At 63.9% G+C, this 57,671-nt stretch carries 50 protein-coding genes and 2 pseudogenes (1 of these 52 running past the window's edge); 24 read left to right on the top strand and 28 right to left on the bottom strand.

From position 1 onward, the window contains the following. Positions 1-74 precede the first annotated feature (74 nt). The 16 genes and pseudogenes from AC1Q5S_RS16360 to AC1Q5S_RS16435 all read right to left on the bottom strand — a co-directional run bounded on the left by AC1Q5S_RS16360 (position 75) and on the right by AC1Q5S_RS16435 (position 15,473). Entirely contained in the window at positions 75-194 is a 120-nt protein-coding gene (locus AC1Q5S_RS16360; protein ID WP_492239076.1) for an HU family DNA-binding protein, read from the bottom strand. 70 nt (positions 195-264) lie between these two features. Beyond that, positions 265-402, bottom strand: a pseudogene (locus AC1Q5S_RS16365) (DNA/RNA non-specific endonuclease); the annotation flags it as partial. Positions 403-426: 24 nt separating this feature from the next. Further along, positions 427-3,558: an efflux RND transporter permease subunit gene (locus tag AC1Q5S_RS16370; protein ID WP_492239078.1), complete on the bottom strand. Its 3,132-nt coding sequence runs from the start codon at positions 3,556-3,558 to the stop codon at positions 427-429. 15 nt (positions 3,559-3,573) lie between these two features. Beyond that, complete coding sequence (locus tag AC1Q5S_RS16375; protein ID WP_422205471.1) at positions 3,574-5,187, bottom strand: efflux RND transporter periplasmic adaptor subunit; 1,614 nt, start codon at positions 5,185-5,187, stop codon at positions 3,574-3,576. Beyond that, complete coding sequence (locus AC1Q5S_RS16380) at positions 5,184-6,458, bottom strand: TolC family protein (RefSeq protein ID WP_422205473.1); 1,275 nt, start codon at positions 6,456-6,458, stop codon at positions 5,184-5,186. Before AC1Q5S_RS16380 ends, AC1Q5S_RS16375 begins: the two co-directional genes overlap by 4 nt. Next, positions 6,455-6,703, bottom strand: coding sequence for a DUF2789 domain-containing protein (locus AC1Q5S_RS16385; RefSeq protein WP_303833693.1), 249 nt, complete (start codon positions 6,701-6,703; stop codon positions 6,455-6,457). The genes AC1Q5S_RS16380 and AC1Q5S_RS16385 overlap by 4 nt, the downstream gene beginning before the upstream one ends. Positions 6,704-6,817: 114 nt before the next feature. After that, positions 6,818-7,036 (bottom strand): annotated as a pseudogene (locus AC1Q5S_RS16390) (MgtC/SapB family protein); the annotation flags it as partial. Between the two features lie 374 nt (positions 7,037-7,410). After that, positions 7,411-7,719, bottom strand: coding sequence for a hypothetical protein (locus tag AC1Q5S_RS16395; protein WP_303833694.1), 309 nt, complete (start codon positions 7,717-7,719; stop codon positions 7,411-7,413). Between the two features lie 202 nt (positions 7,720-7,921). Beyond that, positions 7,922-10,255: a heavy metal translocating P-type ATPase gene (locus AC1Q5S_RS16400; RefSeq protein ID WP_492239080.1), complete on the bottom strand. Its 2,334-nt coding sequence runs from the start codon at positions 10,253-10,255 to the stop codon at positions 7,922-7,924. A 3-nt stretch (positions 10,256-10,258) separates the two neighbouring features. Next, positions 10,259-10,501: a DUF2933 domain-containing protein gene (locus AC1Q5S_RS16405; RefSeq protein WP_422205478.1), complete on the bottom strand. Its 243-nt coding sequence runs from the start codon at positions 10,499-10,501 to the stop codon at positions 10,259-10,261. Positions 10,502-10,803: 302 nt separating this feature from the next. Beyond that, positions 10,804-11,277 carry a hypothetical protein gene (locus AC1Q5S_RS16410; protein ID WP_492239082.1) on the bottom strand — a complete coding sequence of 158 codons (474 nt, stop codon included), beginning with the start codon at positions 11,275-11,277 and terminating at the stop codon, positions 10,804-10,806. A gap of 72 nt (positions 11,278-11,349) precedes the next feature. Beyond that, a complete protein-coding gene (locus AC1Q5S_RS16415) occupies positions 11,350-11,694 on the bottom strand; it encodes a copper-binding protein (protein ID WP_492239083.1) in 345 nt (114 codons plus the stop codon). 59 nt (positions 11,695-11,753) lie between these two features. Then, positions 11,754-12,248, bottom strand: a complete 495-nt coding sequence (locus tag AC1Q5S_RS16420; protein WP_303833698.1) for a cupredoxin domain-containing protein — start codon at positions 12,246-12,248, stop codon at positions 11,754-11,756. A gap of 33 nt (positions 12,249-12,281) precedes the next feature. Beyond that, positions 12,282-13,694: a multicopper oxidase family protein gene (locus AC1Q5S_RS16425; RefSeq protein ID WP_492239086.1), complete on the bottom strand. Its 1,413-nt coding sequence runs from the start codon at positions 13,692-13,694 to the stop codon at positions 12,282-12,284. 16 nt (positions 13,695-13,710) lie between these two features. After that, positions 13,711-15,141 carry a TolC family protein gene (locus tag AC1Q5S_RS16430; protein ID WP_492239088.1) on the bottom strand — a complete coding sequence of 477 codons (1,431 nt, stop codon included), beginning with the start codon at positions 15,139-15,141 and terminating at the stop codon, positions 13,711-13,713. Further along, positions 15,138-15,473, bottom strand: a complete 336-nt coding sequence (locus AC1Q5S_RS16435) for a hypothetical protein (RefSeq protein WP_492239090.1) — start codon at positions 15,471-15,473, stop codon at positions 15,138-15,140. The genes AC1Q5S_RS16430 and AC1Q5S_RS16435 overlap by 4 nt, the downstream gene beginning before the upstream one ends. Before the next feature lie 157 nt (positions 15,474-15,630). Here AC1Q5S_RS16435 and AC1Q5S_RS16440 point away from each other — a divergent pair, with 157 nt between their 5' ends. The 3 genes from AC1Q5S_RS16440 to AC1Q5S_RS16450 all read left to right on the top strand — a co-directional run bounded on the left by AC1Q5S_RS16440 (position 15,631) and on the right by AC1Q5S_RS16450 (position 18,230). Beyond that, the gene (locus AC1Q5S_RS16440; RefSeq protein ID WP_303833702.1) at positions 15,631-16,314 is read left to right on the top strand and encodes a heavy metal response regulator transcription factor; all 684 of its coding nucleotides are present in this window, start codon (positions 15,631-15,633) and stop codon (positions 16,312-16,314) included. Next, entirely contained in the window at positions 16,315-17,730 is a 1,416-nt protein-coding gene (locus AC1Q5S_RS16445; RefSeq protein ID WP_303833703.1) for a heavy metal sensor histidine kinase, read from the top strand. A 146-nt stretch (positions 17,731-17,876) separates the two neighbouring features. Beyond that, entirely contained in the window at positions 17,877-18,230 is a 354-nt protein-coding gene (locus AC1Q5S_RS16450) for a DUF4148 domain-containing protein (RefSeq protein ID WP_303833704.1), read from the top strand. Between the two features lie 331 nt (positions 18,231-18,561). Here AC1Q5S_RS16450 and AC1Q5S_RS16455 read toward each other — a convergent pair whose 3' ends face one another. Beyond that, positions 18,562-18,909, bottom strand: a complete 348-nt coding sequence (locus AC1Q5S_RS16455) for an ArsR/SmtB family transcription factor (protein WP_303833705.1) — start codon at positions 18,907-18,909, stop codon at positions 18,562-18,564. Between the two features lie 144 nt (positions 18,910-19,053). Between AC1Q5S_RS16455 and AC1Q5S_RS16460 the strand changes: the two genes are divergently transcribed. The 9 genes from AC1Q5S_RS16460 to AC1Q5S_RS16500 all read left to right on the top strand — a co-directional run bounded on the left by AC1Q5S_RS16460 (position 19,054) and on the right by AC1Q5S_RS16500 (position 27,861). Beyond that, positions 19,054-20,103 (top strand): efflux RND transporter periplasmic adaptor subunit, encoded by a 1,050-nt coding sequence (locus AC1Q5S_RS16460; protein WP_422205494.1) that lies wholly within the window; start codon positions 19,054-19,056, stop codon positions 20,101-20,103. A gap of 1 nt (position 20,104) precedes the next feature. Beyond that, positions 20,105-23,407: an efflux RND transporter permease subunit gene (locus AC1Q5S_RS16465; protein ID WP_492239092.1), complete on the top strand. Its 3,303-nt coding sequence runs from the start codon at positions 20,105-20,107 to the stop codon at positions 23,405-23,407. 40 nt (positions 23,408-23,447) lie between these two features. Continuing rightward, positions 23,448-24,737 carry an NAD(P)/FAD-dependent oxidoreductase gene (locus AC1Q5S_RS16470; protein ID WP_492239093.1) on the top strand — a complete coding sequence of 430 codons (1,290 nt, stop codon included), beginning with the start codon at positions 23,448-23,450 and terminating at the stop codon, positions 24,735-24,737. A gap of 52 nt (positions 24,738-24,789) precedes the next feature. After that, on the top strand, positions 24,790-24,999 hold the full coding sequence (locus AC1Q5S_RS16475; protein WP_303833709.1) for a YgaP family membrane protein: 210 nt from the start codon (positions 24,790-24,792) through the stop codon (positions 24,997-24,999). Positions 25,000-25,013: 14 nt separating this feature from the next. Then, positions 25,014-26,387 carry a TolC family protein gene (locus AC1Q5S_RS16480; RefSeq protein WP_492239095.1) on the top strand — a complete coding sequence of 458 codons (1,374 nt, stop codon included), beginning with the start codon at positions 25,014-25,016 and terminating at the stop codon, positions 26,385-26,387. Between the two features lie 24 nt (positions 26,388-26,411). Beyond that, entirely contained in the window at positions 26,412-26,711 is a 300-nt protein-coding gene (locus AC1Q5S_RS16485) for a rhodanese-like domain-containing protein (RefSeq protein ID WP_303833711.1), read from the top strand. 48 nt (positions 26,712-26,759) lie between these two features. Continuing rightward, positions 26,760-27,140: a rhodanese-like domain-containing protein gene (locus AC1Q5S_RS16490; RefSeq protein ID WP_303833712.1), complete on the top strand. Its 381-nt coding sequence runs from the start codon at positions 26,760-26,762 to the stop codon at positions 27,138-27,140. Between the two features lie 85 nt (positions 27,141-27,225). Next, entirely contained in the window at positions 27,226-27,417 is a 192-nt protein-coding gene (locus AC1Q5S_RS16495) for a YgaP family membrane protein (RefSeq protein ID WP_303833713.1), read from the top strand. 87 nt (positions 27,418-27,504) lie between these two features. After that, a complete protein-coding gene (locus AC1Q5S_RS16500) occupies positions 27,505-27,861 on the top strand; it encodes a carboxymuconolactone decarboxylase family protein (RefSeq protein ID WP_034712508.1) in 357 nt (118 codons plus the stop codon). Positions 27,862-27,900: 39 nt separating this feature from the next. Here AC1Q5S_RS16500 and bioB read toward each other — a convergent pair whose 3' ends face one another. The 7 genes from bioB to scpA form a co-directional block, all read right to left on the bottom strand. After that, positions 27,901-28,968 (bottom strand): biotin synthase BioB, encoded by a 1,068-nt coding sequence (gene bioB, locus AC1Q5S_RS16505; protein ID WP_422203978.1) that lies wholly within the window; start codon positions 28,966-28,968, stop codon positions 27,901-27,903. Positions 28,969-29,064: 96 nt separating this feature from the next. After that, positions 29,065-29,265, bottom strand: a complete 201-nt coding sequence (locus AC1Q5S_RS16510) for a hypothetical protein (RefSeq protein WP_303833715.1) — start codon at positions 29,263-29,265, stop codon at positions 29,065-29,067. A 70-nt stretch (positions 29,266-29,335) separates the two neighbouring features. Further along, positions 29,336-29,812, bottom strand: coding sequence for a VOC family protein (locus AC1Q5S_RS16515; protein WP_303833716.1), 477 nt, complete (start codon positions 29,810-29,812; stop codon positions 29,336-29,338). Between the two features lie 70 nt (positions 29,813-29,882). Beyond that, positions 29,883-31,937 (bottom strand): acetyl-CoA carboxylase biotin carboxylase subunit, encoded by a 2,055-nt coding sequence (locus tag AC1Q5S_RS16520; RefSeq protein ID WP_492239097.1) that lies wholly within the window; start codon positions 31,935-31,937, stop codon positions 29,883-29,885. Between the two features lie 21 nt (positions 31,938-31,958). Then, complete coding sequence (locus AC1Q5S_RS16525) at positions 31,959-33,491, bottom strand: acyl-CoA carboxylase subunit beta (RefSeq protein ID WP_422203982.1); 1,533 nt, start codon at positions 33,489-33,491, stop codon at positions 31,959-31,961. A gap of 54 nt (positions 33,492-33,545) precedes the next feature. Further along, on the bottom strand, positions 33,546-34,553 hold the full coding sequence (gene meaB, locus AC1Q5S_RS16530) for a methylmalonyl Co-A mutase-associated GTPase MeaB (RefSeq protein WP_492239099.1): 1,008 nt from the start codon (positions 34,551-34,553) through the stop codon (positions 33,546-33,548). Further along, a complete protein-coding gene (gene scpA, locus AC1Q5S_RS16535) occupies positions 34,550-36,718 on the bottom strand; it encodes a methylmalonyl-CoA mutase (protein WP_303833720.1) in 2,169 nt (722 codons plus the stop codon). Before scpA ends, meaB begins: the two co-directional genes overlap by 4 nt. Before the next feature lie 120 nt (positions 36,719-36,838). Here scpA and AC1Q5S_RS16540 point away from each other — a divergent pair, with 120 nt between their 5' ends. Further along, on the top strand, positions 36,839-37,474 hold the full coding sequence (locus AC1Q5S_RS16540; protein ID WP_422203987.1) for a GntR family transcriptional regulator: 636 nt from the start codon (positions 36,839-36,841) through the stop codon (positions 37,472-37,474). Between the two features lie 107 nt (positions 37,475-37,581). Here the strand turns inward: AC1Q5S_RS16540 and AC1Q5S_RS16545 are convergent, their stop codons facing one another. Next, positions 37,582-37,785 carry a hypothetical protein gene (locus tag AC1Q5S_RS16545; RefSeq protein ID WP_303833721.1) on the bottom strand — a complete coding sequence of 68 codons (204 nt, stop codon included), beginning with the start codon at positions 37,783-37,785 and terminating at the stop codon, positions 37,582-37,584. 77 nt (positions 37,786-37,862) lie between these two features. On the opposite strand from AC1Q5S_RS16545, the gene AC1Q5S_RS16550 reads away from it, so the two are divergent. Then, positions 37,863-39,722 carry an AMP-dependent synthetase/ligase gene (locus AC1Q5S_RS16550; protein ID WP_422203989.1) on the top strand — a complete coding sequence of 620 codons (1,860 nt, stop codon included), beginning with the start codon at positions 37,863-37,865 and terminating at the stop codon, positions 39,720-39,722. Positions 39,723-39,903: 181 nt separating this feature from the next. Further along, complete coding sequence (gene dusA / locus AC1Q5S_RS16555) at positions 39,904-40,893, top strand: tRNA dihydrouridine(20/20a) synthase DusA (protein ID WP_303833723.1); 990 nt, start codon at positions 39,904-39,906, stop codon at positions 40,891-40,893. Between the two features lie 23 nt (positions 40,894-40,916). On the opposite strand, the gene AC1Q5S_RS16560 is transcribed toward dusA, so the two are convergent. Further along, positions 40,917-43,682, bottom strand: coding sequence for a bifunctional diguanylate cyclase/phosphodiesterase (locus AC1Q5S_RS16560; RefSeq protein ID WP_492239101.1), 2,766 nt, complete (start codon positions 43,680-43,682; stop codon positions 40,917-40,919). A 254-nt stretch (positions 43,683-43,936) separates the two neighbouring features. On the opposite strand from AC1Q5S_RS16560, the gene AC1Q5S_RS16565 reads away from it, so the two are divergent. The 9 genes from AC1Q5S_RS16565 (at position 43,937) to AC1Q5S_RS16605 (ending at position 55,310) form a co-directional block, all read left to right on the top strand. After that, positions 43,937-45,007: a GTP pyrophosphokinase gene (locus AC1Q5S_RS16565; protein ID WP_303833725.1), complete on the top strand. Its 1,071-nt coding sequence runs from the start codon at positions 43,937-43,939 to the stop codon at positions 45,005-45,007. Between the two features lie 250 nt (positions 45,008-45,257). Further along, on the top strand, positions 45,258-46,865 hold the full coding sequence (locus AC1Q5S_RS16570) for a polyhydroxyalkanoate depolymerase (protein ID WP_492239102.1): 1,608 nt from the start codon (positions 45,258-45,260) through the stop codon (positions 46,863-46,865). Continuing rightward, positions 46,865-47,557 carry an electron transport complex subunit RsxB gene (gene rsxB / locus AC1Q5S_RS16575; protein WP_303833727.1) on the top strand — a complete coding sequence of 231 codons (693 nt, stop codon included), beginning with the start codon at positions 46,865-46,867 and terminating at the stop codon, positions 47,555-47,557. Before AC1Q5S_RS16570 ends, rsxB begins: the two co-directional genes overlap by 1 nt. A 274-nt stretch (positions 47,558-47,831) precedes the next feature. Further along, the gene (gene dapC / locus AC1Q5S_RS16580) at positions 47,832-49,037 is read left to right on the top strand and encodes a succinyldiaminopimelate transaminase (protein WP_492239104.1); all 1,206 of its coding nucleotides are present in this window, start codon (positions 47,832-47,834) and stop codon (positions 49,035-49,037) included. A gap of 4 nt (positions 49,038-49,041) precedes the next feature. Then, on the top strand, positions 49,042-49,866 hold the full coding sequence (gene dapD / locus AC1Q5S_RS16585) for a 2,3,4,5-tetrahydropyridine-2,6-dicarboxylate N-succinyltransferase (RefSeq protein ID WP_026436552.1): 825 nt from the start codon (positions 49,042-49,044) through the stop codon (positions 49,864-49,866). Positions 49,867-49,934: 68 nt separating this feature from the next. Then, positions 49,935-51,095: a PilT/PilU family type 4a pilus ATPase gene (locus tag AC1Q5S_RS16590; protein WP_092698410.1), complete on the top strand. Its 1,161-nt coding sequence runs from the start codon at positions 49,935-49,937 to the stop codon at positions 51,093-51,095. Positions 51,096-51,118: 23 nt separating this feature from the next. Then, positions 51,119-52,324, top strand: a complete 1,206-nt coding sequence (gene dapE / locus AC1Q5S_RS16595; protein WP_303833729.1) for a succinyl-diaminopimelate desuccinylase — start codon at positions 51,119-51,121, stop codon at positions 52,322-52,324. Next, a complete protein-coding gene (gene prmB / locus AC1Q5S_RS16600) occupies positions 52,321-53,250 on the top strand; it encodes a 50S ribosomal protein L3 N(5)-glutamine methyltransferase (protein WP_303833730.1) in 930 nt (309 codons plus the stop codon). Before dapE ends, prmB begins: the two co-directional genes overlap by 4 nt. Beyond that, the gene (locus tag AC1Q5S_RS16605; RefSeq protein WP_303833731.1) at positions 53,250-55,310 is read left to right on the top strand and encodes an ABC-F family ATP-binding cassette domain-containing protein; all 2,061 of its coding nucleotides are present in this window, start codon (positions 53,250-53,252) and stop codon (positions 55,308-55,310) included. The genes prmB and AC1Q5S_RS16605 overlap by 1 nt, the downstream gene beginning before the upstream one ends. A gap of 373 nt (positions 55,311-55,683) precedes the next feature. Here AC1Q5S_RS16605 and phbB read toward each other — a convergent pair whose 3' ends face one another. Both phbB and AC1Q5S_RS16615 read right to left on the bottom strand, forming a co-directional pair. Next, the gene (gene phbB / locus AC1Q5S_RS16610; RefSeq protein ID WP_303833732.1) at positions 55,684-56,421 is read right to left on the bottom strand and encodes an acetoacetyl-CoA reductase; all 738 of its coding nucleotides are present in this window, start codon (positions 56,419-56,421) and stop codon (positions 55,684-55,686) included. Positions 56,422-56,743: 322 nt separating this feature from the next. Then, positions 56,744-57,671: the 3' portion of an acetyl-CoA C-acetyltransferase gene (locus tag AC1Q5S_RS16615; RefSeq protein ID WP_303833733.1), read on the bottom strand. It continues 251 nt past the right edge of the window; 928 of the gene's 1,179 nt are visible here — the last part of the coding sequence; its start codon lies off the right edge, out of view — the gene reads right to left on this strand; its stop codon occupies positions 56,744-56,746.

A 57,671-nucleotide genomic window follows, 5' to 3' on the forward strand; every position in this document is an offset into this window, starting at 1 on the left:
TGCTTTGCCGTCATCTCTTGACTCCTTGTCGGTATTTTCAACAAGGCCAAGAACTCCACTGTTCAGGGGCAAGGTCAACCTTTCTTGACGGCGGTCTGGATGGTCTCGATCAGCGTTTCCAAAACAGCATTGGCAGCTGCCTTGGACAGATCATTCTTGGAAGCCAGGATTTCAACGAGTTCTGCGCGGTTCATGAATACTCACGGTGTAGAGGGTGGAAAGCCTGATTTATAACGCCACCGCTGACACAGCCCTTGCTGCGACTCAATGCGGCAGTGCAATTCTTGGCAAAAACTCCATCCCCGTGCGCTTGACCAACTCCTGGTAGCTGATCGGTCGGCTCACCGTTTCACCCTCGCGGTTCTCCTGCCAGTGCGCCCAGGCCCGCTGGGTGGTGGCGTCCTTGTGCATGCGAGGCCAATCGCATCAAGCTCGCCTTCTTCGAAGTTCAACTTGCTTGACGAGCGCGTAAAGCGCAGGAATCACGGCCAGCGTCAGTACGGTCGAGGAAATCATGCCACCGACCATCGGTGCGGCAATGCGGCTCATCACTTCCGAGCCGGTGCCAGTCCCCCACATGATGGGCAGCAGGCCCGCCATGATGGCAACGACTGTCATCATCTTGGGACGAACCCGTTCGACTGCGCCTTCCATGATGGCCTCATAGAGATCTGCCACGCCAGGCACCTTGTTTTCAGCACGCCGCCGGGTCTGAATCTCTTCCCAAGCATGGTCGAGATAGATCAGCATGATGACACCCGTCTCAGCCGCCACCCCAGCCAATGCGATGAAGCCCACCGCGACGGCCACCGACATGTTGTAGCCCAGCCACCACATGAGCCAGATACCGCCCACCAAGGCAAACGGCACCGACAACATGACGATCAAGGTTTCGGTCAGCCGCTTGAAGTTCAGGTACAGGAGCAGGAAGATGATCAGCAAGGTGACCGGGATAACCACCTTCATTTTCTGCACCGCGCGCTCCATGGACTCGAACTGACCGCTCCATGTGGCGTAGTAGCCGGGCGGGAACTTGACCTGCTCGTTCACTGCTTTGCGCGCCTCGGCGACGTAGCCACCGACGTCACGCTCTCTGATGTCCACAAAGATGTAGGCTGACAGCAATCCATTTTCGGTGCGGATGCCCGGTGCGCCCTTGGCCACCTCCACGCGCGCGATCTGGCCCAGCGGCACCATGGCTCCATCCATGGTCGGCACCAGGACCTCGCGAGCGATCTGCTGCGGATCAGACCGCAGTCCGCGCGGGTAGCGAACCGTCACGCCAAAACGCTCTCGCCCTTCCACCGTGGTAGTCACCATGTCCCCGCCGAGCGCCGTACCAATGACTTCCTGCAGATCACCCACCGCCAGCCCGTAGCGTGCCAGCTGCGTGCGGTCAGGCTCGATGTTCAGGTAGAAACCGCCTGTGATCCGCTCCGCGAATGCCGAGGTGGTGCCGGGCACCGCTTTCACTACGGTCTCGATCTCCCGCGCCAGGCGTTCCATTTCGTTCAGGTCCTTGCCGAAGACCTTGATGCCAATGGGCGTTCGGATACCGGTGGACAGCATGTCGATGCGCGCCTTGATGGGCATGGTCCAGGCATTGGAGACACCCGGAAACTGCAGTGCCTTGTCCATCTCGGCGATCAATTTGTCGGTGGTCATGCCAGATCGCCAGGCTGACTCAGGCTTGAGATTGATGACCGTCTCGAACATTTCCGTTGGTGCGGGGTCGGTGGCCGTGTTGGCTCGCCCTGCCTTGCCGTAGACCGATTCCACCTCCGGAAAGCTTTTGATGATCTTGTTTTGCGTCTGCAGCAACTCGGCGGCTTTGGTGATCGACATTCCGGGCAGCGAAGCGGGCATGTAGAGCAAGGAGCCTTCATTGAGTGTGGGCATAAACTCTGACCCTAGCTTGCTGGCCGGATAGAACGACACCCCCAGCACGATCAGGGCAAGAGCAATGGTCACCTTCTTCCAGCGCATCACACCGGCGATGATGGGTCGGTAGGCCCAGATCAAGAACCGGTTCACCGGGTTACGTGACTCCGGCATGATGCGCCCGCGAATGAAGATCACCATGAGCACCGGTACCAGCGTCACCGACAGCAGCGCCGCACCCGCCATCGAGAAGGTCTTGGTGAAGGCCAGCGGCGAGAACATGCGTCCTTCCTGTGATTCCAGCGTGAACACGGGCAGAAACGACACGGTGATGATGAGCAGCGAGAAGAACAGTGCCGGGCCGACCTCCTTGCAGGCGGTGATCATGGCTTGCGCTCGCTGCTTGCCATCGTGCTCGGGCGGGAGTCTCTCCAAGTGCTTATGGGCGTTCTCGATCATGACGATGGCCGCATCCACCATGGCACCGATCGCAATTGCGATACCGCCCAGGCTCATCAGGTTGGAATTCATGCCCAACAAGCGCATCGCGATGAAGGAGATCAGCACCCCCACGGGCAACATCAAGATAGCCACGAGGGCTGATCGAATGTGCATCAAAAAAACCATGCAGACCAAGGCAACGATCAGGCTTTCCTCCAGCAGCGTTCGCTTGAGCGAATCGATGGCCCGATGAATCAGATCGGATCGGTCGTACACCGCCTGGATACTGACCCCTTGTGGCAACCCTGCCGAAACTTCGGCGATCTTCTCCTTCAGGTTATGAATGACCTCCAGGGCGTTCTGGCCATAGCGGGCCATGGCGATGCCAGAGACCACCTCCCCCTCCCCATTGAGTTCGGTAAGACCGCGTCGTTCGTCGGGAGCGATTTCGACGCGGGCAATGTCTCGAATCAATACGGGCGTGCCCTTTTCGGCTTTCACGACCAGATGCTCAATGTCCGCTACGCCACGCAAATAGCCTTTGCCGCGCACCATGTATTCCGTCTCGGCCATCTCAACGACGCGGCCGCCGACGTCACGATTGGAATCCCGAATAACCTGTGATACCTTGGCCAACGGAATGCCGTAGGCCCGAAGCTTCACCGGATCGACGGTGACTTGGTAGGTTTGGACAAAACCACCAATGGATGCCACCTCGGCAACGCCATGTGCCTTGGTCAGCTGATAGCGCAGGTACCAATCTTGCAATGTGCGCAACTCGGCCAGCGTTTTGTCCTTGGCAAGCAACGCGTACTGGTAGACCCAACCCACGCCGGTGGCGTCAGGGCCGATTTGCGGCGTGACACCCTTGGGCATCCGGCTGGATGCGAAGTTGAGGTATTCCAGCACGCGCGAACGTGCCCAATAGATGTCTGTGCCATCCTCAAAGATGATGTAAACGAAAGACGCTCCAAAGTACGAAAAACCTCGCACCACTTTGGACTTGGGTACCGACAGCATGGATGTGGTCAACGGATAGGTGACCTGGTCCTCGACCACCTGGGGCGCTTGTCCAGGGTATTCGGTGTAGACGATGACCTGCACGTCGGACAAGTCCGGCAGCGCGTCCAGCGGTGTTCGCAGTGCCGCGAACACCCCCCCGGCAATGACAAACAGGGTGGCCAGCAGAACCAGGAAGCGGTTGTTTCCCGACCAGTCAATGATCTTCGCGAGCATGGTGTTCCCTGACGGTCAGTTATGGCCGGTGTGCGCATTGGCCGCCGCGTTGCCCACGGGTTTCACGGAGGTGATCACCCATTCGCCCTGCCCACGCTCCACAAATTCGAAGGCGACCAATGCGCCAGGCTTCATGCCCGCCAGCAACCCGTTGTTGGAGACCTTGAACTCCATCGACATCGCGGGCCATTTGAGGGTAGGTATGGGGCCATGGGCAATGGTGACCATGCCGGCCTTAACGTCCAACTCCTCCACCTTGCCTTCACCCTGATGCCCGACGGAGGCAGCAGGCTTGCCCGCATCTGGGGTGCCTTGTGCGTCCGGCTTGGTTCCAGGCGAGGAGTGCCCAAAGCCCCCCAAGGCCGCCTTGAGGTTGCTTTCTGCATCGATCAGGAAATTGGCAGCGATTACCACCTGCTCTCCCTCGCGTACCCCTTCGATGACTTCAATGCGGTCGTCGCTGCGTGCGCCCACTTTGACATCGCGGGGTTCGAATCGGCCTTCCTTGAGCTGCACCAGGACGATCTGGCGCGTGCCGCTGTCAATCACGGCCGAAGTCGGCACTGTCAAAACAGTGCCCTTGCTGGCGGTCGGAAGTTCCACCTGGGCAAACATGCCTGGCTTGAGCAAGCCACCCGTGTTCGACAAATCGACGCGCACCTGCACCGTTCTGGTTTCAGGCTTCAGGGTGGGGTACACATAGCTGACCGTCCCCTGGAACACCTTGTCTGGGTAGGCGTTGATCTGCACCGTGGCCTTGCCCCCCAACTTGACCAATCCGATGTCTTGCTCGAAGACATCCGCGATGGCCCAGACCGAGGACAGATTTGCCACCTGGTAGAGCATTTCACCCGGCATGAAACGCATGCCTTGGACGGCCTTCTTGTCGGTGATGATCCCAGCCACTGGGGAGCGGAATGTCAGCGTGCGGCGGGATTCTCCGGATTTGGCCAAGGCCTTGACTTGCTCGTCCGCAATGTCCCAATTGCGAAGCCGCGCCAGGCTGGAGTCGGCCAGCTCACGCATGCCACGCTGTGCCTCACCCGAGGCATCCTTCAACGCATCGACGCCCTGGGCTGCGATGGCGTACTCGCGCTGAGCGGACACCAGTTCGGGACTATAGACCTCGAACAGCGGCTGCCCCTTGCTCACAGCCTGTCCTGTGACGTTGGCATGCAGACGCTCGACGTAGCCCTCAAATTTGGCAGCGATGGTGAAGGTCTGGCGCTCGTCTGGTTCGATGCGTCCGGCAGACCGCACCACCTTGTCCAGTGAACGCCGACTTACCGCCTCAGTTCGCACGCCGAGTTTCTGAATCTTTTCGGTACTGATGCGAATCTGGTTGGAATCGGTTTGTGCTTCTTCCTGCTCTCCCTCGTAGACCGGGATGTAATCCATCCCCATCGGATCTTTTTTCGGTGTGGGAGATGTGTCGGGCAGCCCCATCGGGTTACGGTAGAAAAGTACCCTGCGCTCCTTCTTGGCGGAAACATCAGAAGCGCCCGGCGACGCAGTCTGCTCACCACTGCGGACTTCGGATTGGCGCTGCCCCATCCAATAGCCACCGCCCGCCGCCAACCCCGCGGCGACGATAGCCAAGAGTACGCCTGCCTTGAACCCTGTTGTCATTGTTCTTCCCCTACGATGCTTTCAATGCTGGCCAGCCGCTTCTGTGCGTCTACTGCGGCTTTGATCTGATTCAATTTGGTTTGGCGAATTTGGCGCTGCGCATCCAGCAAGGTTGCAAAATCCACCTTGCCCGTCTGGTATCCGGCCAGCGCCGAGCGGAAGGTCAACTCGGATTGCGGCAAGAGGCTGTCCGTCGTCAACGCCAGCGAACGCCGGGCAGACTCGAAACCTGCCACGTTGGCGTAAAGGTCTGCCAAGACTTGGTTCATGACGACTTCCTGGCGTGAGCGCGCAGCGGCCAACATGGCCTCGGACTCCCGCTCCTGGGCGCGCAGCGTGTCTTGCTGCAGGGGAATGTTCACCTCGACCATCAATTCCCACTCTTTGAGCGATCCCCGGTACTGAATCGGAGAGATGCCGACGTTGAAGTCGGGGTAACGGTTCTTGAGGGTCAACTCCCGGTTCTTCTCGGCAACCCGGATCTGGGACTCTTCCGTGCGCAGCAGCGGATTGTTCATCCGGGCGCGCACCTCCAGGGCCGCGAAGCTGACTTGCTCCAGCGACGGCAGTGGACGGATCTGCTCGGGTGCCGCCAAAGACTCCGAGGTCGGACGCCCCACGAGCGCATTCAGTCGGGCCTGGAGCTGGCGGCGCTCAGCGTCCAGTGCAATCAGTTCGTTGCGCATGGTGGACTGCTCCACCTGCGCACGGATCACGTCCTGTTGCGCAGCAAGCCCGCCCGCGTAGCGGACCTGGGCAACCTTTTCCAGCCGCGCCATCAGGTCCAATATTTCGCGCGACAAGCGTTCGTTCTGATCCAGGTAATAGAGCTCGGCATACGTTGTCTTGATCTTGCCAGCCAGTTCAACCCAGGCGCCTGCTGCACGGCTTCTCGCGGCTTCTGCTTGCGACTGAGCCACCTCGCGCTTCAGACCGCGTTTGCCCATCCAGGGCAGATCCTGCATCAGCAGGTAGCGGGTACTTCCGACGCGCCCCGGCAACAGGGTGGGGTTTTGTGCCCCCATGCGCGTGATGTCACGCAATTCGGTTCGGAATTTGGGGTCCGGCAAGGCGCCCGCAGGCACGACGCGCTCTGCTGCCGCATCCGCATCAAAACGCATACTGGCGATTTCCGGGTTTCGCTCCCTGGCCGCTTGCAGCAACCCCTCGACACTCGACCCCAGCTTGGCCTCTTGCGCGTAAGCCATCGGGCTCAGCACAAGAGACACCAGCACCACCCCCAAGGACAGGCGATTCCTCATAGGCATCATGACCGCCCCCTGGGTGCACGCAGGGCAGCATTCAATCGGTCAATGACTTCGGCCCAGTCCGCATCGTCCAGAAGTTCTTCGCGCAACAGCGTCGCCTGCGCTGGCGTCCAGAACGGCGCATCGGCCAGCAGCACATCGGTCGGAAGTGGCGAGTGCGCCTTCAGGAACGCCCCAATGCCGGCCTCGTCCGTGCGCAGGCCGAGCTGGGCAAACAGTTCAGAGAAACGATGAAATGACTTTTCCATAGCGGTGATCCCTATTGTTCAAACACAAGAATTCTGAAAACGTGGCCGGTGGAAACTTACGAAAGCGTCCCGCTCAACGCCAATACGACCGCTGCGCACACCATCGCGCCCAGGTAGCCGAGAACCCAACAAAGGCCAGGCGCCGAAAACTGGCTGTAGATGCCCAAGCACACCACCGAGCAGTCCGGTCAGGGCAAAAGTGCGCAGACCGGCAACCCGCCCTTCCTCCGGCAATTCGCGGTCGTGCCAGCCGCGTTCCAGGCCAATCACCAGACCGACAGCAAGCGCTGCGACCAGGCCTGAAGCGTCAGGTGGTAGTTCGTAGCCATTCATCGACGCTCTCCGTGGATGACCTGCGTAGCCCCCTGCAGCATCTTTCGCACGCCAGGCATCACGACCGCCCCACAAGGGGAACGCCAATCGACATTCAACTGATCCACCACTTCGGTCCAATCTGCATTCAGCATGATTTCCTCATGCAGCACCCTACCCTCGCTCACTGAAATCCAGGATGTTGCGCTTCCAATCTGAATCCGCCCGCCTTGTGCGAATGCACGTTGTGTATTGTGTGAGCCGACGGCTAACGGAAAGGTGTTTCAAAAATTACATTGCTGTCAGGAACTTCTGGGACGGGGCCTAGGGGCCCATGATGAACATTGGCGCGTGAGGGCCCGATGGGTTGTTCCACCAACGGACAGGAGCACCCGTCAAGGCAACAAGGCCGGTGTCCGCAAGTCACTGGTCTCGCCACTATTCTCCCCTGTGCCAAACGCGGTCGCGTCAAGGGCGAACTCCACGTCGATTCGGGAAAGACGATCAAACAGCGCCATGTTCTGGTGGTTTTCCACACGCTCGAACAGGAGTACCTCGATCGGGCGCCACATCGCCACCCAGCCAACAATCAACAGGCCTTCGCTGATGGCAACAAGCACTTTGCTGTTGCCGGGATGGAGCAACAAGGCACGTGCAAGCAGGGTCGCCCCCAGAACAGTGAGTCCCGTGAGCAGAAAGCGCATGCCCTGTCGCATCCTTCGTCGATATCGGCGCCTGCACTGCGCATGTTGCGCCTGGAAGCTTGGCTTGCGGGGGGTTGCAGATCCTCCACCAAGCGTTGCTTCCTTTGTATCGCTGCTTTCCCCCTTCGCGGCCTGGCGCTTGGAGAGGCCTGAGGTTTTGGTGGTGGCGTGGGGGTTTTCATCATTCCTCCGGACTACGGCATCATTTCTTGCCGCGGCGCAAACGCAGCGCATTTCCAATCACCGACACCGAGCTCATGCTCATGGCCAGCGCCGCGATCAGCGGGGACAACAACCACCCCGTGAACGGGTACAGAACACCTGCCGCAATCGGCACCCCAATGCCGTTGTAAACGAAGGCGAACAGCAGGTTCTGGCGCATGTTGCGGACGGTGTCAGTGGAGATGTCACGCGCCGCAGTGATTCCGCGCAAGTCGCCTTTCACCAGCGTGACCTGGCCGCTGTTCATGGCCACATCTGTCCCGGTGCCCATGGCCACGCCGACATCGGCCTTGGCCAACGCAGGTGCATCGTTGATGCCATCGCCGGCCATGGCAACAATATGGCCCTCTTTCTGGAGCCGTTCCACCAGCGCAAGCTTGTCGACGGGCTTGACTTCGCCATGCACCTCGTCGATGCCAAGTTTGGCCCCCACGGCCTTGGCCGTGGTCAGGCCGTCTCCCGTCGCCATCACGATGCGCAAGCCGCTGGCGTGCAAAGCTTTGATCGCCTCCAGCGTGGTGGCCTTGATGGGGTCGGTCACGGCCAGGATGCCCGCCAGTTGTCTGTCCACGGCGAGATGCATCACGCTGGCGCCTTCACTGCGCAGGCGCTCAGCGTCGGTTTTGAGCGCATCCGTCGCCACGCCCTCCTGCGCCATCAACGCGGTGTTTCCCAGCACCAGGCGCTTGCCATCGACGAGGCCTCGCACGCCGATTCCGCTGCCTGATTCGAAATCCACCGGCTTGACCAGTTCCAGGCCTTTGGCGCGTGCGGCGCTGACGATGGCCTCTGCCAAAGGATGTTCGCTGCCTTGGTCCAGGCTGGCGGCCAGGCGCAATACTTCGTCCGCCGTATAGCCGGCGGCACCGACTGCGGTGTCAAAGGCGGGTTTGCCTTCGGTGAGCGTGCCGGTCTTGTCCACAATCAGCGTATCCACCTCGCGCATTTTTTCGATGGCACCCGCATCCCGGAACAGCACACCTTGCGTTGCTGCCCGACCCGTGGCAACCATCACCGACATGGGCGTGGCCAGCCCCAGCGCACAGGGGCAGGCGATGATCAGCACGGCCACTGCGTTGATCAAACCAAACACCCAACGAGGTTCCGGACCGAACAAACCCCAGACAAAGAAGGTGGCAATGGCGATGAGCACCACCACGAGAACAAATTTCCCGGCGACCACATCCGCCATGCGCTGCATGGGCGCCTTCGAGCGCTGTGCATTGGCCACCATCTGAACAATCTGCGACAGCATGGTGGCCGCGCCGACTTTCTCGGAGCGCATCACCAAGGCCCCACTGGTGTTCATCGTGGCACCAATGACATTGTCACCAACGCGTTTAGTCACCGGCACAGGCTCACCAGTCAGCATGGACTCATCGACAGCGCTGCGGCCCTCGGTCACGATGCCATCGACCGGCACTTTCTCGCCGGGGCGAATGCGCAGCAGGTCTCCGACGTGCACATGGTTCAGAGGTACGTCTTCTTCGCTGCCGTCCGCATTGATGCGGCGTGCCGTCTTGGGCGCCAAACCGAGCAGCGCCTTGATCGCCGCAGAGGTTTGCGAACGGGCCTTCAACTCGATGATCTGGCCCAGCATGGTCAGCGAGATGATGACCACGGCCGCCTCATAGTACACAGCCACACGCCCCATGGAGACGAACGAATCCGGGAACAAGCCCGGTGCCACCGTGGCCACCAGGCTATAGAGAAAGGCCGCGCCCGTACCCAGACCAATCAAGGTCCACATGTTGGGTCTGCGCAGGACGAGGGATTGCCAGCCGCGTACAAAGAATGGCCAGCCAGTCCACAAAACGACAGGCAAGGACAGCGCCAGTTCAAGCCAGGTTTGCACTTTCAGGTCAAACCATCCCAGGCGATGGCCGAACATTGCAAGAACGGTGACGATGAACGTGAAGGGCAGTGTCCACCAGAAGCGCCGCTGAAAATCCTTCAACTCATGGTTGTCTTCCTCGTCCAGGGGAATGATGGGTTCCAGCGTCATGCCGCATTTGGGGCAATTGCCGGGATGATCCTGCCGCACCTCGGGGTGCATGGGGCAGGTATAGATGGTGCCGGCCGGCTCTGGCGCGGTGTCCGCGGGCGCTGCAGATACAAGGTACTGCAGTGGGTTCGCCGCGAACTTGCCTTGGCACTTGGCGCTACAGAAATAGTAGGGCCGGCCTTCATGCGTCGAATGGTGTTCAGACTGCTCCGTAACGGTCATGCCGCACACCGGATCCTTCAGATCCGTTGGCGAGGCTGGCTCGGCAAGGGGGTGGCTGCCGTGATGGTGGTGTGCATGCATGTCCATTGCTTATTCCTGGTCGTTGTGGGTGCGCCGGGACGGCTGCGCATGGTTGCCATGCCTACCATGGCCGTGCATCAGGTGCATGAGTGGGCAGGCGAGCAGCAGCAGGTAGGGCCAATAACCCAGAACATGGCCCCAGTGCTCTCGCAGCAGGTAAAAACCGGCGATCAAGGCAGCCGTTGCCAGCGCCATACCGGCTGGGCGGCGCCAAAACGATGGCGTATGGGCGTTGTGGTCAGGCTGATCCATGGCGTTGCTCCTTCAGAGTTGCTCGCACAAGGTATGGGGCGCGGACGCGCCCGCCCAGTTGATCGGAAATGAAGGCAGTGGCCGTTATCGGCAACCGCAGCCCCCCGCTCCGCCGTTGTGGCAACCCGAGGCTTTGGGCTGCGAGGTGGCAACGGGAGTGGGCGCATCTGTGGCCAGCTTCGCGGGGTAGCCCGCATACCTCAAGGCCATCAACAAAGGAGCGCTGCCCTGCGCCAGTTCCCCGCTCTCCCGCACGAGGCCAGACTGATGCTTCATGGTGTCCCCCCAATCCAGTGGATGCGTTACTGGGTTGGCGTGGTCGGCATGCGATCCATCATCATCTGCATCATCGACTCCATCATGGACATGCGCTTGTCCATCATCCGTGGATCGCATTGCATGTTCGCCATGCCGGTGGATGGCTGGCCCGATGCCATCTGCCCTTGCATCGACTCCATCATGCGCATCCCGTCCTGCATGGTCGTCATGTGCTCAGCCATCAATGCCTGGCGCTCCTGGGGCGTCTTGGCGGCGGCCATCTTCTCGTGCATGGCCTGCATGGCCTGCATTTGCCGGTCCATGGCGGCCATGTCACCCGAGCCCATGGCCCGGCCCGGCGATGGCAGTGCTGCGGCGGGTGCTGGCGCCACGGTTGCCGCAGGGGCGGCAGCGTCCACCGGATGGTGCTCCTTGTGCTCGTCAGCGCCTTGTGCCAATACGCCTGCGGAGGCGGCGGCGATGCAGAGGCCGATCAGAGAGTGGCGAATGTGAATCATGATGCTTCCTTCCTGCTGTGAGAGTTGGCTGGGGTTGCAGCGTCCGGCGGCACGGCGTGGTTGCTTCTTTGCTCAGCGCACGGGCTGGATGTCGGTGATGACCATCTTCCCGCCCTCCTGGATGACCACGAATTGCACCTTGTCACCGGGCTTGAGCTTGGCAAGCTGGCCCTTGTCGCGGACCGTGAAGACCATGGTCATGCCGGGCATGTCCAGGTTCTTGATCTCCCCATGTTTGAGGGTGACCTTGCCGGTGTCCGGATCGACCTTCTTGACCTCGCCGTCGGTCATGAAGTCCGATGCGTGGGACATCGCCATCTTGCCGTGATCCATCGTCGCTTGGGCAAAACTGCTGACGGGCATGGCTATGCCCATGGCAAGGGCGGAGGTGGCAAAAAATTTTTTGGTGGTGCTCATGGTGTCCTCTGTATGACTGGATAGATCTGTCTATGGGCTGGCACGCTGGTTTCAGGCCATCACTTGCGGCCCACCTGGATGGCGCCCTTCATGCCCGCTTCGTAGTGGCCGGGCATCAGGCAGGCAAAGTTCACGGTGCCGGCTTTGGTGAACTGCCACACTATCTCCCCCCGCTTGCCGGGCTGCAACGTGACCTTGCTCGGTTCGTCATGTTCCATGTCGGGGAATTTCTTCATCTGCTCCAGGTGCTCCAGCAGCTCCTTCTCGGTGCCCAGGCTGACTTCGTGCTTGACCTGTCCGGCGTTCTTGACGATGAACCGCACGGTCTCGCCCTGTTTGACCTGGATTTTCGACGGCGTGTAGCGCATGTTGTCGCGCATCTCGATCGTGATCGTGCGGCGGACCTTGGCGGTCAAACCGGGCTTGCCGATGGCCGTCTCATCCCCATCATGGCCATGGCCTCCCGTATGGCTGCCGCTGGCGAAGGCGGCCCCCGAAGCGGCAAACGCAACCATTGCGAAGAATCGGAAGGCATGGGACCAGGTGAATTTCATGAATCAACTCCAAATCAGAAACGAAAGACAAACTCAATGCTCGCCATGCGATGTCGGCTTGCGTACGTTGACTTCGGTCGGTACTGCAGGCTTGCGAACACGCGGCATGGACTGCCCGCCTTCGGCACTGAAGCGTGCAGGCTCAGCGATGGGGCCCGTGTACTTTCGCGCCACAGTGCCGTCGGGGTGTTTGAACCAACCCGGGTCTTTGTAGTCGCCGGGCTTCTGGTCACGGCGCACCTTGAGCACGCTGAACATGCCCCCCATTTCCACCGAACCGAACGGTCCCTGGCCAGTCATCATGGGGATGGTGTTGTCCGGGATGGGCATTTCCATCTCGGCCATGTCCGCCATGCCACGTTCGCCCATGACCATGTAGTCCGGGATGAGGTTGTTGATCTTCCTGGCCAGGCCGCTGTGGTCCACACCGATGAGCGTGGGAATGTCGTGCCCCATGGCGTTCATGGTGTGATGGCTCTTGTGGCAGTGGAAGGCCCAATCGCCCTCCTCGTCGGCCACGAACTCGATCTGGCGCATCTGGCCCACGGCCACATCGGCAGTCACCTCGGGCCAGCGTGCGCTTTTGGGCGTGGGGCCGCCATCGGTGCCCGTGACAACGAACTCGTGTCCGTGCACGTGCATCGGATGATTGGTCATGGTGAGGTTGCCGACGCGGATGCGGACCTTGTCATGGAGGCGAACATTCAAGGAATCGATGCCCGGAAAGATGCGGCTGTTCCATGTCCACATATTGAAGTTGGTCATTTCCGCGACCTTGGGCGTCGCTGCCCCCGGCTCGATGTCGTAGCTACTCAGCAGGAAACAGAAATCCCGCTGCACTTCGTCGATCAGGGGGTGCCTGGCTTTCGGGTGCGTGACCCAGAAACCCATCATGCCCATGGCCATCTGCACCATCTCGTCCGCATGCGGGTGGTACATGAAAGTGCCGGGCCGGCGCGCTACGAACTCATAGACAAAGGTGTCGCCCGGCTGGATGGCAGGCTGCGTCAAGCCGGCAACACCATCCATGCCACTGGGCAGGCGCTGCCCATGCCAGTGGATGCTGGTGTGCTCAGGGAGTTTGTTGGTGACGAAGATGCGCACGCGGTCACCCTCCACCACCTCTATCGTGGGGCCGGGGCTCTGGCCGTTGTAGCCCCACAGGTGGGCTTTCATGCCAGGCGCCATCTCACGGACCACCGGCTCGGCCACCAGGTGGAACTCCTTGACGCCCTGGTTCATGCGCCACGGCAGGGTCCAGCCGTTGAGCGTCACCACAGGGTTATAGGGCCGACCGGAATTGGGCACGAGCGGAGCCATCGTGTTCGGGCTGGACTGAATGACCGGTTCGGGCAGGGCCGCCATGGCCACGCGGCTGACCGAACTGGCCGCCACGGCCCCACCGGCAATCCCGGCGAACTTGAAAAAATCTCTTCTGGATGTCATTGCAATCGTCTCTGCATCAATGGCCGGCATCGCCGCCGGTGGGCGCACTGGATGTGGCGGATAAGCGGGTGCTGGTGGGGCGTCCGATCACGGATGCCTGCAAGGCCGCATCGGCCAGCCAGAATTGCTGCTGCGCGTCCATGGCTGCGACAACGGCGCTGACCTGATCGCGCGCATCGGCCAGCAACTCGAATGTGCTGATCAGCATGCCGTTGTAGAGAAGCTGGTTCTCTTCCGAGATCACCTTGCGCAGCGGCACCACCTCATCGCGGTAGTGGCGCGCGACGTCGTACGCGGTGCGGTAGGCGGAGTAGCTTTCGCGCAGGCTGGAGCCTGCGGAGCGCACCGTGGCTTCGAGCTGGTTCGCCGCCGCCAGGGTGCGGGCGTTCATCGACGCGCGCTGTATCCCCCCCCAATCAAAGATGGGCAGACGTACCGCGATCTCCCAGCCCCGCGCGGTGGAGCGGGTGCCTTCGGCATTGTCGAACGTAGTGTTGCGCCGCCCGGCGAGCTCGATATCCGTGAAACTGGTCACGCTGTTCAAGCCCTGTGCCTTGGCGGCCGCATCCATTGCAGACTGCGCCAGGCGTATATCCAGACGCGCCCGGGTAGCCTGTGATCCGATCGCCTGCGGGTCCAGTGGCTGTTTGGGCAGATCGGGCAAGCGTTCGGGCAGCTTGAGCGTCTGCGCCTGCACTTCATCCAACCCTAACAAGCGCACCAGCTCTTCCCGGCTGGAAGTGACTTGGTGCTGGGCCGTGCTCAGCCGGGTGGCGGCGTCGGCATAGAAGGCTTGCTCGCGTGCGCGGGTGATGCGGTTGAAGTTTCCCGCGGCTTGCATGCGCTTGGCTAGCTCCGCTCCAGCCTCCGCGCTGGCATAGACCTGCTTGGCATACTTGAACGATTGCTGTGCGACAACGGCACGCACCCACGCCTGGCGCACAAGGGTGACCTGATCCACGACATCGCTGGTCAAACGCAGCTGGGACTGCTCCATCAGCCGGTTGGCGACACCGTACCGCGATGGCAGTGCCAGCAAATCCAACAAGCCAAAGGAAAGCGCACGAGCCAGTTCCAGTTCGGGGCCGGCCGTCATGCGCTCGAAACTGAAAACAGGGTTGGCAATCCGGCCCGCTTGCGCGGCACCGGCGGATTCCGCCCAACCTTGGGCCAACAGCGCCTGCAAAGATGGGCTGTTCACCAACGCCACCTGTACCGCCTCCTTCTGCCCCAGAGGCTGGGCCAGCAGATTCTGCGCAACCTGCGCGCGCTGGTCGCGCTCGTCCTGGGTGAGAGCCAAGGCGAGCTGGCCCTCGGTGAAGCTGCCCGCTTCGTCATTCACGCGAGCGATGTTCTGGTCCAGGCTGACGTTGGCGCAGCCCGTCAGCACCGCCAGTCCGAGCGCGGACAACGCCAGCCTGGCATGTGTGGCACGCAAACGCATCATGGCTTACCTCCGCCGTGATGACCGGTGTGCGGGTTCTTCGCAGGAGCCGCATCCTGGGCGGACGCGGGCACGCCTGTCTGGACCTCCTTCGCATAGGCGCGCCAGCCACCGATCGCACCCACGCGGTCATTGACCTGCCGCCAGGACTGCACCGGCTGATCTTTATAGGCTTGGTAGTCGCTCATGGCCGACGAGTACTGCAACTGCGTCGGCAAAGCGGCCCTGGAGGCCTCGGCATCCCCAGGGGTTTGCGCGAAGGCGGCTCCGGCAAGCAACGCCAATGTCCAAGGCATGAACGCCCTCAACGCTGGCGCTTGGTGGGAAATGGACATGGGCTCCTCTTGATGAATCTCAAATCTCACGATGGAGACATTCTGGAATATCTATCCTTTCATCCAAGTGTTCTGAAAATTACTTTTTTGTTATCTCCATGCCAGACGGCTTCAAGCTCGGCAAACTCTCACACCAGCACACCGAAGGAGCGCGCACGTGAAGATATTGATCGTCGAGGATGAGCCCAAGACCGGGGCCTACCTGCGCCAGGGATTGAGCGAGGCAGGCTACGGCTCGGACCTGGTGCCCAATGGTGCCGATGGACTGCACATGGCCATCCATGGCCAGTACGACCTGGTGATCCTGGATGTCATGCTGCCGGGCCTGAACGGCTGGCAGGTGCTGCAGTCCTTGCGTGATCGGGGCCTGGAAATGCCCGTGCTGTTCCTGACCGCCCGCGATCAGGTGGAGGACCGGGTCAAGGGCTTGGAGTTGGGGGCCGACGACTATCTCGTCAAGCCGTTCTCGTTTGCCGAGCTGCTGGCCAGGGTGCGCATCATCCTGCGCCGCGGTCATGCCGGCAGCGAAGGCACCACGCTGCGCGTGGCCGATCTGGAGCTCGATCTGCTGCGCCGCCGGGTATCACGCAATGGCCGGCGCGTGGACCTGACGGCCAAGGAGTTCGGCCTGCTGGAGCTGCTGATGCGTCGCCATGGCGAGGTGCTGCCGCGTTCGCTCATCGCATCGCAGGTATGGGACATGAACTTCGACAGCGACACCAACGTCATCGAGGTTGCCATGCGCCGCCTGCGCGTGAAGATCGATGAAGGCCATACGGTCAAGCTGATCCAGACCGTGCGCGGCATGGGCTATGTACTGGACCTGCCCGAGGAGCCCTGAGTGCTGTCGCGCGCCCGTTGGGGCAGGCTCCCGCTGACCCAGCGCCTGACCCTTTTCTTCACCGTGGTGGCCGCATCGATCGTGCTGGGCCTGGGCGTCTTGTTCCTGATCGAAACCGGGCGGCATTTCGTGGCGCTCGATCGCATCGCGCTGCAGGAAAAGCAGCATCTGATCGAAGAAATCCTGCGCAGAGCCCCTTCGGCGCAGGATGCACGTTGGCGCCTGGACGAGGCCTTGGGCTACCACCATGGCCTCTACGCCCTGGTCAAGGACGCGCAGGGAGAGCTTGTCTTCCAATCCAAAGGATTCCCCCCGGATGCGCAAAGCGCGCCGGCAGGGCCTGTGATGGGAATCGAGCCGTACGGTACTTGGAAGCGCGGCGACAGCATCCAGCACACCTTGCGTTTCGAGACCACGCCGGCTTATTCACACGCCAATGCACCGACAACACTGCGCGTTCTGATTGCGACCGATACGGATCACCACGCACAGTTTCTGCAGGACCTTCGGCGCAATTTGCTCCTCTATGTGGCGGCTGCCATCGTCGTGTGCGGATTCCTGTCCTGGCTCGCTGCGCGCGAGGGACTGGCCCCTCTGCGCGAGATGCGATCCCGCGCCGCCGCGGTCACCAGTCAGAAGCTGAGCGAGCGCATGCCCGTGCAGACCGTGCCAGTGGAGATGGCTGATTTGGCGCAAGAGCTCAACCGCATGCTGGATCGGCTGCAAGAGGATTTCCAGCGCCTGACGGATTTTTCATCGGACCTGGCGCATGAACTGCGCACCCCTATCAGCAATTTGCTGACGCAAACCCAGGTGGCCCTGTCCAGCAAGCGCGATGCCGCCACCTACCGGGACATCCTGGCCTCCAATGCAGAGGAATTCCAGCGCCTGGCACGCATGGTGGCCGACATGCTCTTTCTGGCCAAGACCGAGCGCGGTGTGGATCTTCCGCACAAGGAGCGGTTTTCGGCCCGCCAGGACGCCCTGGCCTTGCTGGAGTTCTATGAAGCCGTCGCAGAGGAAAAGCGCATCCGGTTGCGGCTGGAGGGCGATGGCGACATGGAGGGTGACCGCCTGATGTTTCGCCGCGCCGCCAGCAATCTGCTGTCCAACGCACTGCGCCACACGCCCGAAGGCGGGACCATCACGGTCCACATCGCGGACACTGCGGATTCCACGGTGGTGTCTGTGGAAAACACGGGCTCCGAGATCGACCCCAAGATGCTGCCGCGGCTGTTCGACCGCTTCTACCGGGCCGATCCCTCCAGGGCGCATCCCGATTCCGAGGGCAGCGGGCTGGGCCTGGCCATCACCCGTGCCATCGCCGAAGCCCACGGTGGAAGCGTCACCGTCACATCCTCCCATGGGCGTACATGCTTTGCTCTGGTGTTTCCGTATTGCGCGACCCACGCATGACGCTTGCCGCAACGAAAACTGTCGGAAATGTCATCCGGCTGTCTCGGTTTTGTTGGCTAGGGGTTTCTACCATGAGTACATCTCCTCACCGCTGCACCAAAGCGTTGGAGATGCAAACCTCAGAGACTCCATCAAGGATATTGATCATGACTCAACGTCGCCTCTCCCTCTCCGCCTTGATCGCAAGCGTGGCCGCCGTGGCGGCCTTCGGCCTGCCGGGAATGGCATCGGCGGAATACATGCACCCGGCCAACAACCAGGCTGGTGTGGTCGTTCACCCCGAACATTTCAAGAACGAAAAAACCCGCGAGCAAGTCAGGGCGGAAACCGAAGCCGCGATGCGACAAGGTCGTTTGTCTTACGGCGAAAGCAACTACCCGCGAGGTGTAGAAGCCGCATCGGCGACGTCGAACAAGACCCGCCAGCAGGTGATCGACGAAATGCGCAATGAGACCGCCGTACAACGTGAGGCACGACAACTGCTGTACTCGGCCGGCTGATCGAAAAGCCAGCCCGGCGATATCGTTGGGCGCTCCCTGTTTCGCATCACACACCATCGCCGCGCACAGTCGCGGCGATTTAGTTTCCGAATCGCCGTTCGCTCAACGACTTCCATGGGTTGTCGTAGCACCGGCGAACCAGTTTCCACAGACTCCAAAGGAGCGCCGATGATGAGGAAATCGGTCTGGATAGGGGTGGTGCGGGTGCTCATGGAAGTGCCCGAGAGTTTCGTGCAGTCATGCCACCCGCTACTTTACCGAACCCCGCCCCAAGAGGTTCTGAATGGACCGAGCAATGCCCTGCAAGCCTCGCGCGCTCCGGTGCAGTCTGCTATTCCAGATCAGTTGCCACGGTGAACGGCGCCCTGCTGGCCGCCGATCGTTCCAGCTGCCGGGCAATGTTGTCGCATACCAGATCACACAGCGCATACACCGATTCGTCTGCAAAACGGTAGTACACGCTGGTGCCCCGCCCTTCGCGCGCGACGAGGCCTTGTTTGGTCATCAGCGAAAGATGGCGTGACACATTGGCAGCCGTGTAACCACACATCTGCGCCAGATCACCCACGTTGCGTTCACCGTCGCGCAGGATGTTGAGGATGCGCAGGCGCGTGGGCTCTGCCAGCACCTGAAAGTAACCGGCCACCGCTTCCAGCGCTTGGGGAGGCATGTCTTTCATAAATCACTCCTGGGTCTGAACGGCCGGAAATTCCAGCAACTTGAGGATCGGATGGGTGGTTATGATACATCAATTGACTAATTAGCTATTTAGTTAAATATTGAACGCAATGCAAGTGACATCCCCAACGGGGCGGAGAAACGGATGCTGATACCTCGACTCGCTACGGCTGCCCTTCTGTCCAGCCTGATGGCCGCGCAAGGCGCATGGGCCGCAGATGCAGCGCCGCTCAAAACCCATACGGCGCAGGCCAATGGCGCAGGCCAGCAAGCCAGCGTGGATGGTGTGGTGGAGGCTGTGCGCGATACGACGCTTTCGGCCCAGGTGCAGGGTGCGATTGTTTCGCTCGGCGTGACGGTTGGCGACACGGTCCGAGCGGGGCAGGAAATCCTGCGCATCGATGCCCGGGCGGCAACGCAGAACGCCGCCGCCAGCGCAGCGCAGGTCGATGCCGCCCGCGCCAGCATGCAGGTGGCGAGCAAGGAGTTCGAGCGGCAGAAGCAGCTCTACCAGAAGCAATACATCAGCCAGGCGGCACTGGACCGTGCCCGGGCGCAACTGCAGGCCAGCCAGGCCCAGGTACAGGCACTGCAGGCACAGGCGGGGGCAGCGATGACGCAATCAGGCTTCTACGCCGTAAAGGCCCCTTATTCCGGCGTGGTGAGCGAGGTGCCCGTGGCCCTGGGGGACATGGCGATGCCCGGGCGCCCACTGGTCAGGCTGCATGACCCCGCTGCCTTGCGCGTGACCGCGATGGTGCCGCAAATGGCTGCCGCCACCTTGGCCGGTGCACAAACCCTGCAAGTTGAACTTCCCGCTCTCGCGGCGGCGCGCATCGCAGTGCAGCCCAGCCAGATCCAGCTGCTGCCCACGGTGGATGCCGCCACGCACGCCGTGCAATTGCGCGTGGCACTGCTGCCAGACCTGAAGGGTGCGACGCCCGGCATGTTTGCCCGCCTGTGGTTGCCAGCAGCGTCCGCGGCGGTGGGCATGCAGCGTGTGCAGATTCCGGCCAGCGCCGTGGTGCGCCGCGCGGAAATGACGGGGGTCTATGTGCTCAATGCCCAGGGCAAGCCACTGCTGCGCCAGGTGCGCCTGGGCCGCATTGACGGCGACCAGATCGAGGTGCTCAGTGGCCTGCGCCAGGGCGACCAGGTGGCCACCGATCCGCAGGCAGCTGCCAAGGTGCGCTGAGATGGCCGACATGCACACCCCGAAAGCCCTGGGCATTTCGGGCCGCATCGCGGCCTTGTTCCAGAGCGCCCAGATCACCCCCTTGCTGGCGCTGGTGGCGTTTTTGCTGGGTGTGTTTGCCGTGCTGGTGACGCCGCGCGAAGAAGAGCCGCAGATCAACGTCACCATGGCCAATGTGCTGATTCCGTTCCCCGGCGCCTCAGTGGCCGATGTGGAGCAGATGGTGGCCACTCCGGCCGAGCAGGTGCTGTCGCAGATGGCGGGCACCGAGCATGTGATGTCGGTCTCGCGCCCTGGCGTGGCCGTGCTCACCGTGCAGTTCAAGGTGGGCGTGGCCCGCACCGAGGCCCTGGTGCAGCTGCATGACACCCTGCGCAGCCACACCGACTGGCTGCCGCGCGACCTGGGGGTGCTGGAGCCCCTCATCAAACCCAAGGGCATCGACGATGTGCCCATCGTCACGCTCACGCTTTTCAGCAAGGATGCGGACACCGGCGCATTTGCCCTGGAGCGCGTGGCGCACAGCATGGAGTCTGAAATCAAGCGTGTGCCCGGCACGCGCGAAGTGCAGACGATAGGCGGTCCCGGCCGGGCCGTGATGGTGCGCCTGGACCCCGCCCGGATGGCCAGCACCGGCACCACCGTGCAGGACCTGCGCAGCGCGCTGCAATCGGCCAACATGGGCATGCCCGTGGGCGAGCTGATCGCCGGCAACCAGGCGGTGGCGGTAGAGGCGGGCCCGTTTCTCACGCAGGCCAGTGACGTGGCCGAGCTGATGGTGGGGGTGCGCGGGGGCAAGCCACTGTTCCTGAAAGACGTGGCGGAGGTCAGCGACGGCCCGCTGCCCGCGAGCCGCTACGTGTGGCACGGCAAGGCCGAGGCCAGCGGTGGCGGCGAATACCCCGCAGTCACCTTGCTGGTGACCAAGAAACCGGGTGAAAACGCCATCGACGTGGCCAACGCCGTCATGCAGCGGGTGGAGCAGCTGCACAACACCGTCATTCCGGACGGCGTTGAAGTGGCCGAAACGCGCAATTACGGCGCCACGGCCAACGACAAGGCGCAAAAGCTCATCCAGAAACTGCTGTTTGCCACGGCATCGGTGGTGGCGCTGGTGTTCATGGCGCTGGGCCGGCGCGAGGCCGCCATCGTGGGCACGGCGGTGGTGCTGACGCTCACGGTGACCCTGTTCGCCTCCTGGGCCTGGGGGTTCACGCTCAACCGCGTGTCGCTGTTTGCGCTCATCTTCTCCATCGGCATCCTGGTGGACGATGCCATCGTGGTGGTCGAGAACATCCACCGCCACCAGCAGCTCTTTCCGGGCAAGACGCTCGCACAAATCATCCCGGGCGCGGTGGACGAGGTGGGTGGCCCTACCATCCTGGCCACGTTCACGGTGATTGCCGCCCTGCTGCCCATGGCCTTTGTGTCGGGCCTGATGGGCCCCTACATGAGCCCGATCCCCATCAACGCCAGCATGGGCATGCTGCTGTCGCTGGCGATTGCCTTTGTGGTCACGCCCTGGCTGGCGCGCCTTTGGATGAAGGTGCACCACGGCAGCGCAGCAACGCATGCCGCGCCCTCGGGCATGGCGGCCCGCATCACCCCCCTGTTCACCCGCATCTTCACGCCGCTGCTCGACGACCAGCGCGGCAGCCGCAACCGCCGCCTGCTGGGCTTGGGCGTGGCCGTGCTGATCGCGCTGTCGGTGGCCCTGCCCGCCACTGGGCTGGTGCTGCTCAAGATGCTGCCGTTCGACAACAAATCGGAGTTCCAGGTGGTGGTGGACATGCCTGCCGGCACCCCGGTGGAGCAGACCGCGGCGGTACTGCACGAACTGGGCGCGTATCTCGCCACGGTGCCCGAGGTGACCGACTACCAGGCCTACGCGGGCACGGCCGCCCCCATCAATTTCAATGGCCTGGTGCGCCAGTACTACCTGCGCGCCGGGGGCGATGTGGGTGACATCCAGGTGAACCTGGTGGACAAATCGCACCGCAAGGACCAGAGCCATGCCATCGCCACGCGCGTGCGCCCTGCCCTGCAGCAGATCGGGCAGCGCCTGGGCGCCAACGTGAAGGTGGTCGAAGTACCGCCGGGGCCGCCGGTGCTGTCACCCATCGTGGCCGAAATCTATGGCCCCGAGGCCGACGGGCGCCGCCAGGTGGCCAAGGCCGTGCGCGCCGTGTTCAGCCAGACCACGGGCCTGGTGGATGTGGACGACAACAGTATCGCCAGCGCCCCGCGCAAGCTGCTGCTGATCGACCGGCGCAAGGCCGCGCTGCTGGGCATACCGCAGCAGGCCATCGTGGGCACGCTGCGCGCGGGCCTGGCGGGCGAGGCCACCACCTACCTGCACGACGCCAGCAAATACCCTGCGCCCGTGGTGCTGCAGCTGCCCGAAGAAAGCCATGGCGACCTGGCCGCGCTGCTGCAGCTGACGGTGCGCGGGGCCTCGGGCCAGCAGGTGCCCATCAGCGAGCTGGTAACGGTGAGCGACACCGTGCGCGAGCAGCCCGTGTACCACAAGGACCTTCTGCCCGTGAACTTTGTGGTGGCCGACATGGCCGGCAAGGTGGACAGCCCGCTGTACGGCATGTTCCAGATGCGCGGTGACATCGCAAAGATCCAGACCCCGGGCGGCGGCCCGCTGGTGGAATACTTCGTGCGCCAGCCCTCGGACGCACTGCGCGACTACGCCATCAAGTGGGACGGCGAGTGGCAGATCACCTACGAGACCTTCCGCGACATGGGCGCCGCCTATGCCGTGGGCCTGATCCTCATCTACCTGCTGGTGGTGGCGCAGTTCGGCTCGTACCTCACGCCGCTGATCATCATGGCGCCCATACCGCTGACCACCATCGGCGTGATGCCGGGCCATGCCCTGCTGGGCGCGCAGTACACGGCCACCAGCATGATCGGCATGATCGCGCTGGCCGGCATCATCGTGCGCAACTCCATCCTGCTGGTCGATTTCATCAACCTGCAGGTACGCGAGGGCGCGCCACTCAAGGACGCCATCGTGCACTCGGCCATCACCCGGGCCCAGCCCATCGTGCTGACGGGGCTGGCGGCCATGATTGGCGCGTTTTTCATCCTGGATGACCCGATCTTCAATGGCCTGGCCATTTCGCTGATCTTCGGCATCTTTGTCTCCACCGTGCTCACGCTGGTGGTCATCCCCACGCTGTATTACGCGGCCTACCGCAAGCAGGTGCGCCACCCCGGCGACGGCCAGGACGCTGCACCCGTTGCTTCCGCTCCCCCCGCTGGCAGCAGCCCGACAGAGGCTGCGCCGCACTGATCTGCACGGATTTTCAACCAGGCACCACAGGAGACAGACCATGGCCCACATCGTCGTTATCGGAGCAGGCATCGGCGGAATGCCCGCCGCCTATGAGTTGCGCAGCAAGCTGCCCTCGCAGCATCGCGTCACCGTGATCAGCGCGGTGGACTATTTCCATTTCGTGCCCTCCAATCCCTGGATCGCGGTGGGCTGGCGGCAGCGGGATGCCATCGTGCTGCAGATCGCCCCCCTGCTGCAGCGCAAGGGCATCGATTTCATCGCCAGCCCCGTCCAGGCCATCGACGCGGCGGGCAATAGCCTGGCGCTCGCCAATGGCCAGACCGTGGCCTATGACTACCTGGTGATCACCACCGGCCCCCGGCTGGCCTTCGAAGAAGTGCCGGGCGCGGGCCCGATCGATGGCCACACGCACTCCATCTGCACGGTCGACCATGCCCAGCAATTCTGGACCGATTACGAAAAGTTTCTCGAAAACCCCGGCCCCATGGTCATCGGCGCCATGCCTGGCGCCAGCTGCTTTGGCCCGGCCTACGAGTTCGCCTTCATCGTGTCGGCCGACCTGCGCAAGCGCAAGCTGCGCCACAAGGTGCCCCTGACCTATGTGACCAGCGAGCCCTACATCGGCCACCTCGGCCTGGGCGGCGTGGGCGACAGCAAGAGCATGCTGGAGAGCGAGCTGCGCGGACAGGACATCCAATGGATCACCAACGCCAAGACCACGCGCGTGGAGGACGGCAAGATGATGGTGGACCAGCTCGACGACCAGGGCCATCTGATCAAGCAGCACGAGCTCCCCTTCAAGCTTTCGATGATGCTGCCCGCTTTCAAGGGCGTGGATGCCGTGGCCGCCGTGCCCAACCTGTGCAACCCGCGCGGTTTTGTGCTGATCGACGCGCACCAGCGCAGCAAGGCCTACCCCAACATCTTTGCGGCGGGCGTGTGCGTGGCGATTCCACCCGTGGAGGTGACCCCCGTGCCCACCGGCGCGCCCAAGACCGGCTACATGATCGAGACCATGGTCTCGGCCATCGTGCACAACATCGCCGCCGACCTCGAGGGCAAGCCCGCCACGGCCACCGCCACCTGGAACGCCATCTGCCTGGCCGACATGGGCGACACCGGCGCGGCCTTTGTGGCACTGCCGCAGATTCCACCGCGCAACGTCAACTGGTTCAAGAAGGGCAAATGGGTGCACCTGGGCAAGATCGCCTTCGAGAAATATTTCCTCGGCAAGATCAAGTCCGGCAACACCGACCCGGTCTACGAGAAATACGTGCTCAAGATTCTGGGCATCGAGCGCCTGCAAGAGCCCTCTGGTCCCCAATGAGTCCGCCACCTTCTGCTGCTTTACTCCCATCATTCAACTACGGAGCTTCATCATGACTTCCTGGCAACTCGTTCGCATCATCGGCGGCGCATTCATCCTGCTGTCGCTGGCCCTGGGCGTGGCCGGCAGCCCGATTTTCCACAGCGCCAACTGGCTGTGGTTCACGGCCTTTGTCGGCGCCAACCTGCTGCAAAGCGGCTTCACCCGGTGGTGCCTGATGGAAACGATCATGCGCAAGCTGGGCGCGGCGGCAGGCAACTGAACGGAGATCGCACCATGCGCATGAAGCCCCTGTGGGCCGCCTTGGTGGCGCTGGGCATCACGGGTGCCCAGGCGGGCGATCTGCTGCAAGCCTGGCAGGCCGCGCGCCAGCACGACCCGGACATGGCCGTGGCGCAGGCCGCGCTGCGGGCCGGCCAGACACGGCGCGACCAGGCCAGCGCGCTGTGGCGCCCCACGGTGGCCGCCACGGCCGCGGGCGGAGCCATGGGCTCCCAAACCTCTGCCGGCGGTGCCTCGTTCTCCGCGCCGGGCCTGGGTACCTCGTCCCATGTAGGGTTCAACACCTCGGTGGACAACAGCCTGGGCGGGCGCTGGAGCGTGGGAGCACGCATGCCGCTGTACAGCCCCGAACGCACGGCCCAGGGCCGCAAGCTTGCGCTGTCCGCCGACCTGGCCGATGTGCAATGGCAGGCCGCCGAACAGGCCCTGATGCTGCAGACCGCCGAACGCTACTTTGCCGTGGCACTGGCCCAGGATGCCCTGCGCCTGCTGCAGCGCCAGCAAGTGGCCGTGAACAAGGCGCTGGTGGAAGCGCAAGACCGCTTCCAGCTGGGCGACGCCCCCGTGACCGACACCCACGAAGCGGCCGCCCGCGCCCGCGCCATCGACGCACAGGTGCTGGCCGCCGAAGTGGATCTGCAGATTGCCCAGCGCACCCTGGCCGACACCACCGGCTGGCCGGCCGATGCATTGCGGGTGGCGCCCGCCCCTGCCCTCGCTGCCACCCCGGCCGTGCCGGATCTGCCGCAATGGCTGGACCAGGCGGAAACCCGCAACCCGGGCCTGCGCCAGCAAACCCTGGCCGTGGAAGTGGCGCGCCAGGATGTCGCCCAATACGCCCGGGGGGCAGGCACCACGGTGGACCTGGTGGCACAGGCCAGCCGCGAGCACCTGAGCGGCTCGGGCCGCTACGGCCAGGGCAGCAACACCGCCCAGCAGCACCTGGTGGGCGTGCAGATCACGGTGCCGCTGTACACCGGCGGCCAGCGCGGCGCACGCGAGCAAGAGCTGCTGCACCTGCAGGCCAAGGCCGAAGCCGAACTCGACCGCACCCGCCAGCAGGTGGCGCAGCAAACCCGTGCGGCCTGGCTGCGCCTGCAGGCCGGCACGGCCCGCACCAGCGCACAGGACGCCGCCCTGCGCGCCAGCCAGGCCCGCCTGGACGCCACGCAGCTGGGCCGCCAGGTCGGCGACCGCACCACGCTGGACCTGCTCAACGCCCAGAACGATGCCGCCGCCGCCGAGCTGGCCCTGGCGCAGCTGCGCACCGCCCTGACCTTGGAGCGTCTGCGCCTGCTGGCGCTCGCCGGGCAGCTGGACGAGCGCGCCCTGCACGCCGCCACCGTGGACGCTGCCGTAGCCAAGTAACCCCCTTCATCCCCCCAAGACACCATGGAACCCAACGCCTTGCCACAGCCCGCCCATTGCCTGGTGGTCGATGTCCGCTCGCCCGGCGAGTTTGCCGCCGGGCATGTGGACGGCGCCATCAACCTGCCCCTGGACCGCCTGGGCACCGATTGCGCACAGGCCCTGCCCGACAAATCCACACCCCTGGTGCTGTGCTGCCTGTCGGGCGCGCGCTCGGGCATGGCGGCGCAGTGGCTGCGCCAGCAGGGCTACGCGCAGGTGCTCAACGGCGGCTCGGTGGGCAGCGTGTCGCTGCAGCTGCAGCGGCCCATCCGCCGCGGCTGAGGTTTTTCTTTTTCCCTGTTCTATTCCCATGCACCCCAAGGAACTGCCATGAAAACCGCCCACGACCTGGTGACCGCTGCCAAGACCCGCGTCCAGGAAATCTCCGTGGACCAGGCCGAGCAGGCCATCCGCGACGCCGACGCGCTGATCGACGTGCGCGAGGCCGACGAATTCCAGGCCGGGCACCTTCCTGGCGCCATCCATGCCTCGCGCGGTCTGCTGGAGTTCAAGCTCAGCAGCACACCGGCGCTCACGTCGCGCGATCTCAAGGTGGTGCTGTACTGCAAGACCAGTGGCCGTGCCGCGCTGGCCGCATGCGCCATGCAGGACATGGGCTATCTGCAGGTGCAGTCGATTGCCGGCGGGTTTGATGCCTGGCTGGCCGCCGGCAAACCCGTGGTGAAGCCCGTGACACCCTCGTTCGAATAACCCGGTGAAGCGGTTTTTTGCCGCATCGCCTTTTCGCAAAGCGGCCCGCTCCAGGGCTGCAGCAACCCCAAGCAAAGGAAAAATCATGAAGCTCAACGTTGGAAGCCTTGACCGCGTCTTGCGCATCGTGGCAGGCCTGGTGCTGATCGCCCTGGCAGCCACCGGCACCGTGGGCTGGTGGGGCTGGCTGGGCGTGGTGCCCCTGGCCACCGGCCTGTTCCGTTTCTGCCCTGCCTACACCTTGCTGGGCATCAACACCTGCCCCCTGAAGAAATAACAGCGCGGACACAGCACAGGGGCAAGGCCCCGGCAGCGCTGTTTCCGATCCCTGGGCATTGCCCCTTTTTTTGATGGAAATTCCTTCATGAGTACGTTTGACCATGCCGGCCTGATACACCACATCAATGAAAACCTGGCGCCTTTCCGCAAGGCCCAGCCCGACGCCATGCGCGGGTTTGCGCAGCTGGCGCAGGCCTCCATGGCCGAAGGCGCGATCAGCGCCAAACACAAGGAACTGATCGCCCTGGCCATTGGCGTGAGCCAGCATTGCTCGGGCTGCATCGGCTTTCATGTCAAAGCCCTGCTCAAGCTGGGCGCCACACGCGCCGAACTTGAAGAGATGCTGGCCGTGAGTGTTTACATGGGCGGCGGTCCGTCGCTGATGTACGCCGCCGAGGCCCTCAAGGCCTGGGACACCATGGCCGAAGGCCATGCCGCCTGAGTGCGCAGATGCTCGCGCACCGCGATGGGTGCGCGGGGTTCAGGCGCAAGCGCCCTGGGGTTGCGCATGGGCCTGCAGGTCATCCGTCTCGGTGGTGGTGGTGCGATGGCCATTCAGGCCCAGTTTGGCCAGCAGTTGCACATCGGCATCCACATCGGGATTGCCCGTCACCAGCAGCTTGTCGCCATAAAAGATCGAGTTCGCCCCGGCCATGAAACACAGGGCCTGCACGGCTTCACCCATCTGCTGGCGTCCCGCCGACAGGCGCACGCGCGCCTTGGGCATGGTGATGCGGGCCACGGCAATCACGCGCACAAAATCGAACGGATCGACGGGTTCGCTGTCGGCCAGCGGCGTGCCGGGTACGCGCACCAGGCTGTTGATCGGCACCGATTCGGGATACGGCTGCAGGTTGGCGAGCTGCGCAATCAGCCCCGCGCGGTGCACCGGCGCCTCGCCCATGCCCACAATGCCGCCGCAGCACACGCTGATGCCCGCGCTGCGCACATGCTGCAGGGTATCGAGCCGATCCTGGTAGGCGCGGGTGCTGACCACGTCGGTGTAGTACTCCGGGGCCGTATCGAGGTTGTGGTTGTAGTAATCGAGCCCCGCATCCTTGAGCGCCTGCGCCTGGTGCGATTCGAGCATGCCCAGCGTGGCGCAGGTCTGCAGGCCCAGGCCCTTCACGGCGCCGATCAGGGCGCTGACCTTTTCAATATCGCGGTCCTTGGGCGCACGCCAGGCGGCGCCCATGCAAAAGCGCGTGGCGCCCGCGTCCTTGGCGGCCTGGGCGGCGCGCACCACTTCATCCACTTCCATCAGCTTCTCGGCCTTCACGCCGGTGTCGAACTCGGCCGCCTGCGGGCAGTAGCCGCAGTTTTCGGGACAGCCACCGGTTTTCACCGACAGCAGCGTCGCCAGTTCGATGTCCCCCGCGGGCCAGTGCTGGCGGTGCACCGTCTGCGCCTCAAACAGCAAGTCCATCAAGGGCTTGTCGAGCAGGGCCTGGATGGCATCGACCGTCCAGGGGCCCTGGGTTGCAGCAGGGACTACGCGGCGGTGCAGCTGCAGGGGCTGGCTGGTGGAGGTGTTGGCGGTCGAGGGCATGCAGGGTCTTTCAGGGGCGAGGCAAATCAATGCGCACGAAAAAGAAAAAAATGTCTGCCAGTACCACTGGCACGACGGGTTTTGCTTGGACGGGCTTTACTTGGGCGGGCTGGGCTGGTCGGGCGAGGCGGGAATGAAGCCCAGGGCTTTCAATTCTTCGTCGCTCAGCTCCAGCTCGGTCAATTCAGGTTGGCGGGGCTCGACGCCGCGGCGCCGCTCATAGCTGGTCGGTGGGCCTTGCTCTTGCTGCCTTCTGTCTTGTCCGCTGCGCCGGTCGATATTCTGACGTCGATCCATTTTCCCAATCCATCCAAAGGTGTTTCACAAACCCGGGCGCGCGCGCTCGGCAGCGCCGCCGGGCCATACCTTAACCCAGTGCGGTAATCACATCCGCCGGCGCCTGCACCAGTTCGATCAGCACGCCCTCACCCGCAATCGGGAACTCGTCGTTGCTCTTGGGGTGCAAAAAACAGATATCGTAGCCTGCCGCGCCCTTGCGTACGCCACCTGGCGCAAAGCGCACGCCCTGCGCGGTGAGCCACTCGACGGCGGCGGCCAGGTCGTCGATCCACAGGCCGATGTGGTTGAGCGGCGTGGTGTGCACGGCGGGTTTCCTGTCGATGTCGAGCGGCTGCATGATGTCCACCTCGACCTTGTGAGCGCCCTGCCCCATGGCCAGGATGTCTTCGTCCACATTTTCGCGCTCGCTCTGGAAAGTGCCCGTCTGGGTAAGGCCCAGCATGTCCACCCAGAGGGTTTTCATGCGCTGCTTGTCGGTGCCGCCAATGGCGACCTGCTGGATTCCCAGCACCCTGAAGGGGCGGAGTGTGTTCGTGCTTGCCATGGAGAAATGCCCTTGAATACTCTGTTTGGATAGCTGCCAACGCTTGACCATCAAGCGCCAGCAGCATATTTCATTGAAACTCCAGAATCACCTGGTCCACCGCCAGCGACTCGCCCTTGCCCGCCATGATCTTTCCCACCACGCCATCTTGCGCGGCGAAGAGGATGTTCTCCATCTTCATGGCTTCGATCACGGCCAGCTTTTCGCCGGCCTGCACCTTCTGGCCCGGCTGCACCGCCACATCGACCAGCAGGCCGGGCATGGGCGAGAGCAGGAACCGGGACAGATCGGGCGGCGCCTTGAACGGCATGAGCTGGTGCAGCCGTGCGCCCAGCTGCGACAGCACCAGGGCTTCGATCTGCGTGCCATTGTGTGCAATGCGCAGCGCCAGCGGGTTCTTGCCCACGCCACGCTCCACCTGGGCCGTGAAGCCCATGCCATTGCACTGGCCCTGAACGCGGATTTGTCCCAGGGTTGCCGTGCTGCTGATCTGATAGCTTTTACCGCCCACGGCGACTGCGCTGGAGCGCAATTTGCCTTCCATTTCGAAGTCGGTCACCGCCACGTCGTGGTGCTGGTTCTGGCCCTCGGCACCCAGCGTCACCACCACAAACTCTTCGCCCACCTTCACCTCGTGCCCGGCCAGCTGGCCGCTGATGCCCGAGGCGCGTGCACGGTAGCGGCGGTGCATGTAGGCGGCCAGCGCCACCAGGAACAGCGGATCGCTGTGCGGCACGTCTTCGGCCGCAAAGCCCTTGCCGTAGTTCTCGGCGATGAAGCCGGTGTTGAAGTCACCCGCCACGAACTTCGGATGCGCCAGCAGCGCCGCCTGGAACGGGATGTTGCTGCTGATACCGCGGATGACGAAGCCGTTGAGCGCGGCGCGCATCTTGGTGATGGCGTCGTCGCGGTCGGTGCCATGCACGATGAGCTTGGCGATCATCGAGTCGTAATACATCGGGATCTCGCCGCCTTCGTACACGCCGGTGTCCACGCGCACGCCCAGCTTCTTGCTGGTGTCGGACTGGAACATGCTCTCTTCGGGCGGCTGAAAGCGCACCAGACGGCCGGTGGACGGCAGGAAGTTGCGGAACGGGTCTTCGGCGTTGATGCGGCACTCGATGGCCCAGCCGTCGCGCTTCACGTCGGCTTGCGTGAGGGGCAGCTTCTCGCCCGCCGCCACGCGGATCATCAGTTCCACCAGGTCGAGGCCGGTGATGCACTCCGTCACCGGATGCTCCACCTGCAGGCGGGTGTTCATTTCCAGAAAGTAGAAGTCCTGGTCCTTGCCGACCACGAACTCCACCGTGCCCGCACTCTGGTACTTCACCGCCTTGGCCAGCTGCACGGCCTGCTCGCCCATGGCCTTGCGGGTGGCGTCGCTGATGAAGGGCGATGGTGCCTCTTCGATCACCTTCTGGTGGCGGCGCTGGATGGAGCACTCGCGCTCGTTCAGGTAAATCACGTTGCCGTGGCTGTCGCCCAGCACCTGGATCTCGATGTGGCGCGGCTCCTGCACGAACTTCTCGATGAAGATGCGGTCGTCGCCAAAGCTGTTGCGCGCCTCGTTCTGGCAGCTCGCGAAGCCTTCAAAGGCTTCCTTGTCGTTGAACGCCACGCGCAGGCCCTTGCCGCCGCCGCCGGCCGATGCCTTGATCATCACGGGGTAGCCAATGCCCTTGGCAATTTCCACCGCCTGCTCGGGGCCGGCAATCGCATCGTTGTAGCCAGGAATGGTATTGACCTTGGCTTCCAGCGCCAGCTTCTTGGAGGCGATCTTGTCGCCCATCGCTGCAATCGAAAACGCCTTGGGGCCGATGAAGGCAATGCCCTCGTCTTCGCAGCGCTTGGCAAAGGCTTCGTTTTCCGAGAGGAAGCCGTAGCCGGGGTGCACGGCCTGCGCGCCGGTCTGCTTGCAGGCGGCAATGATCTTGTCGGCCAGCAGGTACGACTCGCGGCTGGGCGCTGCGCCGATGTGCACGGCCTCGTCGGCCAGCTTGACGTGGCGGGCTTCCTTGTCAGCGTCGGAGTAAACGGCGACGGTGGCGATGCCCATTTTCTTGGCCGTTGCAATCACTCGGCACGCGATCTCGCCACGGTTGGCAATCAGGATTTTCGTAAACATGTTCTTGTTCTCCTTTGGCTCTTACAGCGGAATATTTCCGTGCTTGCGCCATGGGTTGTCGAGCTTCTTGTCGCGCAGCATGACCAGCGAGCGGCAGATGCGCTTGCGCGTCTCGTGCGGCAGGATCACGTCGTCGATGAAGCCACGGGCGCCGGCGACAAACGGGTTGGCAAAGCGTTCCTTGTACTCTGCCTCGCGGGCGGCGAGCTTCACAGGGTCGTTCTTGTCCTCGCGGAAGATGATTTCCACCGCGCCCTTGGCGCCCATCACGGCGATCTCGGCGTTGGGCCAGGCGAAGTTGACGTCGCCACGCAGGTGCTTGGAGCTCATCACGTCATAGGCGCCGCCGTAGGCCTTGCGGGTGATGACGGTGATCTTGGGCACGGTGCACTCGGCATACGCGTACAGCAACTTGGCGCCGTGCTTGATGATGCCGCCGTACTCCTGGCTGGTGCCGGGCATGAAGCCGGGCACGTCCACGAACGTGACCACGGGAATGTTGAACGCATCGCAAAAGCGCACGAAGCGCGCGGCCTTGATGCTCGACTTGATGTCCAGGCAACCGGCCAGCACCAGCGGCTGGTTGGCCACGATGCCCACGGTCTGGCCTTCCATGCGGGCAAAGCCGATGATGATGTTCTTGGCGTATTCGGGCTGCAGCTCGAAGAAGTCGCCGTCGTCCACCGTCTTGAGGATCAGCTCCTTCATGTCATACGGTTTGTTGGCGTTGTCGGGCACCAAGGTGTCGAGCGACAGATCGGCGCGGTCGGCCGGGTCGTTGCTCGGGCGCACCGGGGCCTTTTCGCGGTTGTTCAGCGGCAGGTAGTTGTACAGGCGGCGCAGCATCATCAGCGCCTCCACGTCGTTCTCGAACGCCATGTCGGCCACGCCGCTCTTGGTGGTGTGCGTCACGGCGCCGCCCAGCTCCTCGGCCGTCACTTCTTCGTGCGTCACGGTTTTCACCACTTCGGGGCCGGTCACGAACATGTACGAGCTGTCCTTCACCATGAAGATGAAGTCCGTCATGGCGGGCGAGTACACGGCGCCACCGGCGCTCGGGCCCATGATCATGCTGATCTGCGGAATCACGCCGCTGGCCAGCACGTTCTTCTGGAACACGTCGGCATAGCCGCCCAGCGAGGCCACGCCTTCCTGGATGCGCGCGCCGCCCGAGTCGTTCAGGCCGATGACCGGCGCGCCGACCTTCATGGCCTGGTCCATCACCTTGCAGATCTTCTCGGCATGGGTTTCCGAGAGGGCTCCGCCGAACACGGTGAAATCCTGGCTGAACACGAACACCAGGCGGCCGTTGATCATGCCGTAGCCCGTCACCACACCGTCGCCGGGGATCTTGTTGCTTTCCATGCCAAAGTCGGTGCAGCGGTGCTCGACGAACATGTCCCATTCCTCGAACGTGCCGTCGTCCAGCAGCAGCTCGATGCGCTCGCGCGCCGTGAGCTTGCCCTTGGCGTGCTGCGCATCGATGCGCTTTTGCCCACCGCCCAGTCGTGCCAGCGCACGCTTTTTCTCCAGTTGATCCAGGATGTCTTGCATGGTCGTCCTTTGGTGAATTCGGTTGTTTACTACTTATTTGATGGCCGCTGGCGCTTATCCTGATTGCGCCAGCAGCAGATTTCTTGCCGCGGTGGAGGCCGCAATGCGCCCCGCAGCCACATCGGCCTGCAGCTGGGGCAGCAGCTCCTTGACCTGGGGGTGCTGGCGAAACGCGAGCTTGAGGCCCGCGTCGATGCGCTCCCACATCCAGGCCAGGGCCTGCTTTTCGCGCCGCACGGCCAGGCGGCCATTGGCGGTCTGCAGCTGGCGAAACTGCATGACAGCGGCCCAGAAGGCGTCCACGCCCTGCCCCAGCAGCGCGCTGATCTGCACGACCCTGGGGTGCCACAGGGTTTCGTTGTGGTGGGCGTTTTCGGGGTTGCCGTGCTGGCCCAAGAGGCGCAGCGACGAGGTGATCTGCGCCTCGGCGCGCGTGGCGGCGTTCTTGTCGATGTCGGCCTTGTTGATGACCACCAGGTCGGCGATCTCCATCACGCCCTTCTTGATGGCCTGCAGGTCGTCGCCCGCATTGGGCAGCTGCAGCAGCACGAACATGTCGGTCATGCCGTTCACCGCGATCTCGCTCTGGCCCACGCCCACGGTTTCGACAATCACCACGTCGTAGCCGGCCGCCTCGCAGACCAGCATGGCCTCGCGCGTTTTCTCGGCCACCCCACCCAGCGTGCCACTGCTGGGGCTGGGGCGGATATAGGCCTTTTCATGCACCGAAAGGTGCTCCATGCGCGTCTTGTCGCCCAGGATGGAGCCGCCCGAAACGGTGCTGGACGGGTCGATGGTGAGCACCGCCACGCGGTGGCCCTGCGCAATCAGGTACAGGCCCAGCGCTTCGATGAAGGTGGATTTGCCCACGCCAGGCACACCGCTGATGCCGAGGCGGAATGCCTTGCCGGTATGGGGCAGCAGCTGCGTGAGCAGCGCGTCGCCCTGCGCGCGGTGGTCTGGCCGCGTGGATTCGAGCAGGGTGATGGCCTTGGACATGGCGCGGCGCTGCACCGCAGCCGTGCCATGCACCACTCCATCGAGAAGCGCCGCAGGGGTCACGCCACCGCCTTGCGAATCTGCTCCAGCACGTCCTTCGCGCTGGCCGGAATCGGCGTGCCGGGGCCGTAGATGCCCTTCACGCCCGCTTCGTACAGGTGCTCGTAATCCTGCGCCGGAATCACCCCGCCCACAAACACGATGATGTCGTCGGCGCCCTGGTCCTTGAGCGACTGGATGATGGCGGGCACCAGCGTCTTGTGGCCGGCGGCCAGCGTGCTCACGCCCACGGCGTGCACGTCGTTTTCAATCGCCTGGCGGGCGCATTCCTCGGGCGTCTGGAACAGCGGTCCCATGTCCACGTCAAAGCCCAGGTCGGCAAAGGCCGTGGCCACCACCTTGGCGCCCCGGTCGTGGCCGTCCTGGCCCAGCTTGGCGATCATCACGCGCGGGCGGCGGCCTTCCTTCTCGGCGAATTCGTTGATCTCGGTCTTGAGTTTGTCCCAGCCTTCGGCCGAGTCGTAAGCGGCAGCGTACACACCGGTCACCTTTTGCGTATCGGCGCGGTGGCGCCCAAAAACCTTCTCCAGGGCATCGCTCACCTCGCCCACCGTGGCGCGCAGGCGCACCGCGTTGATGGACAGCTCCAACAGGTTGCCTTGGCCGCTTTCTGCTGCAGAAGTGAGAGCGTCCAGCGCTTGCTGTACCTTGGCTGCATCGCGATTTGCCTTGATTTTCTCCAGGCGGGCAATCTGGCCCTCGCGCACCTTCATGTTGTCGATCTGCAGGATGTCGACCGGGTCTTCCTTGGCCAGCTTGTACTTGTTGACGCCGACGATCACGTCGCGGCCAGAGTCGATGCGCGCCTGCTTCTCGGCGGCGGCCGCTTCGATCTTGAGCTTGGCCCAGCCGCTGTCCACGGCCTGGGTCATGCCGCCCATGGCTTCGACTTCCTCGATGATCTTCCAGGCGGCGTCCATCATGTCCTGGGTGAGCTTTTCCATCATGTAGCTGCCGGCCCAGGGGTCCACCACGTTGGTGATGTGGGTCTCTTCCTGGATGATGAGCTGCGTGTTGCGCGCGATGCGCGAGCTGAATTCGGTGGGCAGCGCGATGGCTTCGTCGAGCGCATTGGTGTGCAGGCTTTGCGTGCCGCCAAACACCGCCGCCATGGCTTCGATGGTGGTGCGCACGATGTTGTTGTACGGGTCTTGCTCGGTGAGGCTCCAGCCGCTGGTCTGGCAGTGCGTGCGCAGCATCAGGCTCTTGGGGTTTTGGGCGCCGGTTTCCTTCATGATGCGGCACCACAGCAGGCGCGCGGCGCGCATCTTGGCCACTTCGAGGTAGAAGTTCATGCCAATCGCCCAGAAGAAGCTCAGGCGCCCGGCGAATTCGTCCACGTCCAGGCCCGAGGCAATGGCGGTCTTGACATATTCCTTGCCGTCGGCCAGCGTGAAAGCGAGTTCGAGCGCCTGGTTGGCCCCCGCTTCCTGCATGTGGTAGCCCGAGATCGAGATCGAGTTGAACTTGGGCATGTTCCTGGCCGTGTAGCCAATGATGTCGCCAATGATGCGCATCGAGGGCTTGGGCGGGTAGATATAGGTGTTGCGCACCATGAACTCTTTCAGAATGTCGTTCTGAATGGTTCCGCTCAGTTTGTCTTGCGAGACGCCCTGCTCTTCCGCCGCCACCACGTAGCCCGCCAGCACAGGCAGCACGGCGCCGTTCATGGTCATGGAGACCGATACCTTGTCGAGCGGAATCTGGTCGAACAGGATCTTCATGTCCTCGACCGAGTCAATCGCCACACCGGCCTTGCCCACGTCGCCCGTCACGCGCGGGTGGTCGCTGTCGTAGCCCCGGTGCGTGGCCAGGTCAAACGCGACCGACACGCCTTGCCCGCCTGCGGCCAGGGCCTTGCGGTAGAAGGCGTTGGATTCTTCGGCGGTCGAGAAACCTGCGTACTGGCGGATCGTCCAGGGGCGCACGGCGTACATGGTGGCTTGCGGGCCGCGCAGATAGGGTTCAAAGCCTGGCAAGGTATTGGCATACGGCAGGCTGGCCGTGTCTTCGGCGGTGTACAGCGGTTTGACGGTGATGCCATCGGGCGTGACCCAGTTCAGGGCATTCACATCGCCACCGGGGGCCGACTTGGCGGCGGCCTTGGCCCAGGCCTCCAGCGAAGCAGCAGCGAACTCGGGCGCGTTGTTGTGGGGTTTGTCACTCATGGCGAAGGCTTCTCCGAAGATGGCGTTGGACGGTCTCAGGGCATGCCCCGATGTGGCGGCGAGTTTACATCATTCATAATTATTCATTCAAAATATTATTGTCCGCTTACAATCCACCCCATGTCCGCCCTCACCCTCACGCCCCGCGCCCTGTATGTCGAAGTGGCGGAGCAATTGCGCCAGCGCATCTTCCGCCGCGAGCTGGAGCCCGGCAGCTGGATCGACGAACTCAAGATTGCCGAAGAGTTCGGCATCAGCCGCACGCCGCTGCGCGAGGCGCTGAAAGTGCTGGCCGCCGAAGGCCTGGTCACGATGAAGGTGCGCCGTGGCGCCTATGTGACGGAGATGAGCGAGAAAGACCTGCGCGACGTGTACCACCTGCTCAGCCTGCTGGAGAGCGACGCCGCCGGCGTGGTGGCCACCACGGCGACCGCAGCCCAATTGCAGACGCTGCAGGATCTGCACACCGAACTGGAAGCCGCCGCCGGTGAGCGCGAGCGATTTTTTGCCGTGAACGAGCGCTTTCACATGCTGCTGCTGGAACTGGCCGACAACCGCTGGCGCAGCCAGATGGTGGCCGACCTGCGCAAGGTGATGAAGCTCAACCGCCACAACTCGCTGCTCAAGCAGGGGCGCATCGAGGATTCGCTGAACGAGCACCGCGCCATCCTGGCGGCCATGGTGGCGCGCGATGCGCAGAAAACCATCCAGGCCATGCAGGCGCACTTTGCCCAGGGGCTGGAAGCCGCGGCCTGACCCGGCAGGCGCAGCCGCTGCCACGCCCACTGCGGTGGATCACCGCATCTGAAACAGCTCCTGGTGGAAGCGGGATGCGGGCAGTCCCATGGCGATCAGGTCTTTTTTCAGCGACCGACCGAAAGGCGCAGCAGACATCGGCATCGCGCCATTCGGGCACCAGCCCGGTCAGGCGGGCCGCTCCAGTAGTGCAGGCGGTACCTCTTGTTCAGGCCGCCCAGACAAGGCTCGAACACCACCGGGCGCACGGCCAGCACCATGGCCACGCTCATGACACCGATGCCCAGCACCCCGCTGTATTGCATCTGCACCGCAGTCGGTATGATGGTTCGGGTTTTCCCGCAGTCATGCATCCCAGCGGCATGCCCGCGCACCAATCCATCGCCTGATGACCTCTTCTTCACCCGATCTCGCCAGCGTCGAAACGCTACCGCAGCTTCTTGCTTACCGCACTGCCCGCACCCCCGACGCCGAAGCCTACCGCGCGTTCGACCCCGCCACGCATGCCTGGACCCGCCTGACCTGGGGGCAGACCGCACAGCGCGTGGCGCAGTGGTCACGGGCCCTGGCGGCCCTGCAACTGCCTGCCGCCGCCCGCGTGGCCATCTTGCTGCCCAACGGCCTGAACGCCATGTGCGCCGACCAGTCCACGCTGGCCACAGGCTGCGTGCCGGTGCCCCTGCACGCCATCGACAACCCCGGCAGCATTGCCTACATCGTGGCCGATTGCGAAGCCTCCCTGCTCATCGTGGGCCAGGCAGCGCAGTGGGAGAAGATCCGGGACGTCGGTACCGCGTTTCCGGCGCTGCGCGCCGTGGTGGTGACCGACGAAGATGCCGCGTTCGCCCCCTCTGCCGCCACCGCCGATGGCCCCGCCGTGGGCTCGCTGGCGCAATGGCTGGCCGGTGCGGCGCAGGCTGCCCAGGCTCCCGCCCCCACGCCGCCCGGCCCTGATGACCTGGCCGCCCTGGTCTACACCTCTGGCACCACCGGCAAACCCAAGGGCGTGATGCTCACGCACCGCAACGTGGTCAGCGACGTGAAGGCGGTGCTGGAACGCATCGCCCCCACGGTGGATGACGTTTTTTTGTCGTTCCTGCCACTCTCGCACACCTTTGAACGCACAGGCGGCTACTACCTGCCGATGGCCGCGGGCAGCTGCGTGGCCTATGCGCGCTCGGTACCCCTGCTGGTCGAAGACCTGAAAACCGTGCGCCCCACGGTGCTGGTGTCGGTGCCGCGCATCTATGAACGCATCCACGCCAAGCTGCTCGAAAAACTGTCGCCCACGCCCTGGAAGATGCAGCTGTATGAAGCCGCGCAGCACAAGGGCTGGACACGGTTCTGTGCCGCCCAGGGACTGCCGGCGCCGCAGCCGGACGCCGGCAGCCGGGCCGCCGGCTGGATGGCCGCCCTGCCCTGGCCCCTGCTGCAGGCCCTGGTGGCCAAGCCGCTGTTGGCGCAGTTTGGCGGCCGCGTGCGCGTGGCCGTGAGTGGCGGCGCACCGCTGTCGCCCACCATTGCCAAATGCTTTCTGGGCCTGGGCCTGCCCCTGGTGCAGGGCTACGGCATGACCGAGACCGCACCCGTGGTGTCGGTCAATTCGCTCGACGACAACGACCCCGCCTGCGTGGGCCGCGCCCTGCCCGGCGTGGAGGTGCGCATTGGCGACAACCGCGAGCTGCAGGTGCGCGGCCCCATCGTCATGCGAGGCTACTGGAAACGCCCCGAAGACACCGCCAGGGTTTTGAGCCCCGACGGCTGGCTGGGCACGGGTGACCAGGCGGAGATCGTGGACGGCCGCATCACCATCAAGGGCCGCATCAAGGAAATCATCGTCACCTCCACCGGTGAAAAAGTGCCCCCGGCCGACCTGGAACTGGCGCTGCTGGCCGACCAGGCGCTGGAGCAGGCCTTTGTCGTCGGCGAGAATCGCCCCTTCATCGCCTGCGTGGCGGTGCTCAAGCAAGATGCATGGCAGCGCCTTGCCGCCGACCTGGGCCTGAACCCGCAAGACACCGGCAGCCTGAACCATGCCAGCGTGCACCGGGCCGTGCTGGCGCGCATGGAGAAAAACACCGCCAGCTTCCCCCGCTACGCCGTGCCGCGCGCGGTGCACCTGACGCTCACGCCCTGGACGATTGAAAACACCTTCATGACGCCCACGCTCAAACTCAAGCGCGGCAACCTGATGGTGTATTTCGCCGAAGCCATCGAGGGCATGTACCAGAAATTCGGATCGCGCTGACAGAAGCTATCAAATTTGATAGCTGCTAGCGCTCATGGATAAAGCGCTGGCGGCCGTTTTGACACATAACCCTCATCGGACACCCGTGCGGTACCGGTGGGATAATCACGGCTTTTCATCTGCAGCTTTGCCAGGGCACGGTGTCCTGCCAATCGCCACTGCAACCCCTACTCCTGCTGTCTTGACTGTGGAACCCACGCTGAGCCCCTGGCGCATGTCCGTCGCGCCGATGATGGACTGGACTGACCGCCACTGCCGCTACCTGCACCGGCTGCTGAGCCAGCACACGCTGCTGTACACCGAAATGGTGACCACGGGCGCGCTGGTGCATGGCGATGTGCAGCGCCATCTGCGCCTCAACGCCGAAGAGCACCCCGTGGCGCTGCAGCTGGGCGGCAGCGAGCCGGCCGATCTGGCGCATTGCGCGCGGCTGGGCGAGCAGTGGGGCTATGACGAGATCAACCTCAACTGCGGCTGCCCCAGCGAGCGCGTGCAACGCGGGGCCTTTGGCGCCTGCCTGATGAACGAACCCCAACTGGTGGCCGACTGCGTGAAGGCCATGGTGGACGTGGTGCAGATGCCCGTGACAGTCAAGCACCGCATCGGCATCGACCAGGACGAGAGCTACGGCTTCGTGCGCGACTTCGTGGGCACCGTGGCTGCTGCGGGGTGCACGGTGTTCATCGTGCATGCGCGCAATGCCTGGCTCAAGGGCCTATCGCCCAAGGAGAACCGCGAAGTGCCACCGCTGCGCTACGAGGTGGTGCGCCAGCTCAAGGCCGACTTTCCGCAGCTGACCTTTGCCATCAATGGCGGCCTGAACACCGATGCGGCCGTGCAGGAGCAGCTGGCGGGGCTTGATGGCGTGATGGTGGGCCGCGAGGCCTACCACAACCCCTGGTGGCTGGCGCGCTGGGATGCGCTGTACTACGGCGCCCCGCCCAGCACGCTCACCCGCGAGGACGTGGAGGCCGCCATGGTGGACTACATGGCGCGCGAGGCCGCTGCGCACGGCACGCCCTGGGCCAGCATCGCCCGGCACATGCTGGGCCTGCGCCATGGGCTGGCAGGTTCGCGCCGCTGGCGCCAGGTCTGGAGCGACCACCGCCTCAAGGGCCTGCCGCCGCACGAAGTGATGGCCCTGGCGCACGCCAGCCCGGTCGAGGCCTGATCCCGCGCACCTGGAACCTGTTCCTATACGCCGCCCAGCTGGCGCGCAAGCCATCCAGGCAGTGGCTCGGGACGGGAAAACAGGTAACCCTGCAGGCAGTCGCAATGGCTGCTGACCAGAAAGTCGGCCTGGGCGCGGGTTTCCACGCCCTCGGCCACCACGCGCAGCTTGAGGTGCCTTGCCACCGAAATGATGGACTGCACGATGGCGGTGTCGTTCGGGTCGTCGGGGGTGTCCTGCACAAAGCTCTTGTCGATCTTCAGCTCGAACAGGGGCAGGCGCTTGAGGTAGGCCAGGCTGGAATAGCCGGTGCCAAAGTCGTCGATCGAGAAGCGCACGCCGAGCTGCCCCAGCTCGGTCATGCGGGCAATGGTGCCATCGAGGTTTTCGATCAGCAGGCTTTCGGTGACTTCCAGGATAAGCCGGGCCGCCGGGGCGCCGGCCTGCGCGAGCAGGTCGCGCACGCGTTCAACGAAGTCGTCCTGGCGAAACTGGCGCTCGCTCACGTTGACCGATATCGAAAGATCCTGCCCCGCTGCGTGCAGGCGCGCCAGCGTCTCGCAGGCTTGCAGGATCATCCAGTCGCCCAGGCGCAGTATCAGCCCCGAGGATTCCGCCACCGGAATGAAGCGGCTGGGCGGCACATTGCCGCGCACGGGGTGGTTCCAGCGCATGAGCAGCTCGCCGCCGACCACCGCGCCCGACGCGTCTACCTGCGACTGCACGAAGGCTGCCAGCTGGCCGTCTGTGCTGGCTTTTTTCAGGTCCTGCTCCAGCGCCAGGCGCTCCTGCACGTCGGCCTGCATGTCGGCTTCATAAAAGCGGATGCGGTTGCGCCCCAGGTCCTTGGCGCGGTACATGGCGGTGTCGGCCTCGCGCAGCAGGTCTTCGACCTCCTCACCGCGCTTGGGAAAAAGGGTGATGCCAATGCTGCCCGTGCTGCTGTACAGGTGGGTGTCTATGGTGTAGGGCACCTCCAGCGCCGTGCGCACGGCCTCGGCCGCCAGCAGGGCACTGCGCCCGGCGGATTCCATGTTGGTGGCGATGTCGTTGACGAGCATCACAAACTCATCCCCCCCTATGCGCGCGACGGTGTCGCCAGGACGCAGCAACTGCGTGAGGCGCTGCGCCACCTGCTTGAGCAGCTCGTCCCCCAGCGAATGTCCGCGGGCGTCGTTGATCTGCTTGAAGTCGTCCAGATCGATGAACAACAAGGCCCCCACCTGCCCCGACTTGCGTGCCGAGGCCAGGGCATGGTCCATGCGGTCCAGCAGCATGCGGCGGTTGGGCAAGCCGGTCAGTGCGTCAAAGTAAGCGAGCTGGTGCGTGCGTGCTTCGGCCAGCTTGCGTTGCGTGATGTCGCGGGACAAGGCGATGCAACGTGGTTCCTGCCCCGGTGTGGTGCTTTCCTTGCGGGCGATGGACAGCTCGAACCAGTGGATCTGTTGCCCCAGTTCGAGGTGGTACTGGTGGCCGGTCGAATAGCCCGTGTCGTGGGCCGCCTGCAGTGCCACGCGCCATCCTGCAGCGGCTTCGGGCGGCAGGATCTCCTCCATCTTCCGGCCCAGAAACATCTCGGGCGGTGCAAGCAATTGCGCCGAACGCGCCGCGCGGTAGTGGTGGATGTGCCCATCCAGCCCCACCTCGAACAACAGGTCGGGAATGGCGTTGAGGATGCTTTCCAGGTCGTCCCGGGTGCTGCGCAGCGCCTGCGTCATGCGGCGGGCCAGCCCCATGGCACGCTCGCGGCCCGTGGCCGTCACCCAGATCAACCCGCCCACCAGCAGGCTCAGGGCAGCGCCCATGGCGGCAAACAGGCCGTTGTCCGGGTCTTCGAAGCGCTGCTCGAAAGCCGGCAACGGCTGCATCACCAGCGTCCAGGTGCGCCCACCCAGCTCCATGGGGCGGCTAGCGCGCAGGCCCAGCGGCGCGCCTTCCGGAGCGGCAGGGAGGTTCGCGCGCCCGTGCAGCAGGCCACCCCCGGCCTGCGGGTCGCCGTCGTAGATGGCAAGGTCGATGTCCGAGTCCAGCTGCTGCGCCATCCCCCGCAGCAGCTCGGGCATGCGAAAAGGGGCCGACACCCAGCCCACAATGCCGCGCCGGCGGCCTTCGACCGAGGCCAGATCAGCATCCCGTTGGTAGATGGGCAGGTACATGACCACCCCGCTGACGGCATCGCGGCCCACATCCTGCTGCAGCTGGAGCCGGGAGGTCAGCGCCAGTTGTCCGGTATCGCGTGCACGGTCCAGCGCCTCGCGGGCAGCCGGCACGGTAGAGATATCAAACCCCAGCACCTTGAGGTTGTCGCTGGACTGGGGCTCGATGTGGGTGATGGGGGTGTAGCGTGCGCGCTTGCCCGCCGGATGCACGGTGTAGGAAGAAGAGCCGCGCGCGCGAATTTTCGCCGCATGGACACCCAACTGGTCGGCCGGCAAGTCCAGCGCATACGCCAGGCCCTGCAAACCGGGCCGGCTTTCCGACAGGCGCAGCGCCCCCACATAAGCGTGGAACTCGTCGCGATCGATGTCATTGGAGCCGTCGTAGTAGCCCTTGACACCGCGCAACAGCAATTCGTAGGTGGCCATCCGGTCCTTGAGGCTGTCCACGATGCGGGCCACCGAGGCGGCGAATGCCTGCTGCCTTTTGGCACCCGCCTCCCGCTCGGCGGCCTGCCAATACAGGAACGTGAGCCCCAGCAGAAAAATCGCCAGCGCCGGGCCCAACAGTGCAAGCAGGTGCCAGCGGCCTTCGGTGTCGGGCAGCTTGCCGGGCTGGTGGGGATGGCTCATGGATCTAAAAAATGGGGGGTTGTAATGCAGACAGGCCGTCCGCGGATTGCCGTGGCGCGCACACGCCCGGACTGCCTGGCGCCATTATGGGCAAGTTGACAGTACGCGACCCCCAGTATTTATATGCGCCCCCGCGAACTGCCCCTGCCCTGTAGCGATATGCAAACACGGCAACAGATCCGTCCCCCCCGACAGCCACACAGGGCCATGCGGGCCTTACGATCCGGGGTACAGGTGCATTCGAAAGCCCCCCTATGCCATCGCTTGACTTCGAGCGGGAAGAAGCCCGCTTCCATACCTTCCATGCGCAGAATCTGCCCCGTTTGCAGGAGGCCTGCGCGTCCTTCGTCACCCTGCTCACGGCCTTGCTGACCCCTTCGGGGCAGGTGGATGTATCCAAGATCGAGGGGCGCGTGAAGGACAAGGAAGAGTCCATCCGTAAATTCACCCGCAAATACCGGCCGATGCTGGAAGAAGCCAACCAGCCCTATGAGATTGCCCCCTACATCACCGACCTGATCGGGGTGCGCGTGGTTTGCCTGTATGAAGACGAGCTCGACAAGGTGGCCCGCCTGGTGCGCTCGCACTTTGACGTGATGGATGTCACCGACAAGGTGGCGGCCGTGGAGGGCACCGAAGCCTCGTTTGGCTACAAGGGCCTGCACCTGGACCTGCGGCTCAACGCTGCCCGGCGGGCATTGCCCGAGCATGCTGCCTGCGCGGACCATGCTTTCGAGTTGCAGGTGCGCACCATCATCCAGGACTCGTGGAGCGTGCTGGACCACAAGATCAAGTACAAGAAATCGATTCCCGGCCAGCTCAAGCGCCGCATCAATGTGCTGTCGGCACTGTTCGAGCTGGCCGACCGCGAGTTTCGCCAGATCCGCGACGCCACCGCAGCCGAGTTGCTGGAGGCGCCCGACGAAACCGCCGAAGTCCTGCCGGAAGCCGGAGCGCAGGTGGCAGACAAGGCAGCGCCCCCCAGCAGCGAGCTCAACGCCTTCACCTTTCTCAAGATTGCCAACCACTTCTTCAAGGATTTCGAGTTCGAACCCTACAAAGTGGACAGTTTCGTGGACGACATCCAGAACTGGTCGCCCGGTATGACGCGCGCGCGTTTCAATGCACTGTTGCGTGAAACCATCGCCGTGGTCAAACGCTACAAGCTGCACTTTGAGGAACAGAACCCGCAGGGAAGCTTCAACCCCTACACTGTGATCCGCCACTGCCTGTACCTCAGTAACAGCACCGCATTCCGCCCGGCCCTGCGCAACGTGGCGCGGGAAAGCTTCGAAGCCTGGCTGCAGGAACACGGCAGCCCTTGAGCCAGGCAAAGACAGCCGCGCGCCCCGGCACCACCAAGTTGCACGCGAAAAAGCAAGAGTAAAATTGCCACTAACCATTAACGGTATTGCGATTGAAGCTCTAATTTTTATAGCATAAAAGGTAAATATACAGGCCATACCCCCATGTCGCCGGACTGTCACCCAGGTGACTTCGGATTGGTGGTTTCACTCCAGACGCTCGTAACGAGTTGCTGCTATATTGCACTGCAACATAACGGAGTTTCACCCCATGCTCTACCAGATCTACGAAACCCAACGCTCCCTGATGGAGCCCTTTGCCGAATTTGCCCAAGCGGCCTCCAAGCTGTACAGCCACCCCTCCTCCTTCCTGAGCCAGATGCCGCTCGCGCAGCGCGTTTCTGCGGGCTACGACCTGCTCTACCGCCTGGGCAAGGGCTATGAAAAACCGGAATTCGACATCCCCACGGTGGATGTGGACGGGGTCGGCGTGGCCATCCATGAGCGCGTCGAGATCAACAAGCCCTTTTGCGAACTGCGCCGTTTCAAGCGCTTTTCGGACGATCCGGCCACGCTGACCCAGCTCAAGGGCCAGCCCGTGGTGCTGATCGTGGCGCCGCTGTCGGGCCATTACGCCACCTTGCTGCGCGACACGGTGCGCACCATGCTCAAGGACCACAAGGTCTATATCACCGACTGGCGCAGTGCCCGCCTGGTGCCCCTGTCCGAGGGGGAATTCCACCTCGACGACTACGTGAACTATGTGCAGGAGTTCATTCGCCACCTGCAGGGCATCTATGGCAACTGCCATGTGATCAGCGTTTGCCAGCCCACCGTGCCGGTGCTGGCCGCCGTGTCGCTGATGGCCAGCCGGGGCGAAACCACCCCCATCACCATGACCATGATGGGTGGCCCCATCGATGCGCGCAGGTCCCCCACCACGGTGAACAACCTGGCCACGAATCGCAGCTACGAGTGGTTTGAAAACAACGTAATCTTCCGGGTGCCCGACAACTTTCCGGGCGCCGGCCGCCTCGTGTACCCCGGTTTCCTGCAGTACACCGGCTTTGTGGCCATGAACCCCGACCGCCATGCCACCAGCCACTACGACTATTTCCAGGACCTGATCAAGGGCGACGGTGCCAGCGCCGAAGCCCACCGCAAGTTCTACGACGAATACAACGCCGTGCTGGACATGGATGCGGACTACTATCTGGAAACCATCAAGACCGTGTTCCAGGACTACAGCCTTGTCAACGGCACCTGGGATGTGCGCTCGCCCGAAGGCAAGATCGAACGCGTGCGCCCGCAGGACATCACCACCACCGCGCTGTTCACGGTAGAGGGAGAACTCGACGACATCTCCGGCTCGGGCCAGACGGAGGCCGCGCACGACCTGTGCACCGGCATCGAGCGCAAGGAGCAACACCACCTTGAAGCCAAGGGTGCGGGCCACTACGGCATTTTCAGCGGTCGCCGCTGGCGCGAAATCGTGTACCCCAAGGTGCGCGCCTTCATCCAGCAGCACCAGACGCCCCGGGCCCAACCCGCCACGCACGCACCGGCCAGCGAACCGGTCGTGTCGGCCAGCACGGCACCCGCACCGAGCGCACCCGTGGTGGCACCTGCCGCGCCGATGAAAGTTGCTGCCAAAGCAGCTCCGCAGTCCATCAGCGCGCGCGCCGCCAAGTCGGCCCCCACCCCGCGGCCTGCCAAGGCCGCTGCGCCCAAGGCCGCGCAGGAAATCCGTTCGACCCCGGCACCGGCCGGCGTGGCCACCCGGTGGGTGAAGCCCGCGGGCGGTGAAGCCGTTGCCAAGACCGCAGCGCTAGCACCGGCAACGCCCGGCGCCAAGCGCCCCGCAGCGCGCAAGGCCTGATGCCTGGCTTGCGGCAGAACGTGGACGAACTGGCAGAGCGCATCAACGCGGCCCTGCCCCAGACGCAGTGCACCCGCTGCGGCTACCCCGACTGCGCCAGCTATGCGCAGGCCATTGCCGAAGGAGTCGCCTCCATCAACCAGTGTCCACCGGGCGGGTTGGAGGGGGTGGCCCGGTTGGCTGCCATCACGGGCCAGACCGTGCAGCCGCTCCATCCAGACCACGGACTGGAGGCCCCGCGCACGGTGGCTGTCATCGATGAAAACTGGTGCATTGGCTGCACCCTGTGCATCAAGGCCTGCCCCACCGATGCCATCGTGGGCGCCAACAAGCTCATGCACACCGTGATGCCAGCCCATTGCACCGGTTGCGAGCTGTGCATTCCGGTGTGCCCCGTGGACTGCATCCAGCTGGAAAACGCCAGCGGCAGCGCCACCGGCTGGGCCGCCTGGACCCAGGCCCAGGCCGACGCCGCACGCCGGCGTTACACCGCGCACCGGCAGCGTCTGGCGCAGCCCGGCGCCGAACCACCCGAGGCCGGGCCAGATGACGGCACGCCCCTCCCCCCTGATGCCGGCATGGCACTGGCTTCGCCGGCCTCCACGGCCTCGACGGCGCAGGAGACACGCCAGGCCGCCATCGCTGCGGCCATGGCTCGCGCACGGCAGCGGCGAGGCCCTGCCTCGCGATGAGGTGCGTGGTGCCGCTGCAGCCGACATGGCGGCACTTCAGCGGGCCGCCAGCCTCTGGCAGACGCCACACCCCACCCATTGATCACCCACCCGCGCCACAAACGACATCTTGGTCTGCACTGCACCAGTGGCCGGAGGTGGTGTCCCACTCGATGGAAAGCGCCACCCACGCCGGAGTGACAGATGCAGGCTTCATGGGTTTTCCTTCGGTGATCCTCTTTGCAGCGCGGCGGCACGGTCAACGCGGGCAGTGCATCGCCCATAATGCAGCCCCATGAATCCCCTGCTTTCCCATCTGCAGCCCTACCCATTCGAGCGGCTGCGGCAGCTTTTTTCGGGGGTCACCCCCCCCGCGGCCTTGAGTCCGATCAGCCTGGGCATGGGTGAGCCGCGCCACCCCACGCCGCAGTTCATCAAGGATGCCATCAGCGCCAACCTGGGCGGGCTGGCCAGCTATCCAGCCACGGCGGGCGAGTTGCGCCTGCGCGAGGCGTTTTCTGCCTGGCTGTCGAAACGCTACGGCCTGGCCGTGGATGCCGGCACCCAGGTACTGCCCGTGAACGGATCGCGCGAAGCCCTGTTTGCCTTTGCCCAGACCGTGATCGACCCGTCCCGAGGCCAGCCCGTGGTGGTTTGCCCCAACCCGTTCTATCAGATCTACGAGGGCGCGGCCGTGCTGGCCGGCGCAACGCCCTATTACGCCCCCAGCGACCCGGCCCGCAACTTTGCAGTGGACTGGGACAGCGTGCCCGAGGCCGTGTGGCAGCGCACGCAGCTGCTGTTTGTCTGCTCGCCCGGCAACCCGACAGGCGCCGTGATGCCGCTGTCCGAATGGCAAAAGCTGTTCGAGCTGAGCGACCGCCATGGCTTCATCATCGCCTCGGACGAGTGTTACAGCGAGATCTACTTCCGCGACGAGCCGCCGCTGGGAGGCCTGCAGGCCGCCGCCCAGCTGGGGCGCAGCGGCTTCAAGAACCTGGTGTCCTTCACCAGCCTGTCCAAGCGCAGCAATGTGCCGGGGCTGCGCAGCGGCTTCGTGGCCGGTGATGCCGCCCTGATGCAGGCCTTCTTGCTGTACCGCACCTACCACGGCAGCGCCATGGGACCGGTGGTGCAGGCCGCCAGCATCGCCGCCTGGAGCGATGAGCAGCATGTGGTGGAAAACCGCACGCTCTACCGCCAGAAGTTTGCGCAGGTCACGCCCCTGCTGGCCGGCGTGATGGACGTCTCTTTGCCCGACGCCGGCTTTTACCTCTGGGCCAAGGTGCCCGAGGCCCTGGGCATGACCGACACCGAGTTCGCCCAGGCCTTGCTGGCTCAATACAATGTCACCGTGCTGCCGGGCAGCTACCTGGCCCGCGAGGCCCAGGGCCGCAACCCCGGCGCCCAGCGCGTGCGCATGGCCCTGGTGGCCGATACCGAAGAATGCGTGGAAGCCGCGCTGCGCATCGTCCAATTCATCCAATCCCATACTGCCTGACACCATGACCCAACAACTCCAGACCCTCATCGACAACGCCTGGGACAACCGCGCCAACCTCTCGCCCGCCTCCGCTCCCAAAGAAGTGCAGGACGCGGTCGAGCATGTGATTTCCGAGCTCAACAACGGCAAGCTGCGCGTTGCCACCCGCGAAGGCGTGGGCCAGTGGACCGTGCACCAGTGGATCAAGAAGGCCGTGCTGCTGTCGTTCCGCCTCAAGGACAACGAACTCATCGAGGCCGGCGACCTGGGGTTTTATGACAAGGTGCCCACCAAGTTTGGCAATCTCAGCGCCGACGAAATGGCCGCCACCGGCGTGCGCGTGGTGCCCCCGGCCGTGGCGCGCCGTGGCAGCTTCATTGCCAAGGGCGCCATCCTGATGCCGTCCTATGTGAACATCGGCGCCTACGTCGATGAAGGCACGATGGTCGATACCTGGGCCACCGTGGGCAGCTGCGCGCAGGTGGGCAAGAACGTGCACCTGTCGGGCGGCGTGGGCCTGGGCGGCGTGCTCGAACCCTTGCAGGCCAACCCCACCATCATCGAAGACAACTGCTTCATCGGTGCCCGCTCCGAAGTGGTCGAAGGCGTGATCGTGGAAGAAAACTCCGTCATCAGCATGGGCGTGTACCTCGGCCAGAGCACCCCGATCTATGACCGTTCCACCGGCGAAATCAGCTACGGCCGCGTACCCGCCGGCTCGGTGGTCATCAGCGGCAGCCTGCCCAAGGAAGGTGGCAAGTACAGCATGTACGCCGCCATCATCGTCAAGAAGGTGGATGCCAAGACCCGCTCGACGACCAGCCTGAATGATCTGCTGCGCGACTGAACGCGGCTGACCGCCCACGCCAGCGCAATGGCCGCCACAGCCGACACGAACAACGAGAGGGACACACCATGAGCACGATGGAACGAATCCTGCGCCTGATGGCGGAGAAGAAGGCCTCCGATGTCTATCTGTCGGCCAACGCGCCGGCGCTGATCAAGATCAACGGCGAATGCGTGCCGATCAACAACCAGATCCTGCCGCCCGACGCCCCGCGCAACCTGCTCTCCGAAGTGGTGCCACCGGACCGCATCGAAGAGCTGGAAGAAACCGGCGAACTCAACATGGGCGTGCCGCTGACCGGTGTGGGTCGTTTCCGTGTCAGCGCCATGCGCCAGCGCGGCAGCTATGCGGTGGTGATCCGGTTCATCTCGCAGCATATACCCGAGCTCGGTTCGCTGGGCCTGCCGCCCGTTCTGCGCGAACTGATCATGGAAAAGCGCGGCCTCATCCTGGTGGTGGGCGCCACGGGCTCGGGCAAGAGCACCACGCTGGCGTCGATGATCGACAGCCGCAACGAACAGCTGACCGGGCACATCCTCACCATCGAGGACCCGGTGGAATACCAGTTCAAGAACAAGAAATCGATCGTGAACCAGCGCGAGATCGGCAGTGACACCCAGTCGCTGCAGACGGCGCTCAGGAACGCACTGCGCCAGGCCCCTGACGTGATCCTGATCGGCGAAATTCGCGACCGGGAAACCATGTCGGCGGCCATTGCCTACGCGCAGTCTGGCCATCTGTGCCTGGCCACGCTGCACGGCAACAACAGCTACCACGCGCTCAACCGGATTTTGAGTTTTTACCCCGTCGAGGTGCGCCCCACCATGCTGGGCGATCTGGCATCGGCGCTCAAGGCGGTGGTGTCGCAGCGACTGGTGCGCACGGTGGAAGGTGGCCGCGTGCCCGCCGTGGAAATCATGCTCAACACCAAGCTCGTTTCCGAGCTGGTGGAAAAGGGCGACTTCTCGGGCGTGAAGGAGGCCATGGAAAAATCCATGGCCGAAGGCTCGCAGACCTTCGAGGAAGCCCTGGCCCACCACATCATGGAAGGCAAGATCGACCGCAAGGAAGGCCTGGCCCACGCCGACTCGCCCACCAACCTCATGTGGCGTCTGCAAAACGACTTCGCCCTGGCCGCCAACGCGGCCAGGGCCCAGAAAGAGGCGCGGGACATCCCCGACGACCAGCCTTCTTTCACCGAAATCGTGCTGGACGTCAAAGCCGCCTGACCCGGCCTCACCTGAACTCCCCGATGTCCCGCACCCTGCACCTGGCCGAACAGCTCATCTCCCTGCCCTCCCTCACGCCGGAGGACGCCGGCTGCCTTGACCTGCTGGCGGCACGCCTGGTCCCGCTGGGTTTTGTGTGCGAACGGCTGGACAGCGGCCCCGACCATTTCCGCGTCAGCAATTTGTGGGCAAAACGGCCTGCGGCGCGCGCACCATCTGCGCAGCAAGCTACAAAGACAATAGTATTTGCCGGGCACACCGACGTGGTACCCACCGGCCCGCTGGCGCAGTGGAGCAGCCACCCCTTCACGCCCACGCACAAGGACGGCAAACTTTTTGGCCGCGGCGCCAGCGACATGAAAACCTCCATCGCCGCCTTCGTCGTGGCGGTGGAAGAATTCCTGGCCGCGCACCCCGATCCGCACCTCTCGATTGCCTTTTTGCTCACCAGCGACGAGGAAGGTCCCTCGGTGGACGGCACCAAGGTGGTGGTGGAGCAGCTCCGGGCGCGCGGCGAGCCGCTCGACTACTGCATCGTGGGCGAGCCCACGTCGGTCGAAAAGACGGGCGACATGATCAAGAACGGCCGGCGCGGCACGCTCAGCGGCAAGCTCACCGTGCGCGGCATCCAGGGCCACATCGCCTACCCGCAGCTGGCACGCAACCCCATCCACCAGGCGCTGCCGGCGCTGGCCGAGATGGCCGCCACCGAGTGGGACCCGGGCAATGCCTTCTTTCCACCCACCAGCTGGCAGATCAGCAACATGCATGGCGGCACTGGTGCCACCAATGTGATTCCGGGCGAGGTGGTGGTGGACTTCAATTTTCGCTTCTCCACCGAATCCACCGCCGAAAAGCTCAAGCAGCGCGTGCACACCCTGCTGAACCGCCATGGCCTCGAATACGACCTGCAGTGGACGCTGGGCGGCCAGCCCTTCCTGACCACGCCGGGCGACCTCGTCACGGCCGTGCAGCGGGCCATCCTGGCCGAAACCGGACTGACCACCGAACTGTCCACCACCGGTGGCACCAGCGACGGCCGCTTCATCGCGCAGATCTGCCCCCAGGTGATTGAGCTGGGGCCGCCCAACGCCACCATCCACAAGATTGACGAGCATGTGGTCGTTGCCGACATCGAACCGCTCAAGGCCATCTACCGCCGCACCCTCGAAAACCTGAACCAGATGGTCAGCCTGGCACCCGCAGCCACCCAGGTGGCCGCGGCATGACCGGCTCCACCACCGCCCTGCCCGCCCTGCAAGGCGCCACGGTGGGCGCATTGGTGCAGTCTGGCGCCGCACTGCTCACCGCCGCGGGCGTTTCCTTCGGCCACGGCACCACCAATGCCCAGGACGAAGCCGCCTGGCTGGTGCTGTGGCGCCTCGGACTGCCGCTCGACAGCGACCTGGGCGATGGCCCCGATTCCGTGGCAAATCAGCCTGTAGACCAGAATGAACTTGCGCTGGCAGCTGCACTTTTTGAAGAACGCATCCGCGCCCGGAAACCCGCCGCCTACCTGACCCGCGAGGCCTGGCTGCAGGGCGTGCCGTTCTATGTGGACGAGCGCGCCATCGTGCCGCGCAGCTTCATCGCCGAATTGCTGGCCGATGGCAGCATCGATGATTTCCTGGGCGAGCACACGCGCCGCGTGCTCGACCTGTGCACCGGCAACGGCAGCCTGGCCGTGCTGGCGGCCATGGCCTGGCCCGAGGTCGAGGTCACGGGCGCCGACATTTCACCCGATGCACTGGCCGTGGCCCGCATCAATGTGGACCGGCACGGCCTGCAGGACCGCATCGCGCTGCAGCTGTCGGACGGCCTGGCCCAGTTGCCCGGCCCGTGGGACCTGATCCTGTGCAACCCGCCCTACGTCAACGCGGCCAGCATGGCGCAACTGCCCGCCGAATACCGGGCAGAACCCACCCTCGCCCTGGCGGGCGGCTTTGACGGCATGGACTTCATTCGCCAGCTTCTGCAGGACGCCCCCGCACGCATGAGCGAAAATGCCGTCCTCGTTCTCGAAATCGGAAACGAACGCGCCCACTTTGAAGCGGCCTTCGGGCAGCTGCCCGTGTACTGGATAGATACCAGCGCGGGCGAAGACCAGGTGCTTCTGGTGACACGCCAGGCCCTGGTTTCCTATTTTTCCTCCTGATGATCACTCTTAAAAATGTCACCTTGCGCCGCAGCGCCAAGGTGCTGCTCAATGGCGTCAACGCCACCATCAACCCCGGCGAAAAAGTCGGTCTGGTGGGTCGCAACGGTGCGGGCAAATCCAGCCTGTTTGCCCTGTTCAATGGCTCCCTGCACGAAGACGGGGGCGATTTCTACATCCCCGCGCAGTGGCGCATGGCGCAGGTCGCGCAGAACATGCCCGAAACCGATGAGTCCGCCACCGACTTCGTCGTCACCGGCGACACCCGCCTCGTCGAACTGCGCGCCCAACTGGTCCAGGCCGAAGCCGAGGACGACGGCATGGCCATCGCCCACGCCTACACCGACCTGGCCGATGCCGGCGACCACGACGCCATTCCACGCGCGCAGGCACTGATCCTGGGCCTGGGCTTCAAGGTGTCCGAGCTGGACAAGCCCGTCAACAGCTTCTCGGGCGGCTGGCGCATGCGCCTGCAGCTGGCGCGTGCGCTGATGTGCCCATCCGACCTGCTGCTGCTCGACGAGCCCACCAACCACCTGGACCTCGATGCCCTGGTCTGGCTGGAGGCCTGGCTCAAGCGCTACGAAGGCACGATGATCGTCATCAGCCACGACCGCGAGTTCCTCGATGCCGTGACCAACGTCACCATGCACATCGACAACGCGCAGATCACGCGCTACGGCGGCAACTACAGCAAGTTCGAGGATCTGCGCGCCCAGCAGCTCGAATTGCAGCAGGCCAGCTTTGCCAAGCAGCAGGAAAAGATCGCCCACCTCAAGAAGTTCATCGACCGCTTCAAGGCCAAGGCCAGCAAGGCCAAGCAGGCGCAAAGCCGGGTCAAGGCGCTCGACCGCATGGAAAAGATCGCCCCCGTGCTGGCCGACGCCGAATTCACCTTCGAATTCAAGGAGCCGCAGAACCTGCCCAACCCGATGCTGGCCATCAGCGATGCATCGTTTGGCTACCGCAGCGAAGACGGTGCACAAACCACCATCCTGGAAAACGTCAGCCGCAGCGTGCTGGCGGGCCAGCGCATCGGCATCCTGGGCGCCAACGGCCAGGGCAAATCCACGCTGGTCAAGACCATTGCCCGCACCATGGCACCGCTGGCCGGTACCGTGACCGAGGGCAAGGGCCTGTCGATCGGCTACTTTGCCCAGCAGGAACTCGACGTGCTGCGCCCGCACGAAAACCCGCTTGAGCACATGATCCGCCTGGCGCGCGAACTGGGTCCCAACAGCCGCGAAGCCAGCCGCGAGCAAGACCTGCGCAGCTACCTGGGCACGTTCAACTTCACCGGCGACATGGTCAAGCAGAGCGTGGGCAGCATGAGCGGCGGTGAAAAAGCCCGTCTGGTACTGGCCATGATCGTCTGGCAGCGCCCCAACCTGCTGCTGCTCGACGAGCCCACCAACCACCTGGACCTGGCCACGCGCGAGGCGCTGTCGATGGCGCTCAACGAGTTCGAAGGCACCGTCATGCTGGTCAGCCACGACCGCGCCCTGCTGCGCGCCGTGTGCGACGAGTTCTGGATGGTCGGCCGCGGTGCCGTGGGGCCGTTTGATGGCGATCTCGACGATTACCAGCGCTACCTGCTCGACGAAGCCAAGCGCCAGCGCGAACTGGCCAAGACCGAAGCGGCGGCAGAAAGCGCGGCACTCAAGGCCGCCGCAGCGCCTGCACCCGTTGCCGTGCCGGTTGTTGCTCCTGTGTCCATAGCTGCCAACGCCAACCAGACAGGCGCCAGAGGCCAAAATGATGCCAAACCTGCTGTCGATGCCAAGGAACAGCGCAAGCTCGATGCCCAGGCGCGCCAGCAGCTGGCGGAAAAAACGCGGCCCCTGAAACGCGAGATCGAACAGATCGACCAACGCCTGGCCGCCTTGGTCGCCGAGCGGGCCGGCCTGGAAGAACGCCTCACCCAGGCGCTGCCGCCCGCGGAAATCGCCGACCTGGGCCGGCGCCTGAAAACCGGCCACGACGAAACGGCGCGGCTGGAAGAACGCTGGCTGGAAATTTCTGCCGAACTGGAAGAAATGGGCGTGAGCGCCAGCGCCTGATACGTAAAATCTTGTAATTTCTTTCGGTATTTATTGGTCTTCAAACCAATAAATACCTGCGTTGAAAGCTATTATTTTTGCAGCAAATTTTCTCATCAAAATAGCGAGTGATACGGTTGCATTTTTTTGCGTTTGGACGTCAACCAAGCCTTGAGTGAGCGCGTTGTTGGTACATCACAGGAGTTTTCCAGTATGAATACCACCGCAATCTTGTCCGCTTGGCCCGAAGACGAACGCGACCGCAAACGCGCACCGGCCCGCCTTTGAGGGCGTGGCAGCCGCCCACCATGGCGGCGGCAGCCCCTTCATCCATGTTCCTCTCAACAAAAAACCCCGCAATGCGGGGTTTTTTGCTGTCGGCTTCGGGTCCGTGTCAGCCCATGTGCAACCCACCGTTGACGGAGAAATCAGCCCCGGTGGCGTAGCCCCCCTCTTCCGAAGCCAGCCAGGCGATGATGGAGGCAATTTCGCTGGGCTCGCCCAGGCGCTTGACGGGCACGGTGGCCACGATCTTTTCCAGCACATCGGGGCGAATGGCCTTGACCATGTCGGTGCCGATGTAACCCGGGCTCACGGTATTCACCGTCACGCCCTTGGTCGCCAGTTCCTGCGCCAGCGCCATGGAAAAGCCGTGCATGCCGGCCTTGGCGGCCGAATAGTTGGTCTGGCCCGCCTGGCCCTTCTCGCCGTTCACGCTGCTGATGTTGATGATGCGGCCCCAGCCCTTTTCCACCATGTCGGCCACCACCTGCTTGGTGACATTGAACATGCTGTTGAGGTTGGTCTCGATCACCTGGTCCCAGTCCTCGCGGGTCATCTTGAGGAACATGCGGTCGCGCGTGATGCCGGCATTGTTCACCAGCACGTCGATCGAACCATGTTCGGCCTTGGTCTTGGCGAAGGCATCCACGGTGGAATCCCAGTTGCCGACATTGCCCACCGATGCGTGAAAGGTGTAGCCCAGCGCTTTTTGCTCATCGAGCCACTTGGTGAAGTCTCGCGTAGGGCCACAGCCGGCGATGACCGTGAACCCCTCCTTGTGCAAACGCTGGCAGATGGCGGTGCCGATACCGCCCATGCCGCCGGTGACGTACGCTACTTTCTGGCTCATGTGATTTCTCCTGGTTGTGATGCGCTCTGCACCCACTCTACCCAAGAATTGATACGCTGCGGTGAAGAAAAACACGGATGCATTCGTTTTTTCCGCAAGACTGCGCCGATCCACCTCCGCTCCGTGCCGTGCATGGCAGAAAGGGCCGCGATCCGGTACAAGCCGTCCTCGCCAGGACCGCTTTTCGCCATAAGCAGCGGCTGCCTCCACGGGAAGAGGCCTGCGCGCCCTGCCTGCGGCATCAAGCACCACCGGCAACAAAAAAGCCGCGTGGCAACGCGGCTTTTGAAGGGGTGCCTTTGCAGGCAGCGTACTGGTGCCTTCAGCGCTCCAGCGCCAGCGACACACCCATTCCTCCACCAATACACAGTGCCGCCAGGCCCTTCCGGGCATCGCGGCGCTGCATCTCGTGCAGCAACGTGACCAGGATGCGGCAGCCGGACGCGCCAATGGGGTGGCCGATGGCAATGGCGCCACCGTTCACATTGACCTTCGCGGGATCGATGGCCAGTTCCTTGTTGACGGCGCAGGCTTGTGCTGCAAAGGCTTCGTTCAGTTCGAACAGGTCCACGTCGGCAGCGTTCCAGCCCGCGCGCTGCAGCGCCTTGCGCGAGGCTGGCACCGGGCCCATGCCCATGGTGGCCGGGTCGAGACCGCTGGTGCCAAAGGCGGCAATGCGGGCCAGGGGCTTGAGGCCCAGGGCGGCGGCCTTCTTGGCGCTCATCACCACCACGGCAGCGGCGCCATCGTTGATGCCCGAGGCATTGCCCGCCGTCACGCTGCCCGCCTTGTCGAAGGCCGGGCGCAGGCCGGCCAGCACTTCGGCATTGGTCTTGCGGTTCAGGTATTCATCGGCATTGAAGAGGATGGGGTCGCCCTTCTTCTGGGCCAGGCTCACGCCCACGATTTCATCGGCAAACTTGCCTGCGTCCTGCGCGGCAGCGGCCTTTTGCTGGCTGCCCAGGGCCAGTGCGTCCTGCATGTCGCGGGTGATGCCGTAGGCCTTGGCCACGTTTTCCGCCGTGATGCCCATGTGGTACTGGTTGTACACGTCCCACAGGCCATCGACGATCATGGAGTCGATCATTTTCCAGTCGCCCATGCGCTGGCCGTCGCGCGAACCGTTGAGCACATGGGGCGAAAGGCTCATGTTTTCCTGGCCGCCGGCCACCACGATTTCGCTGTCACCCCAGGCCACAGCCTGGGCCGCCAGCATCACCGCCTTGAGGCCGGAGCCACAGACTGCATTG

Source organism: Acidovorax sp. GW835-FHT14B10 (assembly GCF_058793725.1).

Bases quoted from the DNA above. Each gene is read 5' to 3' on its own strand.
- AC1Q5S_RS16385 (WP_303833693.1), bottom strand. From the start codon at position 6,703: ATGGAAAAGTCATTTCATCGTTTCTCTGAACTGTTTGCCCAGCTCGGC.
- prmB (WP_303833730.1), top strand. From the start codon at position 52,321: ATGACCGGCTCCACCACCGCCCTGCCCGCCCTGCAAGGCGCCACGGTG.
- AC1Q5S_RS16490 (WP_303833712.1), top strand. From the start codon at position 26,760: ATGAAAACCGCCCACGACCTGGTGACCGCTGCCAAGACCCGCGTCCAG.
- AC1Q5S_RS16515 (WP_303833716.1), bottom strand. From the start codon at position 29,812: ATGGCAAGCACGAACACACTCCGCCCCTTCAGGGTGCTGGGAATCCAG.
- AC1Q5S_RS16475 (WP_303833709.1), top strand. From the start codon at position 24,790: ATGACTTCCTGGCAACTCGTTCGCATCATCGGCGGCGCATTCATCCTG.
- AC1Q5S_RS16430 (WP_492239088.1), bottom strand. From the start codon at position 15,141: ATGATGCGTTTGCGTGCCACACATGCCAGGCTGGCGTTGTCCGCGCTC.
- AC1Q5S_RS16550 (WP_422203989.1), top strand. From the start codon at position 37,863: ATGACCTCTTCTTCACCCGATCTCGCCAGCGTCGAAACGCTACCGCAG.
- AC1Q5S_RS16590 (WP_092698410.1), top strand. From the start codon at position 49,935: ATGAGCACGATGGAACGAATCCTGCGCCTGATGGCGGAGAAGAAGGCC.
- AC1Q5S_RS16360 (WP_492239076.1), bottom strand. From the start codon at position 194: ATGAACCGCGCAGAACTCGTTGAAATCCTGGCTTCCAAGAATGATCTG.
- AC1Q5S_RS16495 (WP_303833713.1), top strand. From the start codon at position 27,226: ATGAAGCTCAACGTTGGAAGCCTTGACCGCGTCTTGCGCATCGTGGCA.
- AC1Q5S_RS16425 (WP_492239086.1), bottom strand. From the start codon at position 13,694: ATGACATCCAGAAGAGATTTTTTCAAGTTCGCCGGGATTGCCGGTGGG.
- dapD (WP_026436552.1), top strand. From the start codon at position 49,042: ATGACCCAACAACTCCAGACCCTCATCGACAACGCCTGGGACAACCGC.
- phbB (WP_303833732.1), bottom strand. From the start codon at position 56,421: ATGAGCCAGAAAGTAGCGTACGTCACCGGCGGCATGGGCGGTATCGGC.
- AC1Q5S_RS16500 (WP_034712508.1), top strand. From the start codon at position 27,505: ATGAGTACGTTTGACCATGCCGGCCTGATACACCACATCAATGAAAAC.
- AC1Q5S_RS16480 (WP_492239095.1), top strand. From the start codon at position 25,014: ATGCGCATGAAGCCCCTGTGGGCCGCCTTGGTGGCGCTGGGCATCACG.
- AC1Q5S_RS16540 (WP_422203987.1), top strand. From the start codon at position 36,839: ATGTCCGCCCTCACCCTCACGCCCCGCGCCCTGTATGTCGAAGTGGCG.
- AC1Q5S_RS16410 (WP_492239082.1), bottom strand. From the start codon at position 11,277: ATGATTCACATTCGCCACTCTCTGATCGGCCTCTGCATCGCCGCCGCC.
- rsxB (WP_303833727.1), top strand. From the start codon at position 46,865: ATGCCTGGCTTGCGGCAGAACGTGGACGAACTGGCAGAGCGCATCAAC.
- AC1Q5S_RS16465 (WP_492239092.1), top strand. From the start codon at position 20,105: ATGGCCGACATGCACACCCCGAAAGCCCTGGGCATTTCGGGCCGCATC.
- AC1Q5S_RS16520 (WP_492239097.1), bottom strand. From the start codon at position 31,937: ATGTTTACGAAAATCCTGATTGCCAACCGTGGCGAGATCGCGTGCCGA.
- AC1Q5S_RS16510 (WP_303833715.1), bottom strand. From the start codon at position 29,265: ATGGATCGACGTCAGAATATCGACCGGCGCAGCGGACAAGACAGAAGG.
- AC1Q5S_RS16605 (WP_303833731.1), top strand. From the start codon at position 53,250: ATGATCACTCTTAAAAATGTCACCTTGCGCCGCAGCGCCAAGGTGCTG.
- AC1Q5S_RS16420 (WP_303833698.1), bottom strand. From the start codon at position 12,248: ATGAAATTCACCTGGTCCCATGCCTTCCGATTCTTCGCAATGGTTGCG.
- AC1Q5S_RS16525 (WP_422203982.1), bottom strand. From the start codon at position 33,491: ATGCAAGACATCCTGGATCAACTGGAGAAAAAGCGTGCGCTGGCACGA.
- AC1Q5S_RS16460 (WP_422205494.1), top strand. From the start codon at position 19,054: ATGCTGATACCTCGACTCGCTACGGCTGCCCTTCTGTCCAGCCTGATG.
- AC1Q5S_RS16455 (WP_303833705.1), bottom strand. From the start codon at position 18,909: ATGAAAGACATGCCTCCCCAAGCGCTGGAAGCGGTGGCCGGTTACTTT.
- scpA (WP_303833720.1), bottom strand. From the start codon at position 36,718: ATGAGTGACAAACCCCACAACAACGCGCCCGAGTTCGCTGCTGCTTCG.
- AC1Q5S_RS16435 (WP_492239090.1), bottom strand. From the start codon at position 15,473: ATGTCCATTTCCCACCAAGCGCCAGCGTTGAGGGCGTTCATGCCTTGG.
- AC1Q5S_RS16415 (WP_492239083.1), bottom strand. From the start codon at position 11,694: ATGAGCACCACCAAAAAATTTTTTGCCACCTCCGCCCTTGCCATGGGC.
- AC1Q5S_RS16450 (WP_303833704.1), top strand. From the start codon at position 17,877: ATGACTCAACGTCGCCTCTCCCTCTCCGCCTTGATCGCAAGCGTGGCC.
- AC1Q5S_RS16565 (WP_303833725.1), top strand. From the start codon at position 43,937: ATGCCATCGCTTGACTTCGAGCGGGAAGAAGCCCGCTTCCATACCTTC.
- AC1Q5S_RS16470 (WP_492239093.1), top strand. From the start codon at position 23,448: ATGGCCCACATCGTCGTTATCGGAGCAGGCATCGGCGGAATGCCCGCC.
- AC1Q5S_RS16560 (WP_492239101.1), bottom strand. From the start codon at position 43,682: ATGAGCCATCCCCACCAGCCCGGCAAGCTGCCCGACACCGAAGGCCGC.
- AC1Q5S_RS16375 (WP_422205471.1), bottom strand. From the start codon at position 5,187: ATGACAACAGGGTTCAAGGCAGGCGTACTCTTGGCTATCGTCGCCGCG.
- bioB (WP_422203978.1), bottom strand. From the start codon at position 28,968: ATGCCCTCGACCGCCAACACCTCCACCAGCCAGCCCCTGCAGCTGCAC.
- AC1Q5S_RS16570 (WP_492239102.1), top strand. From the start codon at position 45,258: ATGCTCTACCAGATCTACGAAACCCAACGCTCCCTGATGGAGCCCTTT.
- AC1Q5S_RS16370 (WP_492239078.1), bottom strand. From the start codon at position 3,558: ATGCTCGCGAAGATCATTGACTGGTCGGGAAACAACCGCTTCCTGGTT.
- AC1Q5S_RS16485 (WP_303833711.1), top strand. From the start codon at position 26,412: ATGGAACCCAACGCCTTGCCACAGCCCGCCCATTGCCTGGTGGTCGAT.
- dapE (WP_303833729.1), top strand. From the start codon at position 51,119: ATGTCCCGCACCCTGCACCTGGCCGAACAGCTCATCTCCCTGCCCTCC.
- AC1Q5S_RS16400 (WP_492239080.1), bottom strand. From the start codon at position 10,255: ATGGACATGCATGCACACCACCATCACGGCAGCCACCCCCTTGCCGAG.
- dapC (WP_492239104.1), top strand. From the start codon at position 47,832: ATGAATCCCCTGCTTTCCCATCTGCAGCCCTACCCATTCGAGCGGCTG.
- AC1Q5S_RS16405 (WP_422205478.1), bottom strand. From the start codon at position 10,501: ATGGATCAGCCTGACCACAACGCCCATACGCCATCGTTTTGGCGCCGC.
- AC1Q5S_RS16380 (WP_422205473.1), bottom strand. From the start codon at position 6,458: ATGATGCCTATGAGGAATCGCCTGTCCTTGGGGGTGGTGCTGGTGTCT.
- AC1Q5S_RS16395 (WP_303833694.1), bottom strand. From the start codon at position 7,719: ATGCGCTTTCTGCTCACGGGACTCACTGTTCTGGGGGCGACCCTGCTT.